This is a genomic window from Streptomyces sp. NPDC006134 (assembly GCF_040628835.1).
GTDB lineage: Bacteria > Actinomycetota > Actinomycetes > Streptomycetales > Streptomycetaceae > Streptomyces.
Genome location: NZ_JBEXTV010000005.1, coordinates 57,441 through 113,521, shown reverse-complemented (window position 1 = coordinate 113,521; position 56,081 = coordinate 57,441). Strand labels below are relative to the sequence as shown.

The window sequence follows — 56,081 nt, the reverse complement described above, 5'->3', positions numbered from 1 at the left end:
GACGAGGACACCGCGGGCACCGTCACCGCGGTCGGTGCCGCCGTGGCGGCGAAGGACGGGGTGGCGAGCAGGAGGGCCGGGGCGAGGATGCCCGCGGCGATGCCGGGCGCTACGCGATGCGGTCGCAAGGGGAATACTCCTCTTCGTTTGCTGCGGAAGTGAGTTGAGGCTGCCTCAGGGCGGTCACTTCGGTGATGCTGCCACCTGGGTCTGACAGTGGCGGTCGTCCCGCTGCGGTCTCAGGACACCGTCGCCGCGGACGTGGCCGGTGTTTCATGGCGGCGCGCCTTCCAGAAGGGCGGCCTTGAGCGCGGCTCGTGGCTGTCGGGGCATGGTCGGGGCGAGACGATTCCTGGGGGCGGGCGATCGTGGTGCGTCCGAGCGTGTGGTGGTGCGCGACGGGGTTCGGCTTGTCTGCCGGGACCGGGGCGGGCCAGGGGAGCCGGTCGTGCCGCCGGCTTCCCACTCGGCGTAGTAGTCGGCTTCCCACTCGGCGCAGTAGTCGTAGACGGTCTTGTACGGCGGGAAGTCGTGCGGCAGGTACTCCCCCGGGACGCCGGTGCGGTTGACGTAGAGGATCGCGTTGACGATCTCGCGCAAATCGTGCACTCGGGCCGCCGTACCCGGACCCTTTCGTCTCGCCCGCCAGGCCGTGCAGACAGGCTCGATCAGAGCCCGGCGGGCATCGGATACATCACTGCGGTACGGACGGCGAGCACTCACACACCGTGCGACGACCGCCGATGCAACCGGTGACACACACATTCCGGAACACCAACTACCCAGGTCAGATGCCCTCCGGGGCCTGTGCGGGGTCGTGATCATGAGCACCGCCGGCGGCCGGCTCCGGGCTCCCTGGGCGGGGGAACCGGCGGCCACCGGGGGCGTCGGCCCCGGTATGCAAGATCGATACCTTTACCTGGCCCGTCATGGCGGGGCCACACCCGACGAAGGCAGTCTCACCGCGGCCGGGCGCCGACAGGCTGAGCTGTTGGGCAAGCGTCTGCACGGCGTGCCGCTGACGGCCGTTCACCACGGCCCGTTGCCCCGCGCGGTGCAGACGGCCCGGCTGACCGGGGAGCGTCTGGGTGATGTGCCGCTGCGTGAGCGCGAGGCGGCCGGGGACCGGCACGTCACCGAGGTCCGCTCGCGAACTCGCACCACACGATCTTCCCGGGGTCCCGCTCCCCCACCCCCCACTTGTCCGCCAGTTCCGACACCAGCAGCAGCCCCCGCCCGCCCTCGGCCGGTTCCCTGGCCTGCGCCTGCGGTACGGCCGGGACGCCGTCCCCGCTGTCGTGCACCTCGACGCGTACGCCGCCGTCGCCGCCGTCGCCGTCGCCGTACGGCAGCAGCCGGAGCAGGAAGCCCCGGCCGGGCGGTACGCCGTGCACGAGGGCGTTGGTGGCGAGCTCGCTGACGCACAGCACGATGTCGTACGCCCGTTCCCGTACCCGCCAGTCGGCGAGCACCGCGCGCGTGAACGCGCGGGCGGCGGGCACGGACTGACGTTCGCGTCGGTAGAACCGCTCTCGGGCGGTCCGGTGGTGACTTTCGGTGTTCACGTGACGAGTGTCACGCTGTGTGGCCATCATGAGACAGTGCGTGCGCTCGTACAGCTTCTTTGTACGGGCGCGCGACAGTGAACGTACGCGCGCGGGTGGGGAGTTCGACCGCATGAGCACCACGACACGGTCACGACGGGCACGACGGAACGCCTCGGCGATGAAGATGGTGGGCGCACTGCTCGCCCTGTACCGGGAGGCCGCCGGGCACACCCAGCGGTCCCTGGGTGAGATCTTCGTCGTCGGCGAGCAGCAGATCGCCTCCATCGAGCAGGGCCGACGGCCACTCAAACCGGACATCGCCGAGCAGCTCGACGAGCTCCTTGACACCAAGGGGGCGTTGTCGACCGCGCTCAGCAGGATGCCGGAGGTGGATCTGGTGCCGCTGTGGGCGGAGGAGTTCCTGGACCGGGAGCGGGAGGCCATCGCCATCTCGTCGTACGAGAACCAAGTAGTGCCCGGCCTGCTTCAGACAGAGGCGTACGCAGAAGCAGTCTTTCGCAGCCGCGTGCCGGTCTACGACGAGGACGAGATCGCACAGTTGGTAGCGGCGCGTATCGACAGGCACGCAATTCTGCACCGCAAAGATCCGCCGTTCACCTGCTTCGTGATCTGGGAGCCGGTGCTGCATGCGCCTATCGGCGGCAAAGAGGTCTGGAGCGAACAGTTGCGGCACCTGCGCGCATGCTCTGAGCTCCCGGGTCTCATGCTCCAAGCGCTGCCCTTGAACCGCGCCACGCACGCAGCCCTGGACGGTCCATTCGTCCTGCTGGAAACGCCCGAACATCAGAGGCTCGCCTACACGGAGAACCACCGCGGCAGCCAACTGATCGCCGATCCGGACGAGGTGGCGATCCTCACTCAGAAGTGTGCGATGCTGCGCTCACAGGCCCTCACTCCCGAGGATACGAGGGCCCTGTTGGACCGGCTTCTGGGAGAGCAATGAGCGGCACCGAGTTCGAGTGGTTCAAGTCCAGGTACAGCGGCAGTGAAGGCGGCGCCTGCCTCGAAGTCGCCTACGTCTGGCGCAAGTCCAGCTACAGCGGTAGCGAGGGCGGCAACTGCGTCGAAGTCGCCACCCACCCCACCGCCATCCACATCCGCGACTCCAAGACCCCCACCACCCCCCACCTCACCGTCACCCCGGCCGCCTGGACCGCGTTCTTGACGCTGGCCCGCCCGGAATCCTGACCCTGACAACCCTGACGCCCCTGTCGGTCCTGCCGGGGTTCCCCGGCGGCCACAGGGCCACCTCCCGGTCCCGGGGACCGGGCACCACGCGCGGCGGCCCGGCGTCGAAGATCCGTACGGGGTGGGTGGCGTCCCACGCCTCCCACCCCGGGTCGCCCGTGGTGGCGAACCGGACCCACGCCGCGTGCATCGCCTCCGCCAGTTCCCGCGGGGCGCCCTCGCCCGCCAGTTTGCGGGACTCCGGGAGGTCGCCGCTGTCGAAGACGAAGCCGAGTTCGAGGGCGTGGCAGGCGCCGAGGCCGGGCAGGGCGGAAGGCCAGGCGAACTCGTAGACGTACGACGTCCCGGGCCGGGCGTCGGCCAGGCGGTGCAGCGGGACGCGCAGCAGGTGGTCGGTGACCATCTGGCCGACGATCTCGGCGGTGCCCGCGTCCGGGTGCAGGGCGCGGTAGCCGCGCGGCACGTCGGGGCCGCAGTGGCAGCGGGCGCGGGCCCCGGCCAGGGCGACCGTGCCGAGCCGGTCGACGCGCTCCAGCAGGCCGCCGGGGACCAGCCAGAGCCGGTACTCGTCGCGGGTCCAGCCCGTCAGCAGGTCGACGCCGGGTGCCGCGCCGCCGGTGGTGAGGGCTTCCAGAGGGTCGCGGGGGACGAGGTCGCCGTCGGTGACGATGCCGAAGGCGGGTCCGCCGAGGACGGGGCTGCTCAGCCGGCCGACCTCGGCCTGGGTGCGCAGCAGCAGGTCCCGGTCGACGGCGGCGAACGCCTCGGCGGTGGCGGGGATCTTCAGCCGGGCCGCCATGCGGCGCACCATCCGCCGCACCTTGGCCCGTTCCGTCGTCTCGGGCGCCCCGCTCTGGAGGACGGCCCGGCGTACCAGGCCCCGGGTCTGCGGGGCGGCGAGCAGGGCGCCGACGCTGATGGCGCCGGCGGACTGGCCGCACAGGGTGATGCGGCCGGGGTCGCCGCCGAAGGCCGTGATCGAGGCGTGCACCCACTCCAGCGCGGCGAGCTGGTCGCGCAGGCCGGGGTTGGCGGGGGCGTCGGGGAAGAGGCCGTAGCCCTCGACGCCGAGCCGGTAGTTGACCGAGACGCAGACGACGCCGTCGCGGGCGAAGGTGCGGCCGTCGTACACGGGCACGGCGGAGGAGCCCCGGGTCAGGGCGCCGCCGTGCACCCACACCAGGACGGGCAGGCGGGCGCCGGGGTCCGGGTCGGGGGTCCAGACGTTGAGGTTGAGGCAGTCGTCGCCGGGGACGACCGGGTCGGACAGGTACCGGCCGAAGGCGTCGGAGTACGGGGGCTTGGGCGCCGTCGGCCCGAAGGAGCCGGCGTCGCGGACGCCGTCCCAGGGCTCGGGCGGGACGGGCGGGCGGAAGCGGCGGGGGCCGAAGGGGGGCGCGGCGTACGGGATGCCCCGGAAGACGGCGACGCCGTGCTCGTACCTGCCGCGTACCGCCCCGTAGGGCGTGGCGACCACCGGGCCGGTGGTCGCGGAGTCCGTCCGGTCTGCTGCCGTCATGGGCCACCAGCCCTTCGCCGCGCTCGTGCACCGTTCATGTCAGAGCAGCGCGCCGCCCGGATGTATTCCTGGGCGCACCGGCGCGGCCTGTGGTCGGCCCCTTCCGTCAGGAAGCGCTTTCCGCGCCTTCCAAGCCTTCTGTCCAGGCCCTCGGGCGGGCTGGAGAGGGGGTTGTCCGATGGGCCGGGCGGCGGGAAGGGCGAGGACGGCCACCGGGCCGGCCCTGGCGGTGGTGGCCCGCGAGGCGGGGGTGTCGGTGCCGACGGCGTCGAAGGTGGTCGACGGCCGTGAGGGCGTCGCGCCGGAGACCCGCCGCCGGGGGTGGTGTCGGTGGGCGCCGACGACCGGCAGGGCGGGGCGCGCGGTGCGGCGCCACAGGTGTTCTTCACCACAGCAGTGATGCAAAGCAGATTCGCCGAGGTGTGGCGATATGGCCTACGGATGCGCTGGTTTGCGGTAGCCGACCACCCGGGTGGACCGGCCACCGGCCCCTGTGCCGGGGAGTAACCGCTTCACGCCGACGGCTTTATGATCGTTAATGAATTTCTCTCTGCGCGCCTCCATCCCGTCCCCGGAGGCTCTTGGCGACCGTGAACGTTCCTGGATCAGCGGGGCCCGCGCGCAGAGACACGTATCAAGAAAGGTGAACACCATGGCCTTCGGACTGTTCCGACGCCGGCGTTCCAACGGCCCCGATGCCGTGTCAGCCCTGTCGATCCCCCTGCCGTCCGGCGCGGGGGCGTTCGGCTGCGAGGTCGTCGATCCGACGGGGCAGCCCATGGGCGGAGCCGAGGTCACGGTCACCGAGCTGGGCAGCCACCGCGTCGCGGCCCGCGGCACGACCGACCCGTACGGCTTCTTCACGGCGACGCTGCCCCCGGGCTCCTACAGCGTGCGGATGATGGCCGAGGGCCTGTCACCCGCCCGCGAAACGGTGGAGATAGCCGCCGGTGTCGCCCTCCCGCCCACGCGCGTCATGCTGCAGCCCGCCCCGCAGCAGGAGCTCCCGCCGCCCGGCACCTGGCTGTTCGACCCGCCGCACACCGCCATCCGCTTCATCGCCAAGCACGTGGGCATGGCCCACGTCCACGGCCGCTTCACCCGTTTCGACGGCGCCATCCGGGTCGCGCCGACCATGGCGGACTCCCAGGTCTCGGTGCGCATCGACGCCGCCAGCATCTCCACGGGCAACAAGACCCGTGACAACCACCTGCGCTCCGCCGACTTCCTCGACGTCGAGCGCTACCCGTACATCGACTTCACCAGCAAGCGGTTCGTCTACCAGGGCGGCTCCAAGTGGACCCTGCAGGGCACGCTGACCATGCACGGCACCAGCCGCTCCGTCGGTCTCGACACGACGTACCTCGGTACGGTCAACGGCGGCTACGACCAGGAGCTGCGCTGCGCGGCCCTGGCCAAGACGGAGCTGCACCGTGAGGACTTCACCCTGAACTGGCGCTCCATGCTGGCCCGCGGCATCGCGGTCGTCGGACCGACCGTCCAGCTGGAGCTGGACGTCCAGGCGATGTACCACACCCACGACACGCCCACGCCGCCCGAGTAGGCCGGAGCGGGCGGGCGAGGGCCCGTCCCCTCCAGCGCCCGTGACCCCGTGGTGTCCGGCCACGGACGAGCCGCTTCGCCGTGGGGCGCGGCCCGTCGCGTCGGCACGGGCGGGAGCGGTCCGGGCGTGGTCCGGGCGCGGTGTCCCCGGTGGGCGTGAGCTGCCGGGACGGCGGTCCGGCAGGTCGTGCGGCCCCGGTGCGCCGGGGCCCGTCCAGGCGGGCGCGAAAGGGGGGCGCTTGGACGATCGTTCGAGCATTACGAGCCAATTCGCCTCATCTTCAGGAGAGTTGAGAATAATCACCCGGCAGGTGGCGCAGCGTATCCAAGGGGCGACACAGGGTGTTCGCCCTGGAAGAGAGCGAGGAGAACGTATGCCCACCTTCCAGACCGGGTCGATTCCGCACGGCTTCACCGTCGACGAGACCGGCAAGCTCATCCACTACAAGAACGCCGTCGTCGTCCCCACCCCTCCTCCCAACCACAGCGGCTTCAACTGGAAGAACCTCTGGTTCTCCCTCGGCTCCGACTTCGCGGACGTCCGCATCCGGGTGGCCACCCACACCGGATCGGGCTGGACCGTCAAGAACTACGACGTCCAGGCGTCCGGCGGCAGGGTCGGTTTCCAGGTGCCCGACGGCACCGACAAGATCAGCGTCGGCCGTGTGAAGCTGTCCGCGTCCGACGCCAACGACGACTCGCCCGTCAGCTGGCTGCTCGAATCCCAGGCATAGCGGTGTGCCGGACGCCCGGTCCCGGAGCGGTCACCGCTCCGGGACCGGGCGTCCCTGTGGCACCGGCACCGTCGCGCCTCCCCGGGCGGGACCGGCCGACGTGACGGAGCACTACCGTCGCGCCCCCGCCGCCCACGCGATCCCCCCGCCCAGATGGGCGCGGAAGGCGGGGTCCTCGTACGCCTCGGCGGCGTGGCCCAGCGCCGTGTAGAAGACCCGGCCCGCGCCCTGCTCCCGGCACCACGCCAGCGGGTGGTCGTCCCCCATGCCGCCGCCCTCGTAGGACGACTCGTCGGCGGTGGCCAGGACGTGCGCCGAGCCGCGCGGGCTGGTGCGGAAGTCGTACCACTCGTCGGTGAACTCCCAGACGGCGGGCAGGTGCCGGGTGGCCGGATGGTCACGGTCCTCGATCCGGACGCGGCCGGGCTGGTAGGCGGGGTGGCGGGCGAAGCGGGCGCCGAGCAGCTCGCCGTAGTACGGCCACGTGTACTCCGTGCAGGCCGCCGCGTGGACGCCGGCGAAGCCGCCGCCCGCCTCGACGTACGCCACGAGCCGGGCCCGCCCGGCCGGGGTGAGCACCTCGCCGCTGGTGGAGAGGAAGACGACCGCGGCGTACCGGTCCAGCGGCGCCTCCAGTGCCGCCGGGTCCTCGGTGTGGTCGGCCTCGAAGGCGCCGAGCGTCCGCAGGGCGGCGACGGCGGCCGGGATGGAGTCGTGGCGGTAGTCGGTGGTGCGGGTGAAGACGAGCAGCCGGGGTGTCATCAGCCGCCCGCCTCCACGTCGTTGCGGGGCGCCCCGTCGCCGAAGGAGGGCAGGTCGCCGCGTTCCACCGGGGGCTCGGTGCCCGCGAAACGGGGGGCCGGCAGGAGGGCGGCCGCCTCGGCGGCGTCGGGGCGGTGGACCGCCCGGGCCGCGGCGCGCAGGACGTCGCGCGGCACGGCGTCCGTCTCGCCCTGGACCCGCACCACGTACCCGTCCCCGGGCCGGGCGTACTCGTGGCGTCCCGCGCCGGTGCGGTACCAGAGGCCGCCCTCGCGCACGCACGTCGTCCGCTCGCCGGGCATGCCGCCCACGGGCTGCCGGGGGCAGGTGTCCGCGTCGATCGAGCCCCGCTCGACGGAGAGGCGGAGCTGGGCGCCGGTCTTCCGCGCGATGTAGACGGCGGAGAAACCGTCGTCGCCGAGCACGCCGACGGACTGCGGGGCCAGGGTGAAGCCGGCGGCCTCGGTGACGTGGACGAGTTCCGGTGCCATGCCGAGCGCGCGGGCGCGGGCGTCCAGGTCGCCCTGATCGGCCGGGTCCGCCGGGGTCGCCGGGTCCGCCGGGGTCGCCGGGTCCGCCGGGGCCGTCGGCTCCGCCGAGCCTGCGGACCCGGTGGTCCCGGTGGTCCCGGTGGTCCCGGTGGTCTCGGTGGTCTCGGTGGTCCCGGTGGTCTCGGTGGTCTCGGTGGTCTCGGCGGACCCGGCGGCCCCTGTGGAGAGGGTGTCCGCCGGTTCGGGGCCCGCCTTCTCCGTGCCGCACGCCGTGAGCAGCACGAGAGCCGGCAGCAGCGACAGCGGCAGCAGGCGCGTGAAACGAGTCATGCGGCCATCCTGTCGTACAAGCGTTCCCGAGGGGCCGGTGAGCCGTGCAAGACGCGTGTCCGATTCCTTCAAGACGGGCGCCGCGCGCCCTGCCTACGGTTCCCCCATGACCGCACGATTCGACGCCGTCGGCCTGATCGTCTCCGGCATGGCCGCTTCCGTGACCTTCTACCGCCGTCTCGGCTTCGCCTTCCCGGAGGGCAGCGAGACCGCGCCGCACGCCGAGGCCGGGCTGCCGGGCGGGATCCGGCTGCTGCTCGACACCGAGGACACCGTCCGCTCCTTCCACCCCGGGTGGCGGCCGCCGGCCGGTGGCGGCCGGCACTCGCTCGCGCTGCGGTGCGACACGCCCCAGGAGGTGGACGCACTGTACGAGGAGCTGACCGGGGCCGGATACCGGGGCGAGCTCAAGCCGTGGGATGCCGTCTGGGGCCAGCGGTACGCCGTCGTGAACGACCCGGACGGCAACGGCGTCGACCTGTTCGCGCCGCTACCCCAGTAGGCGCGTCGGGGGCAGGCCGGTCAGCTCCCGGACGTCGCGGGCCAGGTGGGCCTGGTCGGCGAAACCGGCCCGGGCGGCGGTCTCCGCGAGGGGCACGCCGGTCCGGGCCAGGGACAGGGCGCGCTGGAGCCGCAGGATGCGGGCCAGCGTCTTGGGGCCGTAGCCGAAGGCGGCCAGGGAGCGGCGGTGCAGCAGGCGGGCGCCGATGCCGAGCGCGTCGGCGGTCCCGGCGACCGGGCGGCCCGCGGCGAGGGCGGCCACGATCCGGCGCGGGAGCGGGTCGCAGGGACTGGTGCGGGCCGCCCGGTCCAGCGCGAGGCGCTCCAGGGCGTTCGCCGGGTCGGCGGCGGCGTTCACCCGGGCGGTCAGGCGCCGTACCCGGGCGGCGGGCCACAGGTCGGCGAGGTCGACGCGCCGGTCGCGCAGCTCGTGCGCGGGCACGCCGAGCAGGCCGGGCGCGGTGCCGGGGAAGAAGCGGACGCCCGCCCAGCTGCCGGACGCGCCCTCGGTGACGTACGCGCGGGTGTCCGGTCCCGCGACCAGCAGCCGTCCCTCGTGCCACAGCAGGTCCATGCAGCCGTCGGGCAGGACGCGCACGGCGCCGGGTCCGGAGGGGGTGTTCGTCCACACCACCGCGCCGGTCAGCCGGGACGCCCGTTCGGTGTACACGGGGCCAGATTACGCCGGGAGTCATCGGCGGTCCTCAGGGCCGGCGCGGGGCGGTCCCGCACGGCGCCGGGCCCCGGCCCCCGTACCGTCCGGCGCGCTGAGCGCGGCGGGGGTGCGGGGGCCGGGGCCCGGTGGGGCGGAGCGGGTGCCCGGGGCGGGCGGGGCGGGGGCGGGGCTACGAGTCCTCCGGCTTCTGCGGCGGCGCGCTCTTCGCGGCGGCCCGCAGCCGGGCGGTGACGTCCTCCGGCGGCAGGAAGCGGGACCAGCGTTCGGGGAACTCGGAGGGCATGTCGGGGTCGGCGGCGCCGTTGGCGGCGGCGCGTGCGACGTACTCGGCGACCTGCGCCTGGCGCAGCCGCTCGTTGGCCTCGCGGGCGGCGGCCGTGGCGGCGGCCGGCCAGACCCGGTCGATCGCGGCGTTGACCGCGGCCCCGACGAGCACGGCGAACGCGGACACGCCGATCCACAGCAGCACGGCGACGGGCGCGGCCAGCGAACCGTAGATGGTGGGTCCCTCGACGGTGCTGGTGAGGTAGATGCGCAGCAGGAAGCTGCCGAGCACCCACATCGCGAGGGCGACCAGCGCGCCGGGCACGTCCTCGATCCACGGGGAGCGGACCGGCACGGACACGTGGTACAGCGTCGTCAGGAACACGATCGACAGGACGATGACGACGGGCCAGTACAGCACCTGGACGACGGTCGCCGACCACGGCACGACCCGCACCACCGCATCCGGCCCGGCCACCATCAGCGGCAGCGCCACCGAGCCGATCAGCAGGGCCACGATGAACAGGGCGAACGCCAGCAGCCGCGTCTTGACGATGCCCCGGACGCCGTCGAGGCCGTACATCACGGTGATGGTGTCGATGAAGACGTTCACCGCGCGCGAGCCCGACCAGAGCGCGAACAGGAAGCCGATGGAGATCACGTCCACCCGGCCGCCCTTCATCACGTCGTGCAGGATCGGCTCCGCGATCTCGTTCACGCCCCGGTCGGACAGGACCGCCCGGGAGGCGTCGAGGAGGTTGGTCCTCAGGCTCTGGATGGTGTCCGCACCGGTCCACAGGTCGACGTAGCCGAGCAGGCCGATGATGCTGAGCAGCAGCGGCGGCACGGACAGCAGCGTGAAGAACGCGGCCTCGGCGGCCAGGCCCAGGATGCGGTACTCCATGCAGGAGTTGACGGTGTCCTTGAGCAACAGCCAGGCGGTCCTGCGCTTGGAGACGTTCCGGTAGAGGGCACGGGCCCGGTGGAGCCGGCCGGAGGGCCGCTCGGGGATTTCACTTGCTGGCTGCACGTGCTAAAGGTATCCGCCGCGCGCCGCTGCCCTCACCCGCGGACCGCACCCGGCCGGAATGGTCTCCTCCGGTGGCCGGGCGCACTCCCCTCGCGGGGGCGGGCGCGGTAGGTTCGCAGACATGGCAGGCATGGCAGACGCGGCGGGCAGGGCAGGCGCGGCGGCGGGCACAGCGGCGGGCGCGGCAGGCGCGACGGGCACGGCGGGCACGGTGAGCGCGGCGGGCACGGTGAGCGCGGCGGGCACGGTGGCCGGTGGCACCCACAGCGTGACGAACCAGGCCCCGCCGCTCGTCGGCTACGACGTCTTCACCGCCGACCGGGCCCTGACGGAGGCCGTGGAGCGGCACCTGGCGCCCGGGCTGCGCGACGAGGCGCTCGCGGAGCTGTCGGGGCTGGGCCGCAGCTGCGGCTCCGCGCAGGTGCAGGAGTGGGGCGCCCAGGCCAACGAGAACCCGCCGAGGCTGCGCACCCACGACCGCTACGGCCACCGGATCGACGAGGTCGACTTCCACCCCGCCTGGCACCGGCTGCTCGGCAAGGGCGTCGCGGCGGGCCTGACCGCGGCCTGGGACCGGCCCGGCGGGCACGTGCGGCGCGCGGCGGCCTTCCTGATGTGGTCGCAGGTCGAGGCCGGCAACGGCTGCCCCCTGTCGATGACCCACGCGGCGGTGCCCGCGCTGCGCACCGACCCCGCCCTGGCCGCGGAGTGGGTGCCCCGGCTGACCTCCACGGTCTACGACCGCGGGCTCCGGCCCGCGCACCTGAAGGCCGGGACGCTGTTCGGGATGGGCATGACCGAGAAGCAGGGCGGCAGCGACGTCCGCGCCAACACCACCTCCGCCCGGCCGCTGGCCGAGGACGGCACCTACGAGCTGACCGGCCACAAGTGGTTCTGCTCGGCGCCGATGTCGGACGGCTTCCTGGTGCTGGCGCAGGCACCCGGAGGGCTGACCTGCTTCCTCGTGCCGCGCGTGCTGGCGGACGGCACCCGCAACGCGTTCCTGATCCAGCGGCTGAAGGACAAGCTGGGCAACCGGTCCAACGCCTCCGCCGAGGTCGAGTTCGCCGGGACCTGGGCCCGCCGGGTCGGCGAGGAGGGGCAGGGGGTGCGGACCATCATCGGGATGGTCGCCGCGACCCGGCTGGACTGCGTGCTCGGCTCGGCGGGGCTGATGCGGCAGGCGGTGGCGCAGGCGATCCACCACTGCGCGCACCGTGAGGCGTTCGGCGGCCGGCTGATCGACAAGCCGCTGATGCGCAACGTCCTGGCCGACCTCGCCGTCGAGTCGGAGGCGGCCACCACGCTCGCGCTGCGGCTGGCGGCGGCGTACGACGCCGGCGAGGGCGGCGACGAGCAGGAGCGGGCGCTGCTGCGGATCGCGGTGCCGGCGGCCAAGTACTGGGTGACCAAGCGGTGCGCGCCGGTGGCGGTCGAGGCGGCCGAGTGCCTGGGCGGCAACGGGTACGTCGAGGAGTCCGGGATGCCCCGGCTGGTGCGGGAGTCGCCGCTGAACTCGATCTGGGAGGGCGCGGGCAACGTCCAGGCGCTGGACGTGCTGCGGGCGCTCGGGCGGCAGCCGCAGGCGCTGGACGCCTACCTGACGGAGGTGGGCCGGGCACGCGGCGCCGATCACCGGCTGGACGGGGCGATCAAGAACCTGCTGACCGAGTTGTCCGACCTCCAGGCGGTGGAGGGCCGGGCGCGGCGGCTGGTGGAGCGGCTGGCGCTGGTGCTCCAGGGGTCGCTGCTGGTGCGGTACGCGCCGCCGGAGGTCGCCGACGCGTTCTGCGCCGCACGGCTGGGCGGCGACGGGGGCGCGTCGTTCGGCACGCTGCCGGCCACGCTGGATCTGGCGTCGGTGGTGGAGCGGGCGCGGCCCGTCTCGTGAGAGTGCGGCCCGTCTCGTAAGGGTGCGGCCCGTCTCGTGAGAGTGCGGCCCGTCTCGTAAGGGTGCGGCCCGTCTCGTGAAAGTGCGGCCCGTCTCGTAAGGGTGCGGCCCGTCTCCTGAGTTCCGGGCCGGTCCGGGCCGGGGCCGCCGGGACGCGGGGGTGGTGCTGCGCCGACACGGCACCACCCCCGCTTCACAGGCCCGGTCAAGGCCGCGGACGCCGTTCAGGACGGCGTCGCTCAAGTGTCCGCCCATCGAGGGGCCGTCCACCAGGGTTGCAGGGGGTTGCACCTTTCTGCTGACCTGTGTGCCGTCCGTGTTCTTCTGTTCGGTACGAGCGGCAGTATGGGATGCGGTGCACGACGGACGCCGGGGAGCGCGGCCGGCCGCCACGCGGCGGTCGCGGTCGCCCGGACCTTTTCTCCGGGAGGACGAGAACCAGTGGTGCTCTCGCCGATGGACGTGACGCAGCTCGCCGCCGTGGACACGGCGCGGGCGGCGCGGGTGCTCAGCGAGGTCCGCTCCGCCCGGCTCTCCGGGCGGCGCGCCCCGGTGCGGCCGCGCCCGGTGATCGAGCAGTCGTGGCAGCGGATGCTGCGCAGCGGGGTCGACCCCGACCACGACTTCCGTTCCGGGCTGCTGTCCCGTGAGGAGCTGGAGCGGCGGCGCGCGCACTCGCCGCTGCGCACGGTGCTGCCGGTGCTGCGGCAGGGGCTGCTGTCGGCCGCGGACGTCGCCCACCACATCATGGTGGTCGCCGACGCCGAGGGGCGGGTGCTGTGGCGCGAGGGCAGTGTGCCCGTGCTGCGCAAGGCCGACGGGCTGGGCTTCGAGCTGGGGGCCGACTGGCGGGAGGACGTCGTCGGCACGAACGGCGTGGGCACCCCCGCGGTCACCCGGCGGCCCGTGCAGGTCTTCGCCTCCGAGCACTTCGTGCGCTCCCACACCACCTGGACCTGTGCCGGGGCGCCGATCACCGACCCGCGCGACGGGCGGCTGATCGGCGTGGTGGACGTCAGCGGACCGCTGGAGACGATGCACCCGGCCACGCTCGCCTGGGTCGAGTCGGTGGCCGGGCTGGCCGAGGCACGGCTGCGCGAACTGCACACGCGGTCGCTGGAGCGGCTGCGCGCGGTGGCGGCACCGGTGCTGGCCCGGATCGGCGGGCGCGCGGCGGTGGTGGACCGGGACGGCTGGACCGCCGCCGTGACGGGAATGCCGTACACGCGCCGGATCGCACTGCCCAAGTCCCTGACGGCGGGCCCCGGATGGCTGCCGGTGCTGGGGCCGTGCACCGTGGAGCCGCTCGCCGAGGGCTGGCTGGTGCGGGCGGCGGCCGGGGACCCGGTACCGGAGGACGGCACACGGATCGTGCTCGACCTGCGGCAGCCGCGCCACTGGTCGGTGGAGGTGACCGGCGGCGCGGGTTCCTGGACGTACGGACTGAGCCCCCGGCACGCGGAGTTGCTCTACGTCCTGGCCGTCCACCGCACCGGCCGCAGCGCCGCCGCGCTCGCCGCCGACCTGTTCGGCGACCCGGCCCGTACGGTGACGGTGCGCGCCGAGATGTCGCGGGTACGGCGGTACCTCGGGGCCCACCTGCACCACCGGCCGTATCGTTTCCGTGAGGACGCCGAGGTCCAGGTGCTCCTCCCGGACGACCCGCGCGACCTGCTGCCGCACTCGACGGCACCCGCGGTGGCGCGGCGACGGGCGTCCGCCGCGCCGGACTGAGCGCGCGGCCCGTGCGCCCCCTCTCGCGCGCGGCCCGTGCGCCCCCTCTCGCGCGCGGCCCGTGCGCCCCCTCTCCCCCGTGCCTGCCGCATCTCCCGCATATGTGCGGGGTATTGGCCCGCCGCCCCCGCGTCTGCCGTAGCATCCCCTGTGGGTCATCCCACCTGCTTCTCGGTCAACGCGGGGACCATCAGGCGCTCCTGGCCCGGCGCCTGGGGAGGTTGTATGAAGCATCGCGGCAGACACCGCAGACGCCGGCGGGCCCGGGCCCTGCGCGCGGCCCTGGCCGGGACCGCCCTCTCCCTCACCGCCGCCGCCACCCTGATCAGCGCCTCCCAGGCCCAGGTCACCGAGGGCCCCGGACCGCTCCGGGCGCTCGACTCCCCCGCCGCGCGGAGCCAACTGCGCCTCACCGAGCACCGGGTGCCCGCCCACTGGCTCGACCGGCTCTCCTCGGCGATGGGCCGCCCCGTCGGCGCGGAGACGGTCCTCGCCTCCGCCGACCGCGTCCTGCGCGACGCCGACGACTGCGCGGCCGAGGAGCGCGCCGCGCTGCCCGTCGCGCCCGCGGCCACCCGGGCGTACTGCTGGGGCGAGGACGACACCCGGGGGTGGCGTCCCGGGGCCGTCACCACCTCCGCGGACGCCTCCGCGGACGGCCGCTGGGGCGGGCACCGGGTGATCCTCTCCGCCTGGTCGTCCGACGGCGAGGACGGCCACGGCAGCCACGACGGCAGCGGCGGCGAAGACGGCCGGGGCGCGGAAGACGGCCGCGGCCCGGAGGGCATCCGCGGCGACGGGGACGGCCCCGGTGGCGACGCGGACGCCGGCCCCTCCCCCGCGGACCGGCCCCTGTCCCGGGTCGCCTTCGTCGACGCGGACGCCCCGGACCGGCCGCGCCACGTGTCGGCCCTGCTCGTCGTCCCGGTGGACGGCGGACGCGACTACCGCGGCCTCGCCTCCCCCGTCTCCGGCATGGTCTGGTACGGGGACAAGCTGCTCGTCACCGCCGGCGCCGGGGACCGCGAGGCGCTGTACGTGTACGACATGGACCGCGTGCTCCGCGCCACCGTCGGCGCCGAGGCCGTCGGCCGGGTGCCCGGCGGCTGGTCGGCACACGGCTACCGGTACGTGCTCCCCGCCGTCGCCGCCTACCGCCCGGCCGACGGCGCGCCGCGCCCCGCCGCGCTCTCCCTGGACCGCACGGCCGACGGCGCCGGCGTGGTCGCCGGTGAGCGGGTGCCGGCGGACGCCGGCCGGCCCGCCCGCCTGTGGCGCTACGCGCTCGGCGAGGATCCGGCGCGCCCCGGTCCGCTCGCCGCCGACGCGGCCGGGCACGTGGACGCCGTGGAAGCGCACGAGACCCGGGCCGCCGGAATCGGCGGCCTCCTGGCGCACCGCCCGCCCGGCTCCGGCCGCACCGGCTGGTACCTCACCCGCGCGGCCCACGAGCCGGGAGGGCGTGCCGTCCTGGGACGGCAGGACGGCACGGACGCCGAGGTCGCCGAGTGCGGTGCCGACCGGTCGAAGCACTGCTGGAGCGGGGAGGCGGGGTCCCTGTCGTACGACCGGCAGACCGGCGAGGTCTGGTCGCAGTCCGGCCGCGTACTGTTCGCCGTGCCGCTGGCCTCGATCGACGCGGCCCTGCGCTGACGGGGAGCCGCCCGGCGGCCGGGGACCCGGTGCGGGTCGACAGGGTTCCGCGCCGGATGGTTCCCTGGCCGGCATGACCAACATCCCCGTGACCACCTGGTCCCTGGAGCAGACCGCCCCGACGGACCTCCTTCCGGCCGCCGCCCCCGAGGGCGATGTCCGGATCGTCCGCTCGGAGGTGCCCTCGCCCGAGTTCAGCCGCTTCCTGTACACCGCGGTCGGCGGCGACATCCGCTGGACGGACCGGCTGGGCTGGACGTACGCGCGGTGGCAGGAGCACCTGCGGCGGCCCGGCGTGGAGACCTGGGTGGCCTACGACCGGGGCACGCCCGCCGGGTACGTGGAGATGACCCCGCAGGACGACGGGGTGGTGGAGATCGAGTACTTCGGGCTGCTCCCCGCGTTCCGGGGGCGGCGCATCGGCGGGTACCTGCTGTCCTGCGGCACCGCCCGCGCCTGGGACCTCGCGGACCGCTGGCCGGGCCTGGCCGAGACCAAGCGGGTGTGGCTGCACACGTGCAGCAAGGACGGCGAGTTCGCGATGGACAACTACCTGCGCCGCGGCTTCCGGCTGTTCGACACCAAGGTCGAGGAGGAGCCGGAGGTGCCGGTGCCGGGGCCCTGGCCCGGAGCCTTCCCCGCCTGACCCGCGCGGCCCCGGCCGGTCCGAGCGTGTGATCGACACCACCCTTGTCTCGCTCTGCGAGACAAGGGTGTCTGCATTTTGGACGAAGCTGGACTGTGTCCAGATCGCCGTGCCACGCTTCCGTCATGCCTGGAACTGGAATCGCCTTGGTGAGTCGACGCCACGTCGACCTCGGCCGCATGTCCAGCGCCATCTGTCCGGCGCGCTGAGAGCTCCTCCAGCAGCACCCAGCAGTCCCGGATCCCCCCGCATCGCCTCATTCCCGCGCAACGGAGCGCACGCCTGCCCATGCGCTTTCCCATGCAGGTCAGAGCCGCTTTCCGCCTGTCCCGAAGGACGTGTCCACGATGACCGCCACCCCACCCAACCCTGCCGCCGCGCCCGTCCGCCGCAAGGTGAGCCGTCACCGCGGCGAGGGTCAGTGGGCCGCGGGTCACTTCACCCCGCTCAACGGCAACGAACAGTTCAAGAAGGACGACGACGGTCTCAATGTGCGGACACGTATTGAGACGATCTACTCCAAGCGGGGCTTCGGCTCGATCGACCCCAACGACCTGCGCGGCCGGATGCGCTGGTGGGGCCTGTACACCCAGCGCAAGCCCGGCATCGACGGCGGCAAGACCGCGGTGCTGGAGCCGGAGGAGCTGGAGGACGAGTACTTCATGCTGCGCGTCCGCATCGACGGCGGACGGCTGACCACGCGCCAGCTGCGCGTCATCGGCGAGATCTCGCAGGAGTTCGCCCGCGGCACCGCCGACATCACCGACCGGCAGAACGTGCAGTACCACTGGATCCGGATCGAGGACGTGCCCGAGATCTGGAACCGGCTGGAGGCCGTCGGCCTGTCCACCACCGAGGCGTGCGGCGACACCCCCCGCGTCATCATCGGCTCGCCCGTGGCCGGCATCGCCGCCGACGAGATCATCGACGGCACCCCGGCCATCGACGAGATCCACCGCCGGGTCATCGGCAACCCGGCGTTCTCGAACCTGCCCCGCAAGTTCAAGTCCGCGATCTCGGGCTCGCCGCTGCTGGACGTGGCGCACGAGATCAACGACGTCGCCTTCGTGGGCGTCGTCCACCCCGAGCACGGCCCCGGCTTCGACCTGTGGGTCGGCGGCGGCCTGTCCACCAACCCCAAGATCGGGGTCCGGCTCGGCGCCTGGGTGCCGCTGGAGGACGTCCCGGACGTCTACGAGGGCGTCATCTCGATCTTCCGTGACTACGGCTACCGGCGGCTGCGCAACCGCGCCCGGCTGAAGTTCCTGGTCGCCGACTGGGGCGCGGAGAAGTTCCGTCAGGTGCTCCAGGACGAGTACCTGAAGCGGGAGCTGGCCGACGGCCCGGCGCCCGCGCAGCCCGTGGAGCGCTGGCGCGACCACGTCGGCGTCCACCGGCAGAAGGACGGCCGCTTCTACGTCGGTTTCGCCCCGCGCGTCGGCCGGGTCGACGGCGCCACCCTGACGAAGATCGCCGAGCTGGCGGAGGCCCACGGATCGGGCCGGGTGCGCACCACCGTCGAGCAGAAGATGATCATTCTCGACGTCGCGGAGGAACAGGTCGGCTCGCTGGTCGACGCCCTGGAGGCGCTCGACCTCACCGCCAAGCCCTCGCCCTTCCGGCGCGGCACCATGGCCTGCACCGGCATCGAGTACTGCAAGCTCGCCATCGTCGAGACCAAGGCGCGCGGCGCCTCGCTCATCGACGAACTGGAGCGCCGCATCCCGGACTTCGACGAGCCCCTCACCATCAACCTCAACGGCTGCCCGAACGCCTGCGCCCGTATCCAGGTGGCGGACATCGGCCTCAAGGGCCAGCTGGTCCTGAACGACCGGGGCGAGCAGGTCGAGGGCTACCAGGTGCACCTGGGCGGCGCGCTCGGCCTGGAGGCCGGCTTCGGCCGCAAGGTGCGCGGCCTGAAGGTGACGGCGGAGGAGCTGCCGGACTACGTCGAGCGCGTCCTCAAGCGCTTCCAGGCCGAGCGCGAGGACGGCGAGCGGTTCGCCGCCTGGGCGGCCCGCGCCTCCGAGGAGGCGCTGTCGTGAGCGAGCGCGCCGCCCCCTTCCACTGCCCCTACTGCGGCGACGAGGACCTGCGTCCGAACGAGCAGGGTCACGGCGCCTGGGAATGCGCCGGGTGCAACCGCGCATTCCAGTTGAAGTTCCTCGGGCTGCTGGCCCGGGGCCTTCAGCCCAACTCCACGGGAGGGGACGGAATATGACGGCGATTCAGGAAGAGCGCACGGCCGAGGAGCTCAAGGAGCTCGCCGAGCGGGCGGGCCGCGAGCTGGAGGACGCCTCCGCGCTGGAGATCCTCCAGTGGGCCGCGAAGACCTTCGGCAGGCGCTTCTGCGTGACCTCCTCCATGGAGGACGCGGTCGTCGCCCACCTCGCGTCCCGCGCGATGCCCGGCGTCGACGTGGTGTTCCTCGACACCGGCTACCACTTCCCCGAGACCATCGGCACCCGGGACGCGGTCGAGGCCGTGATGGACGTCAACGTCATCACGCTCACCCCGCGCCGGACCGTCGCCGAGCAGGACGCCGAGTACGGCCCGAAGCTGCACGACCGCGACCCCGACCTGTGCTGCAGGCTGCGCAAGGTCCAGCCGCTGGAGGAGGGCCTGAAGGGCTACCTCGCCTGGGCGACCGGCCTGCGCCGCGACGAGTCCCCGACCCGGGCGAACACCCCGGTCGTCGGCTGGGACGCCAAGCGGGGCAAGGTCAAGGTCTCCCCCATCGCCCGCTGGACGCAGGACGACGTGGACGCCTACGTCGCCGAGCACGGCGTCCTGACCAACCCGCTGCTGATGGACGGGTACGCCTCCGTCGGCTGCGCGCCCTGCACCCGCCGGGTGCTGGAGGGCGAGGACGCGCGCGCCGGCCGCTGGGCGGGCCGGGCCAAGACCGAGTGCGGGCTGCACACATGACGGCCACAGGCACGCACACGGAGCCCACAGGTCCCGCTGTTACTGCTGTTACCGGCGTTCCCGCTGCTGTTACCCATGCGCCCCAAGCGACCACTGCGACCACTGCGACCCAGGAGAACCACGTGACGACCGGAGCCACCGTCTGGCTCACGGGTCTGCCGAGCGCCGGCAAGACCACCATCGCCCACGAGCTGGCCGGACGGCTCCGTGAGGAGGGCCGCCGCGTCGAGGTGCTCGACGGTGACGAGATCCGCGAGTTCCTCTCGGCGGGCCTCGGCTTCGGCCGCGAGGACCGGCACACCAACGTGCAGCGCATCGGTTTCGTCGCCGAGCTGCTCGCCCGCCACGGCGTCCTGGCCCTCGTCCCGGTGATCGCGCCCTACGCCGACAGCCGCGACGCGGTGCGCAAGCGGCACCAGGAGCACGGCACGCCGTACCTGGAGGTGCACGTGGCGACGCCGGTCGAGGTGTGCTCCGTGCGCGATGTGAAGGGGCTGTACGCCAAGCAGGCGGCGGGCGAGCTGACCGGGCTCACCGGCGTCGACGACCCGTACGAGGAGCCCGAGGCGCCCGATCTGCGCATCGAGTCCCAGAACCAGACCGTGCAGGAGTCCGCGGCGTCGGTGTACGCCCTGCTCAGCGAAAGGGGACTGGCATGACCGGCACGACCACCGTCGCCACCGTCACCGGGGAGACCGGCAGCCCGTACGCGCTCTCCCACCTGGACGCCCTCGAATCCGAGGCGGTGCACATCTTCCGCGAGGTGGCGGGCGAGTTCGAGAACCCGGTGATCCTCTTCTCCGGCGGCAAGGACTCCATCGTCATGCTGCACCTGGCGCTGAAGGCGTTCACGCCCGCGCCGGTCCCCTTCGCGCTGCTGCACGTGGACACCGGGCACAACTTCCCCGAGGTCCTCGCCTACCGCGACCGCACGGTGGCCCGGCACGGGCTGCGGCTGCACGTGGCCTCCGTGCAGGACTACATCGACCGCGGCGTGCTCAAGGAGCGGCCCGACGGCACCCGCAACCCGCTCCAGACCCTCCCCCTGACGGAGAAGATCCAGAGCGAGAGGTTCGACGCGGTCTTCGGCGGCGGGCGCCGCGACGAGGAGAAGGCCCGGGCCAAGGAGCGGGTGTTCTCCCTGCGCGACGAGTTCTCCCAGTGGGACCCGCGCCGCCAGCGCCCCGAGCTGTGGAACCTGTACAACGGCCGCCACGCGCCCGGCGAGCACGTGCGCGTCTTCCCGCTCAGCAACTGGACCGAGCTGGACGTGTGGCAGTACATCGCCCGCGAGGACATCGAGCTGCCGGAGATCTACTACGCGCACGAGCGCGAGGTGTTCCGGCGCGGCGGCATGTGGCTGACCGCCGGCGAGTGGGGCGGCCCCAAGGACGGCGAGACGGTCGAGAAGCGGCAGGTGCGCTACCGCACCGTCGGTGACATGTCCTGCACCGGTGCCGTCGACTCCGACGCCGACACCATCGAGAAGGTGATCGCCGAGATCGCCGCCTCCCGGCTGACCGAACGCGGCGCCACCCGCGCCGACGACAAGCTCTCCGAGGCCGCGATGGAAGACCGCAAGCGCGAGGGGTACTTCTAGAGATGAGCACGATCACGACCGAGGAGCTCTCGGCCACCACCCTGCTGCGGTTCGCCACCGCCGGGTCCGTCGACGACGGCAAGTCCACCCTCGTCGGGCGGCTGCTGCACGACTCCAAGTCGGTCCTGGCCGACCAGCTGGAGGCCGTGGAGCGCGCCTCGGCGAGCCGCGGCCAGGAGGGCCCGGACCTCGCGCTGCTCACCGACGGCCTGCGCGCCGAGCGCGAGCAGGGCATCACCATCGACGTGGCCTACCGCTACTTCGCCACCCCCCGGCGCCGGTTCATCCTCGCCGACACCCCCGGCCACGTGCAGTACACGCGGAACATGGTCACCGGCGCCTCCACGGCCGAGCTGACGGTGATCCTGGTCGACGCCCGCAACGGCGTCGTCGAGCAGACCCGCCGCCACGCCGCCATCGCCGCCCTGCTGCGCGTCCCCCACGTCGTCCTCGCCGTCAACAAGATGGACCTGGTCGGCTACGAGGAGAAGGCGTTCGCGTCCATCGCCGAGGAGTTCACGGCGTACGCGACCGAGCTGGGCGTCCCCGAGGTCACCGCCATCCCGATCTCGGCGCTGGCCGGGGACAACGTGGTGGAGCCGTCCGCGCACATGGACTGGTACGGCGGCCCGACGGTGCTGGAGCACCTGGAGACGGTCCCGGTCAGCCACGACCTGGCGCACTGCCACGCCCGCCTGCCCGTGCAGTACGTGATCCGCCCGCAGACCGCCGAGCACCCCGACTACCGGGGGTACGCCGGCCAGATCGCCGCCGGTTCCTTCCGCGTCGGCGAGGAGGTCACCGTCCTGCCGTCGGGCCGGACGACGACGGTCACCGGCATCGACCTGCTGGGCGAGCCGGTCGACGTCGCCTGGACGCCGCAGTCGGTGACGCTGCTGCTCGCGGACGACATCGACATCTCCCGCGGCGACCTGATCGTGCCGAGCCAGGACGCCCCGGCCACCACGCAGGATGTCGAGGCGACCGTGTGCCACGTCGCCGACGCCCCGCTCACCGTCGGCCACCGGGTGCTGCTCAAACACGGCACCCGCACGGTCAAGGCGATCGTGAAGGACATCCCGTCCCGGCTGACGCTGGACGACCTGTCCCTGCACCCGCACCCGGGCCGGCTGGTGGCCAACGACATCGGCCGGGTGAAGATCCGCACCGCCGAGCCGCTGCCGCTCGACTCCTACGCCGCCTCCCGGCGGACCGGTTCGTTCATCCTGATCGACCCGAGCGACGGCACCACGCTCACCGCGGGCATGGTCGGCGAGTCCTTCGCGGCCCCGGAGCCGGCCCAGGGCGCGGCCGGCGACGACGGGTGGGACTTCTGAGCATGCGCTCCCCCGACTTCTACTCCACGTTCGCCAAGGAGGGCGGCCGCGTCGGCAGCGGCGCCCTCGGCAGCGGGCAGGGCGGAGTGGCGCGATGTGGACGGTGACGTACGCGCGCTGCCCGCGCGCCCGCACCGCATGCCGTCCGCACCGCCGAAGACCTGCCGATCTCCCGGCCACGACCTGACCCCACGACGGGGGTCGTGACCGCCGGGCCAACGAGAGGAACACCTCCCGTGCCTGCCATCCCCGCCCTGCGCCGCAGCCTCGCGGTCCTCGCCTCCCTGCCCCTGCTCGCCCTCGCCGCCTGCGGATACGGTTCCCAGGCCAAGGAGGACGGCACCGCCCAGGTCGCCGCCGGGGCGAAGAAGACCGACGGGCTGGACTCCGTCCGGATCGGCTACTTCGGCAACGTCACCCACGCGACCGCGCTGGTGGGCAACCGGAAGGGCTTCTTCCAGAAGGAGCTGGGCGCCACCAAGGCGCAGTACGCCATCTTCAACGCCGGACCGTCGGAGATCGAGGCGCTCAACTCCGGCTCCCTCGACATCGGCTGGATCGGCCCGTCCCCGGCCATCAACGGCTACACCAAGTCGAACGGCAAGAACCTGCGGATCATCGGCGGTTCGGCCTCCGGCGGGGTGAAGCTGGTGGTGAACCCGGAGAAGATCAAGTCGCTGAAGGACGTCGAGGGCAAGCGGATCGCGACCCCGCAGCTCGGCAACACCCAGGACGTGGCGTTCCTCAACTGGGCCGCCGAGCAGGGCTGGAAGGTCGACGCCCAGAGCGGCAAGGGCGATGTGACGGTCGTCCGCAGCGACAACAAGGTCACCCCGGACGCCTACAAGGCGGGCTCCATCGACGGCGCCTGGGTGCCCGAGCCCACCGCGTCCAAGCTGGTCGCCGAGGGCGGCAAGGTGCTCCTGGACGAGGCGAGCCTGTGGCCGGACGAGAAGTTCGTCATCACGAACATCATCGTGTCGCAGAAGTTCCTCGCGGAGCACCCCAAGGCCGTCGAGGCCGTGCTGAAGGCGTCGGTCGAGACCAACCAGTGGATCAAGGACCATCCGGAGGAGGCCAAGGCCGCGGCGAACGAGCAGCTGGCCGCCGACACCGGCAAGGCGCTGCCCGCCGAGGTCCTGGACCCGGCGTGGAAGTCGATCCAGGTCACCGACGACCCGCTGGCCGCCACCCTCGACGCCCAGGCCGAGCACGCGGTGAAGGCGGGCCTGCTCAAGGAGCCCGACCTCGAGGGCATCTACGACCTCGCGCTGCTCAACAAGGTGCTGAAGGCGGCGGGCCGGCCCGCGGTCGACGACGCCGGCCTCGGTGTGAAGTAAGCCCGGACCCCGACCCGTACCCAGGAGGTGACGACCATGGCCACGACCCTCGCCAAGGCCGCCGACGGCACCGAGGCGGCGACCTGTGCCGCCCGGATCGAGCACGTCTCGAAGTCGTTCGCGGGCCCCGCCGGACGGCAGCTCGTGCTGGACGACATCAGCCTCGATGTCGCGCCCGGCGAGTTCGTCACCCTCCTGGGGGCCTCCGGCTGCGGCAAGTCCACCCTGCTGAACCTGGTGGCGGGCCTGGACGAGCCCAGCGCCGGCGGCATCACGACCGACGGCCGCCCGGCGCTGATGTTCCAGGAGCACGCCCTGTTCCCGTGGCTGACCGCGGGCAAGAACATCGAACTCGCCCTGAAGCTGCGGGGCGTGCCGAAGAACGAGCGGCGCGGCAAGGCGGAGGAGTTGCTCGAACTCGTCCGGCTGAGCGGCGCGTACGGCAAGCGGGTGCACGAGCTGTCGGGCGGTATGCGCCAGCGGGTGGCGATGGCGCGGGCGCTCGCGCAGGAGAGCCGGCTGCTGCTGATGGACGAGCCGTTCGCGGCGCTGGACGCCATCACGCGGGACGTGCTGCACGACGAGCTGACCCGGATCTGGCGCGAGACGGGGCTGTCCGTGCTGTTCGTCACGCACAACGTGCGCGAGGCCGTCCGCCTCGCCCAGCGCGTGGTGCTGCTGTCGTCCCGTCCCGGGCGCATCGCGCGCGAGTGGACGGTCGGCATCCCGCACCCGCGCCGCATCGAGGACACCGCCGTGGCGGAGCTGTCCGTCGAGATCACCGAAGAACTGCGTGGGGAGATCCGCCGCCATGGCCAGCACTGACACGACGACGACCGCCGCCGCCAAGGACGGCGGCGACCTCGCCGGCCTGGAGGCGGGCCTGGACGCGCTGGAGACCGTCCAGCAGGGCCGCAAGCCGTTCCGGCAGACGTTCACGGAGAAGATCCTGCCGCCGGTGCTCGCCGTGGCGCTGGTGCTGGCGGTGTGGCAGGCGCTGGTCTCCTTCGGGATCGTCGACGATCCGACGAAGCTGCCCGCGCCGGCCGACGTGTGGAACGTCGTCCGGGACGCCTGGCTCCAGGGCGAGCTGCTCGGCTACATCTGGACCAGCGTCTCGCGCGGCCTGCTCGGCTTCTGCTTCGCCCTGCTGATCGGCACCCCGCTGGGTCTGCTGGTGGCGCGGGTGAGGTTCGTGCGCGCGGCCCTCGGCCCGATCCTGTCCGGCCTCCAGTCCCTCCCCTCGGTGGCGTGGGTGCCGCCGGCCGTGATCTGGCTCGGCCTGAACAACTCGATGATGTACGCCGTGATCCTGCTCGGCGCGGTCCCCTCCATCGCCAACGGCCTGGTCTCCGGCGTCGACCAGGTGCCCCCGCTCTTCCTGCGCGCGGGCCGCACCCTGGGCGCGACGGGCCTGAAGGGCACCTGGCACATCGTGCTGCCGGCCGCGCTGCCCGGCTATGTGGCGGGCCTGAAGCAGGGCTGGGCGTTCTCCTGGCGCTCCCTGATGGCCGCGGAGATCATCGCGTCCTTCCCCGACCTCGGTGTCGGCCTCGGCCAGCTCCTGGAGAACGGCCGCAACGCCAGCGACATGGCCATGGTGTTCGAGGCCATCCTGCTCATCCTGATCGTCGGCATCGCCATCGACCTGCTGATCTTCAGCCCGCTGGAGCGGTGGGTGCTGCGCAGCCGCGGTCTGCTGGTGCGGAACTGAGAAACCGAGGAACCGAGGCCCGTCATGCCCACTCCGGTCCTGCTCGTCATCGCCCACGGCAGCCGCGATGCGCGGCACGCCGCGACCGTGCACGCCCTGGTGCGCCGGGTACGGTCGCTGCGGCCGGGCCTGCGCGTGGAGACCGGGTTCCTCGACTTCAACGTCCCCTCGGTGCCGGGGGTGCTGGAGTCCCTGGCGGCGCAGGGGGTGCGGGACGTCGTCGCCCTGCCGCTGCTGCTGACCCGCGCCTTCCACGCCAAGGCGGACATCCCGGCCGTCCTGGCGCAGGCGCCGCCCCGGCTGCGGATCCGGCAGGCCGAGGTGCTCGGCCCCTCCCCGCTGCTGACGGCGGCGCTGGAGCGGCGCCTGTACGAGGCGGGCCTGACGCCCGCCGACAAGTCCTCGACCGGGGTCGTCCTGGCCTCGGCGGGGTCCACCGACCCGGAGGCGATCGCAGTGATCGCAGCAATCGCGCGGGAGTGGCGGCACACCGGTTGGTGCGCCGTGCGGCCTGCGTTCGCCTCCGCATCCCTTCCACGCACAGAGGACGCGGTGCGCGCACTGCGCGCGCTGGGCTGCCCGCGGGTGGCGGTCGCCCCGTACGTCCTGGCGCCCGGCTTCCTGCCGGACCGGATCGCCCGGGGCGCGGCCGGGGCGGACGTCCTCGCCGGCGTCCTCGGCCCCGCGCCGGAGGTGGCGCGGCTGCTGCTGGAGCGGTACGACGGGGCCCGGGTGCCGGTGCGGGCGGTGGTGGGGGCCTGACGCCGGGCTCAGGCGCGGGTCAGCTCCACCAGTTTGAGGACGGTGTTCCAGTTGCGGGTGGTGGCGGTCACGCCCTTGTTCACCCGGGGCCTGGAGAGGGCCTCGGCCAGCCGGGAGCGGCCCAGGCCCTCCGGCGCGTACAGGTACAGCGCGCGGTCGCCGAGCCGGAACTCCTCGGGGAGGTGGGCAGCCCGGTCGATCCCGGCGAAGCGCTCGGGGCCGACCGGCGCGGAGAAGTAGGTGACGTGGAGCTGCCTGGCCTCCAGTTCGGCGGCCGGGAACGGGCACGCCTCGGCGACGGCCTTCAGGTAGGCGTGGTCGCGCACGATCACGTCGACGGGGAAGCCGAAGCGCTTCTCGACGGCCTGGGCGAGCTCGGCGGCGAGTGACTCCTCGTCGCCGTGCCCGGCCGTGAACACGGCCTGGCCGCTCTGCAGGTGGGTGCGTACTCCGGTGTGGCCGAGCTCGGCCAGCAGCGTGCGCAGGTCGGCCATCGGGAGTTTCCTGCTGCCGCCCACGTTGATCCCGCGCAGCAGCGCCGCGTACGTCGTCGTCATCCGCCCACCATAGAGCGGGGCCGGGCGGCCCCTGGCGCGGGCCGCCGGGCTGGCACACTCACCGAGGCGGAACTCGAGGTGGCCCGCCCGGTGGCCAGGGGAATGACCGACCAGCAGGTGGCCAGGCACATCGCCCGCTCCCCGCACGCCGTGAACCACCACCTGCGCCAGATCTTCCGGAAGCCGGACGTGGGTTCCCGGGTGGAACCGGCCCGGCGCTTCCACGAGGCGCGCGACACGTAGCAAACGCCACGGACCGCGGGTCGCCGGTGGTGCCGCGGCCGTCGCAGTCGACGACGCCGTCCCCGACGGCCGGTTTCGAGCAGTCGGCGCAGGTGGTGGTTCCGGCGGCCGCGGCCGCCGTGGAGGCGGGGCGGGGCGTCACGCCCGCGCCGTCTCCTCCCGGCTCCCGCCGCGGGCCGACGCGAGCTCCGCCTCGATGAGGTCGGCCGCCTGCCGCGTACCGCCCTCCTGCGCCATCCGGGCCTGGATCTCCTTCGCCTTCCGGGCCACCTCCGGGTCGTCGACGAGCCGGAGGGCCGCCGTGCGCAGCGCCTCGGCGGTCGCCTCCTCGGCGGGAAGGTGCCGGGCGACGCCGAGCGCCTGGAGCATGTCGGCGTTGCCGAACTGGTCCACGGCCTGCGGTACGGCGATCATCGGGGTGGCGGTGGCCAGGCCCTCCTGGCTGCCGCCCGCGCCGGCGTGGGTGACGAACAGGTCGGCCTGCCTCAGGACGGCGAGCTGCGGCACCCAGGAGTGCACCTCCACGTTGCCCGGTACGTCCCCGAGGTCGGCGGGGTCGACGTGCCGGCCGATCTGGAGCACCAGGTGCCAGCCCGGCAGGTCGCCGAACGCCTTCAGGCACCGGCGGTAGAAGTCCGGCCGCTTGGTGAAGGCGGAGCCGAGCGAGACGAGGACCACCTTCTCCGCGCCGGCGGGGCGCTGCCAGGTCCCCTCGGCACCGCGGTCGCCCTGGCAGGCGCCGACGAAGGTGTGCACGGTCTCGTCGACCCGGTCGGCGTGCGGCTGGAGCGCCTTCGGGATCAGCACCAGGGAACGGGCCGGGCGGCCGACGAACGGGTCGGGATGCTCGGTGATGCCGTTCTCCTCCAGCCAGCTCCGGAAGCGGGCGTAGTAGGCCCGGCCGCGCTCGGTCTTCCTCGGCTCCTCCCACATCGGCTCGGCGACCTCCTCCTCGTAGCCCTCCCAGGCGACGAGGTTCGGCGAGAGGGAGATCGCGGGCACGCCCCAGCGGTGGGCGAGGACGCGGGCCGGGTACGAGGTGATGTCGTGCAGCACGAGGTCCGGCTCGTCCCCCCGGTATGCCTCGATCAGCTGCGGGAGCGCCTGGATCGCGTCGTCGAGGAACGGCTCGACGTTGTCCAGCAGCGTGGACCCCCAGGCTTCGGGGTCGGCGTCGGGGCCCGGCAGCGTGGAGTTCCAGAGTTTCGGCTCGGCGCCGGTGACGGCGATCTTCTCCGCGAAGGCCGGCGGGATCGCGTACGTCACCCGGTGCCCCCGCGCCACGAGCTCGCGGATCACCTCCAGGCTCGGGTTCACGTGGCCGTGCGCGGCGATGGAGAACATGGCGATGTGGGCGGGGATCGTCATGCCCTCACCATAAGCGAGACGATACGTCTCGTGCAATTTATTTGTTCTTCCGGCGGTCGTCCGGTGCCCTCGGGGCCCTCAGCGCTGGTAGCGGGCGAGCACCAGGTTGCCGTCCTCCTCCAGCCGCTCGCGCAGCTCCCGGAGTCCGATCGCCCCGCTGTAGTACTCCTGGAGCGCCGGGGTCGCGACTTTGTCCTTCCACTCGGGATAACCCCGCACCGACTGCGCGGGCGCCGGGCGGAGGTGGCCGGCGAGGGCCGTTCCGGTGGCCCAGCCGTGCTCTTCGGTGTGCAGGGCGGGGTCCTTCAGCGCCTGGGTGCCGGTGGGCAGCATCCAGTCCCCGAGGGCGAGGCGCACCATGTTCGGCGGACGCAGCAGGAAGTCGAGGAAGGCGGCGGCCTCCTTCTTGTGCGGGCTGTCCTCGGCGATGGACAGCGTCTGCGGGCTGACGCCCTGGGTGAGCCCGGCGGCACCGGCCGGCGCGGGCAGCACCTGCCACTCGAAGCCCTCCGGCGCCTGCTGCGCGATCTGCTGGCGGTAGGAGAAACCGAGCGGCACCATCGCGTACCGGCCGGCGAAGAAGCCGGGCAGGGTGTCGGAACCGCCGCTGCCCAGGGTCGACGCCGGCGCGCTGCGGTCGGTGCCGACCTGGTCGTGGACGGTGCGCGGCACCACCTGGTCGGCCGCCTCGAACCGGACGGTGACCTTGCCGTCCGCGTCGCGGTGGAACAGCCGTCCGCCGGTGGTGAGGGACAGGTTGAGCGTGGCGGACACGGGTTCCTTCAGCGGCCAGGCCACGCCGTACTTCCCGTCGCCGCTCAGCCGCCGGGTCACCTGCCGGAACTCCGCCCAGCTCCACGGCCGCTCGGGGGTCGGGATCCGGACACCCGACTCCCTCAGCCAGGCCGCGTTGGCGATCAGCACCCGGGGCTCCTGGAGGAACGGCACGCCGTAGACGCCGTCGCCGAAGGTGACGGTCTCCCAGCTGTGCCGGGGGATGTCCGCCCTCAGCCGCTCGGACAGCAGACCGGTCAGGTCGGCGAGGTAGCCGCCGTAGGCGAAGTCGGCGAGGTCGTCGGAGGCGTCGTGGATGACGTCGGGCGCCTCGCCGCCCTCGAAGGAGGTGAGCAGCTGGTCGTGGACGCTGTCCCAGCTGCCCTGGACGTACTCGACCCGGATGTCCGGGTGGGCCGCGTTCCACTCCCGCACCAGTTCCCTGGTGGCCGCCACCGACTCCTGCTGCCAGGCCAGGGACTGGAAACGGAGAGTGATCCGGCCGTCGTCCCGGGTGCCGCCGGAGGAGCAGCCCGCGAGGAGCAGCAGGACGGCGACGGCCGCCGTGAGGATTCTCGTCCGCATCAGCTCTTCACCGCCCCGGCGAGCATGCCGCCCGTGATCCGCCGCTGGATGAGGGCGAAGACGACCAGGGAGGGCAGCGTCGCCAGGAAGGCCGCCGCCGCCAGCGGGCCGAGGTCGGCGACGCCCTCCGCGCCGATGAAGTGGGTGAGCACCACCGGCAGGGTCTGCTTCTCCGGTGTCTTCAGCAGCACCAGCGCGAAGAAGAACTCGTTCCAGGCGGTGACGAACGCGAACAGCGCCGTCGCCACGATCCCCGGCGCGAGCAGCGGCGCCGTCACCGACACCAGCGTGCGCAGCCGCCCGGCCCCGTCGACCGCCGCCGCCTCCTCCAGCTCCACCGGCACGGCCCGCACGTACCCGGTGAGCATCCACAGCGCGAACGGCAGGGACCACACCACGTACACCATCACCAGCCCCGGCACGGAGTCGATCAGCCGCAGCTCCTTCAGCACCAGGAAGAGCGGGATGATCAGCAGGACGAACGGGAAAGCCTGGCCGACCACCACCCATCCGGTGGCCGCCCGGGTGAGTCTGGAGCGGTGCCGGGCCATGACGTACGCCATCGGCGTGGCGATCAGGACGGCGATCACCGCCGCCGCGAGCGCGGCGGCCAGGGAGTTGAACGCGGCCCGCAGCAGGGGCTGTTCGCCGAAGGCCTGCCGGAAGTTGGCGAGGGTGGGGTCCCGCGGGATCCAGGTGGGGTGCAGGCTCGCCAGTTCGCGCGGCGGTTTGAACGCCGTGGACACCAGCCACAGGAACGGGAAGGCGAGGAAGACGAGATACGCGAGCAGGGCCGCGTACTGGCCCGCGCGGGCCGCGACGGAGGACTTCACGCGTCCTCACCTCCCCTCAGGCGGCCGGCGAGGAAGATGGCCAGCAGAATCGAGATCACGGCGACCATGACGCATCCCATCGCCGCCGCGTAACCGAACTGGCCGTAGCGGAAGGCTTCTTCGTAGGCGAACAGCATGGGCAGGCGGGTCCGGCCGCCGGGGCCTCCGCTGGTCAGCACGTAGACCAGGGCGAAGGCGTTGAAGTTCCAGATCAGGTTGAGCGCGGTGATGGCCAGCGCGACCGGTTTCAGGGCGGGCCAGGTGACGGCGCGGAAGCGGCGCCAGGCACCGGCGCCGTCGACGGCGGCGGCCTCGTGCAGCTCGCGCGGGGTGTTCTGCAGACCGGCGAGCAGCGCGACGGTCGTCTGCGGCATGCCCGCCCAGACGCCGACGACGATCACGGCGGGCAGAGCGGTCGCCAGGCCGCTGAGCCAGTCCCGGCCGTCGCCGAGGCCGAGATCGCGCAAGGTCTCGTTGAGGATGCCGGCATCCGGGTTGTAGACCAGCCGCCACATGATGCCGACGACGACCTCGGGCATGGCCCAGGGGACGATCGCCAGGGCGCGGGCCAGCCAGCGCAGCCGCAGCTTCTGGTCGAGCAGCAGGGCGAGGCCGAGCGCGAGCAGGAACTGCGGGACGGTCACCCCGACGGCCCACACCAGCCCGATCCGGAACGACTCCCAGAACAGCGTGTCGTGCGCCAGGTCCCGGAAGTTGAGGCCGCCGATCCACTGCGTGGGCTCCGTCCGGCCCGACTGGGCGTCGGTGAACGCCAGCAGGATCCCGTAGAGCAGCGGCCCGACGCTGAGCACCAGAATGGGGATCAGGGCGGGCAGCACCAGGAACCACGCGCCGTGGCCGGCGGGCCGCCGCACCCGGCCGGTGCCGGGCGCGCGGCGCGCCGGTCTCTTCACCTCGGTCGCCGATGTCACGTGATCAGCCCCTTCGCGCGGCGCGGACGGCCTGGTCATGGTCGTGAAGGGGCGGTGCCCCGTCAAGGCACCGCGCACACCGCCCCACCTGTGCCGATGCGACACTGGCGGACGGACTGCGGGAACCCGGCGAAGGCCGGTCCACACGCGCCGGGGCCGCCCCGGACGGCCCGGACGGCGGGAGACGGCCGCAGACGTACGCATACATGGACACGACGGCATGACAGGACGACGGAGGCGGACGATGGACGAGGCACGGGCGCGGGACGTACTGGCCGCGGCGGGGGTGCTGCCCGGCGCGGCACGGGACGCGCGACTGCTCGCCCTGGGCGAGAACGCGGTGTTCGCCGCCGGTGACCTGGTCGTCAAGGTGGGCCGCGACGCCGAACTCCTCGACCGGGCGCGCCGGGAGCTGGACATCGCGGTGTGGCTGGAGGAGGCGGGCGTGCCGGCGGTGCGGGCGGCGGAGCCGAAGGCGCTGCTGACCGAGGGCCACCCGGTGACCGTGTGGCACCGGCTGCCCGACCCGGTACGGCCCGCCGAGCCGCGGGACCTGGCCGAGCTGCTGCGGATCGTGCACGCGCTGCCCTCCCCTTCCTTCGGCCTGCCGCCCCGCGACCTGCTGGGCGGTGTGGAACGCTGGCTGCGCCTCGCGGGCGACGCGATCGACCCCGCGGACGCGGCGTATCTGCGCGAGCGCCGTGACGGCTTCGCCTCGGCCGCCGCCGCGCTCACCCCGCAGCTGCCGCCGGGACCGATCCACGGCGACGCGCTGCCCCGCAATGTGCACATCGGGCCCGACGGGCCGGTCCTGGTCGACCTGGAGACCTTCTCCTCGGACCTGCGCGAGCACGACCTGGTGGTCATGGCCCTCTCCCGGGACCGCTACGGCCTCCCGGCCGAGGCGTACGACTCCTTCACCGCCGCCTACGGCTGGGACGTGCGGGAGTGGGAGGGGTGTGCCGTGCTGCGCGGCGCCCGTGAGACGGCCAGCTGCGCGTGGGTGGCGCAGCACGCCCCGAGCAATCCCGAGGCGCTGGCCGAGTTCCGGCGCCGGGTGGCGTCGCTGCGGGACGGGGACCCCACGGTGCGCTGGTATCCGTTCTGACGCCCCTCGCCCCGAGCCCTCAACGCACCGGCACCGACGGGGCGGCGGCGCGGGAAGGGAAAGGAGAGGAAGGGAAGGGGAGGGCGCCCGGCCTCAGACCCGCTCCTGGGCCGGCTCCCGCAGCGGCCACGTGCCGTCCACCACGGCGCCCGCGTCGCCCTTGCGGCGCAGGAAGTCCTGGAAGTCCGCCGCCCACTCGGCGTACCACTCGATCTGCCGGCGGTGCAGCTCCGCCGGGCCGAGGGCCGCGACTTTGGGGTGGCGGACGGCTATCGCGCAGGCCAGCCGGGCCGCGGCGAGGGCGTCGGCCGCGGCGTCGTGGGCGGTGCCGAGCGTGACCCCGTACTCGGCGCAGACCGCCTCCAGGTTGCGCTTGCCGCGGCGGTAGCGGTCGACGGCCCGGTCGATCGTGTACGGGTCGATGACGGGGGCGGGGTCCCGGCCGCCCAGCCGGTCGCGCAGGGACGGCAGTCCGTGGCGCCGCAGCTCGGCTGAGAGCAAGGTCAGATCGAAGGCCGCATTGTAGGCGACCACCGGGACGCCCGCCCTCCAGTGGTCCACGAGGAGGCCGGCGATGGCGTCGGCCACCTGGCCGGCCGGCCGGCCCTCGGCCGCCACCCGCTCGTTGCTGATCCCGTGGACCGCGACCGCGTCCGCCGGGATCTCCACGCCCGGGTCGGCCAGCCACTCCCGGCGGCCCCGCGGCTCCCCGCCCCTGACCTCGATCACGGCGCCCGTGACGATGCGTGCCTCGTACGGGTCGGTCCCCGTCGTCTCCAGGTCGAAGCCGATCAGCGACTCCCGGTGCCAGCCCATGCGGACCCCTTCTCGGTGGTGCGTTCCCCCAGTGGTCTCCACCTTCGCATGCGCCACTGACAATGCGGGGAGCGCCTGCCGCCCGGGCCGTGCTCAGACCCTGCTCAGACCCTGCTCAGAGCCTGAGCGCGGCCTGAGCACGGCCTGCTCGGACTCCCGCTCACCCCGCGGCCCCACGGCCCACGACCCCACGGCCCACGACCCCGTGGCCTCGCGGCCCGCGGCGAGCCCCTCACGACACAGGCCGCGAATCCGCCCACATCAGCTCGAACTCCTCACGATAGGTGGGGAAGAGTCCGCCTTCGTCGACCTGGTCCGACTTGACCAGCCTGCTCCCGTTGCGCAGGACGAGGACGGGGGCCTCCATGCCCCGCGTCCGGCGCAGATAGGACTGCACGACCGCGATGCCGTCCGCGCCGTCGCCGTCGACGAGGTAGGCCGTGAAACGGGGCGTCTCGTCGAAGACCTGGATCTCGAAGGCCCCCGGATCGCGCAGCCGGGAGCGCACCCGGCGCATGTGCAGGATGTTCGTCTCCACGGCGCGGCTCAGCTCCCCGCGCTTGATGCCGAGTTCGCGCTCGCGCCGCTTGACCGCGCTGGAAGCCGGGTTCAGGAACAGCAGCCGCACCCGGCAGCCGGACTCGGCCAGCCGCACCAGACGCCGCCCGGAGAAGTTCTGCACCAGCAGATTGAGGCCGGTGCCGATGGCGTCGAGGCGGCGGGCGCCGCCGAAGATGTCCTCGGCGGGGAACTGGCGCAGCAGCCGCACCCGGTCCGGGTGGACCGCCACCACGTCGGCGTACCGGTCGCCGACCAGGTCCTCCACCGCGTCGACGGGCAGCCGCCGCGCCGAGGGGACGTCACCGCCCGCGCCGAGGATCTCCAGCAGCCGGGCCGAGGCCCGCTCGGCCTGGCCGAGCACCGCCTCCGACAGCGCCCGGTTGCGGGAGACGACGTTGCGGGTCACCTCCAGCTCGTCGAGGGCGAGTTCCAGGTCCCGCCGCTCGTCGATGTAGGGCTCGAAGCAGGGCCAGTGCTGCACCATCAGCTCCCGCAGCTGCGGCAGCGTCAGGAAGCTGAGGACGTTGTCGTCGGCCGGGTCGAGCAGGTAGCCCTTGCGGCGGCTGACCTCCCGTACGGCGACCGCCCGCTGCACCCATTCCTGTCCGGCGGGCCCGGCCGCGGCCACCACCCACTCGTCGCCGTGGACGGGTTCGTACACGGGCCGCAGCACGGCGGCCACGACCGCGCGCAGCCGCTGTTCCACCAGGTTCAGCCAGATGTAGGCCCGGCCGGCGCGCTGGGCACGGGTGCGCACCTCGTGCCAGGCCTCGGCGTCCCAGTCCAGCTCCGGACCGATCGCACCCGCGTTCACCGGCCGCGCCAGGGACACCGCACCGGGCGGGACGTCCGTGGAGTTCCCCTCGTGACCCTCGTCACCAGGGGGCAGCTCCAGCCCTCCCGAGCCCACCCGCGCACCGCCTTCCACTCCCCCGGGCACTCCCCGTCTCAACGATCAAGGAAGCCTACTCCGGGAGCGGTGCGCGGTGCAGCCCGATGGGCAGGCTTGTTCTCAACTACCGTTTTGCGCCCGCCCGTTATGATCACGAAGGTCCCCCGGAGTGAGCGGATTCATAGCGGTGGCGCCACCGGGCGCCGCGGTCCTCTCCCCCACCGGCCCCGGGAGTACGGCTCCGCCCCACTGGTTGATCGTCCGGTAAGGGGGGATAAGCCCTAGGTGGTTCCCCCACTTTTGCGGAGACTCGGGGCCAAGGCGTCCCCGCCGCCGCCCCCCACCTGAAAGAGTCGTATCCATGCAGGTCTGGCCTGGAGAGGCATACCCACTCGGTGCCACCTACGACGGCGCCGGCACCAACTTCGCGGTCTTCACGGAGGCCGCCGACCGAGTAGAGCTGTGTCTGCTGCACGACGACGGCTCGGAGACGGCGATCGAGCTGCGCGAGAGCGACGCGTTCGTCCGGCACGCGTACGTGCCGGGCGTGATGCCGGGTCAGCGGTACGGCTACCGCGTGCACGGCCCGTACGCGCCGGAGCGCGGACTGCGCTGCAACAGCGCCAAGCTGCTCCTCGATCCGTACGCGCGTGCGATCAGCGGCTCGATCCAGTGGGGCGAGGAGGTGTACGGCTACCACTTCGACGAGCCCGACCGGCGCAACGACCTGGACTCGGCGCCGCACACCATGTCGTCGGTCGTGGTCAATCCGTACTTCGACTGGGGCGACGACCGGCTCCCCCGCACCGAGTACCACCGCACGGTGATCTACGAGGCCCACGTCAAGGGCCTCACCATGCGGCACCCGGGGCTGCCCGAGGAGCTGCGCGGCACCTACGCCGCGCTCGCCCATCCGGCGGTCATCGACCACCTGACCAAGCTGGGGGTCACCGCACTGGAGCTGATGCCGGTGCACCAGTTCGTCAACGACCACCGCCTGGTGGACATGGGCCTGAACAACTACTGGGGCTACAACACCATCGGCTTCTTCGCCCCGCACAACGCCTACGCCTCCTGGGGTGACCGGGGCCAGCAGGTCCTGGAGTTCAAGTCGGCGGTGAAGGCGCTGCACGAGGCGGGGATCGAGGTGATCCTCGACGTGGTCTACAACCACACCGCCGAGGGCAACCACCTGGGCCCGACGCTGTCCTTCAAGGGCATCGACAACCCGAGCTACTACCGGCTGGCGGACGACCCCCGCTACTACATGGACACGACCGGCACGGGGAACTCCCTGCTAATGCGGTCCCCGCACGTGCTCCAGCTGATCATGGACTCGCTGCGGTACTGGGTCACCGAGATGCACGTCGACGGGTTCCGCTTCGACCTCGCGGCCACGCTCGCCCGGCAGTTCCACGAGGTGGACCGGCTGTCGTCGTTCTTCGACCTGGTGCAGCAGGACCCGGTGGTCTCCCAGGTGAAGCTGATCGCCGAGCCGTGGGACGTGGGCGAGGGCGGCTACCAGGTGGGCAACTTCCCGCCGCTGTGGACCGAGTGGAACGGCAAGTACCGGGACACCGTACGGGACCTGTGGCGGGGCGAGCCGCGGACGCTGGCGGAGTTCGCGTCCCGGCTGACCGGGTCGTCCGACCTGTACCAGGACGACGGCCGGCGCCCGCTCGCGTCGATCAACTTCGTCACCTGCCACGACGGGTTCACCCTGCACGACCTGGTGGCGTACAACCACAAGCACAACGAGGCCAACGGCGAGGACAACCGGGACGGCGAGAGCCACAACCGGTCCTGGAACTGCGGGGTCGAGGGCGACACCGACGACCCGGCCGTGCGGGAGCTGCGGGCGCGGCAGATGCGGAACTTCATCGCCACCCTGCTGCTGTCCCAGGGCGTGCCCATGATCAGCCACGGCGACGAGTTCGCCCGCACCCAGCGGGGCAACAACAACGCCTACTGCCAGGACAACGAGGTCTCCTGGGTGGAGTGGCCCGACGGCGAGGGGCTGCCCGGCGAACTGCTGGAGTTCACGCGCGCGATGGTGTGGATGCGCAAGGACCACCCGGTCTTCCGCCGCCGCCGCTTCTTCCACGGGCGGTCCGTGGAGGGCACCCACGACGACCTGTCGGACATCGCCTGGTTCACTCCCGAGGGCCGGGAGATGACCCAGCGGGACTGGACCTCGGCGCAGGCGTCGGCGCTGACGGTGTTCCTCAACGGCAACGCGATCTCCGAGCCGGGGCCGCGCGGGGAGCGCATCACGGACGACTCGTTCCTGCTGATGTTCAACGCCTCGCCGAAGCCGCTGGAGTTCGTCGTCCCGATGAACCACGGCCGGCAGTGGCAGGTGGTGGTCGACACCTCCCGCCCGGACGGCGTACCGCCGGACACGGGCCCGAAGGTGCACGCCGGGGAGCGGCTGACGCTGGTGGACCGGAGTCTGACGGTGCTGCAGCGGCCGGTCTGAGGGCTCAGGGGGTGTGAAGGTCTACGTGCGCGTCGGCCGGTCCGGCACGCGCGCGGGGAGGGCGCCCCGGGCGCGTCCGGCGTACGGCGCCGGACGCGCCGCCAGTGCGACGGCGCAGGCCAGCGCGGCGGCCAGGCTCCCGGCCGCGAAGGCCGCGGCGGGGCCGTGCGCTTCGGCGAGCCGGCCCGTGACGGCGATCGCGAGGGCCTGGCCGCCGACGAGCGCGCTCGTCGCGAAGGCCATCGCCTCGGCAAGCCGGGCCGGCGGCACCGTCCGCTCGGTGAGCGCGAACACGGTGATCAGGTGCGGGGCGTACGCGACGCCGAGGACGGTGACGACGGCGTAGAGGGCGGGGAGGCTGCCCGTCCACAGCAGGGGCAGCGACAGCGCGAACGCGGTCGCGGTGGCCGCCCGCCAGCGCGCCCTCAGCCCGACGTGGGCGGGGACGGCGGCCATGGCCAGCCCCGCGACCGCGCTCATCACCCCCATCGCCGCGTACACGAGCCCGGCCTGGTCCGGCTGCCCGAGCCGCTCGGTGAGCGCGGTGATCCCCGCCTGGCAGGCGCCGAACATCGCTCCCTGGAGGGCGAGGGAGGCCCACAGGGCGTGGACGGAGCGGGGCATCCGGGAAGCGGCCCGCGAGGGCGCGGCGGTACCGGGGTCCGGGGTGGTGCCCTTGTCCGAGGCGGCACCCGTGCCCGGAGCAGTACCCGTGCCCGGAGCAGTACCCGTGCCCGGAGCAGTACCCGTGCCCGGAGCAGTACCCGTGCCCGGAGCGGTGTCCGCCGGCGGGGGCGCCGTCGCCCGCGCCGTCGGGTGGAGCGCGAAGCCCGTGCCGCACAGCGCCACCAGGGCCGCCGCGGCGCCCAGGGCGTACGCCGGATGGGCCAGCACCGCCGCCAGGCCGACCAGGGCCGGGCCCAGCACGAAGGAGACCTCGTCCAGGGCGCTCTCGAAGGACAGGGCGGCACCGACCGTGGACTCGGGGGCCCGCGCGCGGCGGGCGAGGGCCACCAGGCGGGTGCGGGCCAGCGGCCCGATCAGCGGCACGCAGGCGCCCGTGCACACGGCCAGGAGGGCCAGCAGGGGCGTCGGCAGCCCGGCGAGCGCCCCGGCCACCAGCGCGGCGATCGCGAGGGCGTTGGCGAGGCCGAAGGCGAGGACGACCGGGCGCTGGCCGTGCCGGTCGGCGAGCCGGCCCACCAGGGGGCCGCAGGCCACCTGCCCGACGGCGAGCGCGCCGCCGGTCAGCCCGGCCGCGGCCAGCGAGCCGCTCGTCCGGGCGACCAGCAGGACGCTGCCGAACTGGATCGTGGCCGTGGGCAGCCGCCCCAGGAACGACACGACCGGCAGCAGCGGTCCGGTCAGGCCGATGACCTCTCGGTACGTCTCCAGCGCGCCGCGCCGCCGCGTGCTCCCCATCGCTCGAGGCTAGCCCGCGCGGGTACGCCCGTGGAGGGGCCGATGACACGAAGGACGGCCGGGCGGGTACGTAGCTTTCCATGACACCTGAGCGATCCGACCCGGTGGTGCCCGCGGGCCCCGGTGCCTTCGCGCCGCCCGCCGCCCCCACCGCGACGTACCGGCTCCAGCTCCAGCCCGAGTTCCCCTTCGGGGCCGCGGCGGCCGCCGTGCCGTACCTGGCCTCGCTCGGCGTCTCGCACCTGCACCTGTCCCCCGTCCTGGAGGCCGTGCCCGGCTCGCCGCACGGGTACGACGTCGTGGACCACGCGCGCGTGCGGGAGGAGCTGGGCGGCGAGGAGGGGCTGCGGGCGCTGGCGCGCACCGCGCGGGAGCACGGGCTCGGCCTGGTGGCGGACATCGTCCCCAACCACATGGCGATGTCCCCGCGCCACAACCGCGCCCTGTGGGAGGTGCTGCGGGAGGGGCCCGCGTCGCCGTACGCGCGGTGGTTCGACATCGACTGGGAGGCGCAGGGCGGGCAGGTGCTGGTGCCGGTGCTCGGCGGGCCGCTGGGCGAGGTGATCGGCGACCTGCGGGTCGACGGCGACGTGCTGCGCTACCACGAGCACGTCTTCCCGCTGCGGGAGGGCACCGGGGACCTGCCGCTGCCGCAGCTGCTGGACGCGCAGTGGTACCGGCCGGTGTGGTGGCGGCTGGCCCGCACGGAGCTGAACTACCGGCGGTTCTTCAGCATCTCGGAGCTGATCGGGGTGCGGGTGGAGGACCCGGAGGTGTTCGAGGCGACGCACGCCACGATCCTGCGGCTGCTGCGCGAGGGCGTGCTCGACGGGCTGCGCGTCGACCACCCCGACGGGCTCGCCGACCCCGACACCTACCTGCGGCGGCTGCACGAGGCGACCGGCGGCCGGTGGACGGTCGTGGAGAAGATCCTCGCGGACGGGGAGCACCTGCCCGCGTCGTGGCCGGTGGCGGGCACCACCGGCTACGACGCCCTGCGCCACGTCGACGGGCTCTTCACCGATCCGGCGGGCCACGGAGAGCTCCTCGGCCAGTACCGGCGCTTCGCGGCGCCGCAGACGGACCGGGGCGGCGACTGGGCGGCGACGGCGCGGCGGGCGGCGTACAAGGTGCTCACGCACGAGCTGGCCACCGAGTGCGCCCGGCTGACCCGGGTGGCGCACCGCCTGTGCGCCACCTCGCCCGACCCCGCGCTGCGCGACCGCGCGCCGTGGGCGCTGCGCACCGCGCTGCGGGAGCTGCTGGTCCGCATGGAGGTCTACCGGCCGTACGCGTCGGTCGACGCGGCGTCGGTCGTCACCGAGGAGGCGGCGCGTCAGGCGCGGGAGGCGTTCGCGGTGCCGGAGGAGGCCGGCGCGGTCGACGTCGTGCGGGACCTGGTGCTCGGGCGGGCCGGGGACGGGCCGGACCACGTGGAGTTCCGGACGCGGTTCGCGCAGACCGCCTCCGCGCTGCGCGCCAAGTCCGTGGAGGACACGGCGTTCTACCGCTATGTGCCGCTGCTGTCGGCGAACGAGGTGGGCGGCGACCCGGGCGCCCCCGCGGTCTCCCCCGAGCGGTTCCACGCCTACTGCGCGCGCGTGCAGCGCGACTGGCCGCTGACCGGCACGGTCGTCTCCACGCACGACACCAAGCGCAGCGCCGACGTGCGGGCGGCCCTGGCCGTGCTCACCGAGGCGCCGCGACGCTGGGCGGACGTCCTGACGGAGGTCACCCGCACCGGTGACGGCGTGCCCGACGCGCAGCTGGCGTGGGCGGCCTGGCAGACGGTGTTCGGGCTGGGGCCCGCGGACGCGGAGCGCGTGCGGCAGGCGCTGCTGAAGCACGTGCGCGAGGCGGGGATGTACACCAGCTGGACGGAGCGGGAGCCACCGTACGAGGAGGCGGTGGAGCGGTTCGTGGCGGCGGGCCCGTGCGGGGCGCCGGGCGAGCGGGTGGCCGCCTTCCGCAAGAGCCTGGAGCCCCACGTCCGGGCCAACGTCCTCGGCACGGCCCTGATCCACCTCACGATGCCGGGCGTGCCGGACCTCTACCAGGGCACCGAGGCCGAGTACCGGGCGTTGGTGGACCCCGACAACCGGCGCCCCGTGGCGTATCCGCCCGCCGACCCCGGCGAGAAGGCGGCGGTGACGCGGGCGGCGCTGCGGCTGCGCGCGCGGCGGCCGGACGCCTTCGGTGACACCGCGACGTACGAGCCGCTGGCCGCCGAGGGGCCCGCGGCGGGCCACTGCGTGGCGTTCGCGCGCTCCGGCGAGGTGCTCACGGCCGTGACCCGGCTGTCGCTGCGGCTGGCCCAGGAGGGCGGCTGGCGGGAGACGGTGCTGCCGCTGCCGCCGGGGCGGTGGGCCGACGTGCTCGCCCCCGGGCGCGTGTTCTCGGGGCACGCGCGCGTGGAGGAGCTGTTCGCGCGGCTGCCGGTGGCGCTGCTGGAGCGGGCGGAGGCGGAGGCGGCCGGGGAGCGCGGCTGACCCTGCCCGGGGCCTGGTCAGCCGGCGGCCGTCCGGAGCCCGCCGCGGATGTCTCGGACGTCTCTCGGACGTCGCGGGGCGGTCCGGGCCGCGCGGCGGGCCTGGGCGGCGCTGCGGACGGCGAGTTCGGCGTGCGGCCGGAAGGCGCGCCCCATCGGGGTCAGGCGCACGCCGCGTGGCATGCGCTCCAGCAGCGCGCCGCCGACCGACCGCTCCAGGGCCTTGATCTGGTGGGAGAGCGCGGGCTGGGTGACGTGCAGCACCTCGGCCGCGCGGGTGAAGGACGCCTCCTTCCACCGCTCGATGGGCGCGGAGGTCACCCTCGTGGAGGCCGCCGACCGGATCGTGCCGCTGGAGGACGCGGACGTGGCCCGTCATCTGACGCGCGGTCTGAAGAAGCGCGGTGTCGACGTGCAGGCGGGCGCCCGGCTGCTGGACGCGGAGGTGCTCGACGACGGGGTACGCGCGCGTGTGCGCACGGCGCGGGGCGAGACCCGCGCCGTGGAGGCCGAGCGGCTGCTGGTCGCGGTGGGCCGCGCCCCGGTCACCGACGGCCTGGACCTGGCCGCCGCGGGCCTGGCGACGGACGCGCGCGGGTTCGTCGTACCGGCCGACTGGGACCGGCTGGAGACGGCGGTACCCGGTATCCACGTGGTCGGCGACCTGCTGCCGCCGCCGTCGCTCGGACTGGCCCACGCGTCCTTCGCGGAGGGCCTGCTGGTGGCCGAGACGCTGGCGGGCGTGCCGTCCGCTCCCGTCGACTACGCGGCCGTGCCCCGGGTGACGTACTCGTCACCGCAGACGGCCTCCGTGGGCCTGAGCGAGGCGGAGGCACGCGCGCGCGGGCACGAGGTGGACGTCGGCACGATGCCGCCGACCGCGATCGCCAAGGGCATGGTGCACGGGCAGGGCGGGATGGTGAAGGTCGTCGCCGAGGCGGGCGGCGGACGGGTGCTGGGCGTGCACCTGGTGGGCCCGCACGTGTCGGAGATGATCGCCGAGAGCCAGCTGATCGTCGGCTGGGACGCCGAGCCCTCCGACGTGGCGCGGCACGTCCACGCGCATCCGACGCTGTCGGAGGCGGTCGGCGAGGTGTTCCTGACGCTGGCGGGGCGCGGGCTGCACCAGCAGTGAACGCCGGAGCCCGCGTCCCGCGGCCCGGCCGTGCGGGACCGCGGGACGCGGGCCCGGCAGGTCAGTCCCGGCGCAGGGGCACGGCGGCCCGCGGGCTCCGCCCCGGATGGTCCGAGCGGTCCGAGCGGTCCGAGCGGTCAGGATGATCCAGGCAGTCCGGGTAGTCCGGATGGCCCGAGTGGTCCGAGCTGCCCGGGTGGTCCGAGTGGTCTGGATGGCCCGGGTGGCCCGGACGGGAGCGGCCGGGTGCGTGCCGCCCGGCGAGCTCGAACAGGGCGAGCACCATCCGGGCCTGGTACTCGGCCTGGCGCGCGACCGGGATCCAGCGCGCCCCGCAGCCGTCGCGGTAGTCGGCGCACCACGCGTCGAGGAGCCGGTCCAGCTCCGGCAGCGCGCCGGCCGGATCGCGCCCGGCGCCCCGTACCAGCTGGTGCAGCAGTCCCGCCGTCCGCAGGACCAGCCGGCGGGCCGCGATGCGCAGGGCCGTCAGGTGGGCGGTGCTCAGCGGCGGGAGGGGGCGTCCCGTGCCGTCGTCGGTGTCGGGGTCCCACATGTCGGCGAGCCGGGGGCAGACCAGGAGGTAGTCGTCGACGGGCGCGAGCAGGCAGGCCGTGCCGGGACCGGCGGCGAGGTGGGGCCGGACGCGGGCGAGGAGGGCGCGCAGGATGCGGGTGTCGCGGCGCAGGGTACGGCTGACGGTGCGCAGGAGCGCGTCGGGGTCGGCGGGCGGCGAGCCGTCCGCCACGGCGGCCACGCCCCACATCGGCGCCTCGACGACCGCGGTGACGGTGCCGTACCGGTTCGGGTGGCACCACGTCGACTCCACGGCGGCCTCGGTGATGGCCTCGGTCAGGTCGCCCCGGCGCGGCGGGGGGATGCGGTAGACGGCGGGGCCCAGCTCCGGCCAGTGCAGGGCGTCGTAGGGGCCCAGCTCCCGGGGGATGCCGAGGCGGGCCGCGGTGCGGGCGAGGCGCTGCGGCAGGCCCGGCAGGCTGTGGGTCACCTCGACGAAGCCGCCGCCGACGTCGACGCCGTGCAGGGAGCACTGGAGGAAGGGCCGCAGTTCGTCCTGGAGGGCGAGCAGGGCGCGGGTCTCCGGCAGGGTGGCGCGGGCCGCGCCGTCGGGCAGCCATTCGGGCTGTTCGAGGAAGCCGGGGCGGAAGAAGTGACGCGCGTAGTGGCCGAGGGTGTAGGGGCCGGTCAGCCAGCCCTCGTTGCGGCGCAGGCCGTCGGGGTCGAGGCACAGCAGCAGGTTCCAGGTGGCGTCGGCGTCCTCGGTGAGCCGGGGGTCGGCCAGGGCGCGTTCGGCCAGCCGCAGCACGGTGGCGCCGCCGACGGGTTCGTTGGCGTGGGGTCCGGCCACGACCAGGGCCTGGCGGCTGCCGCGGCCGACGGACAGCAGCCACAAGGGGGTGCCCGCGCGGGAGGCGCCGACGCGGCGCAGGCGCGCGGTGCCGGGGTGGCGGGCGGCGAGCGAGGCGGCCCGGGCGCCGAGTTCGTCGGCGGTCGGGTAGCGGAGGAGGGGCGTCAAGGCACACCTCCACAATGTGGCGCCGTCGGTTCACCTGCGGTGCACGGTGTACGCACAGTCAGTCACGACTTGCCGGGTACGTCAACACCGCGGCGGAAAGCGGAAGTTGTGCGTTCCCGATACGCCGACCGGGAGCGATGCCAAGGCCAGAGGTGGGGTGCCGCCCCGTGTGCCGCCCGCTCAGCCGGCCGACAGCCGGAACACCATCTGCCCGAAGCCGATCTGGTCGCCCTGGCGGACGACGGCGGCGCCGACGACCCGGCGCCCGTTGACGGTCGTCCCGTTGGTCGATCCGAGGTCGCGCAGGACCCACATGCCGCCCTGGAAGCCGAGTTCGGCGTGCACGCGGGAGACCGTCTCGTGGCTCAGCCGCAGCCCGTTGGCGGGGTCCCGGCCGATGCGCAGCGGCCGGCCGGTGCCGGGGTGGGGCAGCAGCAGCTTGGGGAGCCGCTCGGCCTGCCAGGCCCGGCGCAGCCGTACGGTGAAGCCGGAGACCGCCTCGACCGCGCCGAACACCAGCCGTGACGCCCGGTTCTCGGCGGGCAGGTCGGCGGTGAGCACGGCGAGCTCCTCCGCGTGGCGGGCGGCCAGCGCCAGCTCCATCCGGCGGATGAACGTGTCGTGCGACAGGCGGCCCAGGGCGACGCCCTCCCGGAGCGCCTTCAGCGCCTTGTCCCGCTCCGCGTCGGACAGCCGCGCGGGGTAGGTGGGGAACTCGAAAGACGACGTCACACATGTGATTGTCGGTCAGCGTGGCCGGGGTGTCCAGAAAGCGGCCGGACGGCCGCCTCCCGCGCGCGCGTTTGGCGACACCCGGCGCGAAAGGCGCCATTCACCAGCGGATTGATCCTGTGTGCAGCACGATGGACGGGCTACGTCACCGTGAGCAGACGAAGGGGAACCGTCCGTGCAGTTCGAGGTGTGGGCACCGCAGGCCGGCCGTGTGACGCTCCAGTGCGACGGCGTCACGCACGCGTTGGAGCGCGATCCGGAGCGGCCGGGGTGGTGGCGGGGGGAGGCTCAGGCGCGGGACGGCTCCCGGTACGGTTTCGCGCTGGACGACGGGCCGGTGCTGCCCGACCCGCGGTCGCGGCGGCAGCCGGACGGCCCGGACGGGCTGAGCGCGGTCGTCGACCACGGGCGGTACGCCTGGCGCGCCGAGTGGTCCGGGCGCCCGCTGCCGGGGGCGGTCCTGTACGAGCTGCACGTGGGCACGTACACGCGCGAGGGCACGCTGGACGCCGCCGCCGAGCGGCTGGACCATCTGGTCCGGCTGGGCGTCACGCACGTGGAGTTGATGCCGCTGTGCCCGTTCCCCGGCCGGCACGGCTGGGGGTACGAGGGCGTCTCGCCGTGGGCGGTGCACGAGCCGTACGGCGGGCCCGAGGCGCTGAAACGCTTCGTCGACCGGGCCCACTCCCTGGGGCTGGGCGTGGTCCTGGACGTGGTGCACAACCACCTCGGCCCGTCCGGCAACCACCTGCCCGCCTTCGGCCCGTACTTCACCGACATCCACCACACCCCGTGGGGCGTCGCCGTGAACCTGGACGCGCCCGGCTCGGACGAGGTGCGCGCGTATCTCGTGCAGAGCGCGCTGGCGTGGCTGCGCGACTACCGGATCGACGGGCTGCGGCTGGACGCGGTGCACGCGCTGGTGGACACGCGCGCGTGCCACTTCCTGGAGGAACTGTCCACGGCGGTGGACGCCTTGGCCGCCGAGACGGGCCGCCCGCTGTTCCTGATCGCCGAGTCCGACCGGAACGACCCGCGGATCATCACCCCGCGCGCGGAGGGCGGCCTCGGCGTGGACGCGCAGTGGAACGACGACTTCCACCACGCCCTGCACGCCGCGCTGACCGGGGAGTCGCAGGGCTACTACGCCGACTTCGCCCGCGATCCCTTCGCCGCCCTCGCCAAGACGCTCACCGGCGGCTACTTCCACGACGGCACGTACTCCAGCTTCCGCGGCCGCGGCCACGGCCGCCCCCTGGACCGCACCCGCGTGGCCGCGCACCGGCTGCTCGGCTACAGCCAGACCCACGACCAGGTCGGCAACCGCGCCCAGGGCGACCGCCTGTCCGCCCTGGTCTCCCCCGGCCTGCTGGCCTGCGCGGCCACGCTGACGCTGACCGCCCCCTTCACGCCGATGCTGTTCATGGGCGAGGAGTGGGCGGCGGGCACCCCGTGGCAGTTCTTCACCGACCACACCGACCCCCAGCTCGCCGACGCGGTACGGCGCGGCAGGCGGCGGGAGTTCGCGGCGCACGGCTGGAAGGAGGAGGACGTGCCCGACCCGCAGGACCCGGCGACCCGCGACCGCTCCTGCCTCGACTGGTCCGAACCGGAGCGTGAGCCCCACGCGCGCGTGCTGGCCTGGTACCGCACGCTCATCGCCCTCCGGCACGCACAGCCCGACCTCACCGATCCCGACCTCGCCGACACCAAGGTCGCCTACGACCGCGGCCGGCGCTGGTTCGCCTTCCGGCGCGGGGACATCCGGGTGGCCGTCAACCTCGGCGCGGAGCCGGCCACGATCCCCCTGGGCACCCGCCCCGCGCGCGTGCTCGCCGCGTGGGAGCCGGTCGACGCCCCGGGCGGGGACGGGATGCTGCGCGTTCCCGGGGAGTCGAGCGTGGTGCTGCTGCAGGAGTGAGCGCGGGGGGCGGGCCGCGGGGGGCGGCCGGGGGCGGGCCGGCCCGGCAGGACGGTTACGGGGCGTCGTCCCCGTCGTCCTCGCCGCCCCCGCGGCAGGCCGTGCCCTTCCCGTGCCCGGTCTCGTCGCCCCCGTGGTGGACCGCGTCCCCTCCGTACCCAGCCGCGTCCCCTCCGTGCCCAGCCGCGTCTCCTCCGCAACGGGCCGCGCCACGCTCGTGTCCGGCCGCGTCCTCCGCGCCGTCGTCGCGCAGTTCCGTCACCCGCTCCAGCAGGATCGCCTCCCAGGCGCGCCGCAGCTGGGTCCGCAGCAGGGGCGGCGGGGCGGGGGCGGGGCCCGTGAGGGCGTCGGCGAGGCGGACGACCGTGTCGCAGCGGGCGAGCCACAGGCCGCGCAGGCAGGGGCGGGCGCCGTATCCGGCGAGGGTCGCGGCGCGCACGGCGGCCGGGGAGCCGACGGCGCGCGCGAGCCCGGCGATGTCCTCGGCGGGGTCGCCGACGACCGCGTCGCCCCAGCCGAGGACGCCGCGCACCCGGCCGTCGGCGCTGACGACGAGGTGCTCAGCGGTCAGGGCGTGGTGGACGAGGACCGGAGTGCCCGGCTGGGCGGTGAGCTGTGCCGTGGCCGACGGAGTGAGCTGGGTGAGCGGGGCCGGGTCGAACTCGTCGGCCTCGGCCAGGCGCCGGGCGGCGCGTTCGGCGGCCAGGCGCAGCGCCCGCAGGTCGCGCGGGGCGGCCCGCGGCACGCCGAGGGTCTGCGCCTGCCGCACCGGCACCTCCCGCAGCCCCGTGAGCAGCCCGGCGAGGTCGGCCTCGCCGAGGGCGGACACCTCGTGCTCCTCGCCCGAGCCGCCGGGCAGCCTGGTGTCCAGCGTGCAGGACAGGCCCGGCGCCCACTCGCCGCGGGCCACGCTCGCCGGCACTCTGACGGGGACGTGCGGGCGGACCAGGTCGCGCAGGCGCAGTTCCCGGCGCTGCCGCACGGCGGCCTCGCGGTCGGCGGCCAGGCGCAGCACGTGACGGGTGCCGACCCACCAGGTGGTGGGGCCCGCGCCCGCCGCGACGGGCCGGACGTCGGGCCCGCCGGCGGCGTCCGGGCGCCCCGTGCCACCCGCACCCTCCTTCAGCAGGGATCGGGCCAGTCGGCGGACGGTGTCCGCGGTGGGGGTCGGTGCCTGGGTCATGGTCGCGCCGTGTCGTCCGGGAGGCCGTGGGTGTACGGGAGTCCGTGGGTGTACGGAAGTCCGTGGGTGTACGGGGGTGTGCTCGGGGGAGCCGGGGCGCAGCCCGTCACTCCACCAGGACCATCTCCCGGGTCGTGTCGTTCAGGCGCCGGCCGCCGGTCTCGGTGACCGTCACGATGTCCTCGATGCGGACCCCGAAACGGCCCGGCAGGTAGATGCCGGGTTCGACGGAGAAGCACATGCCGGGTACGAGGGACTGCCGCTCGCCCTCGATCATGTACGGCGGCTCGTGCGTGGTGACGCCGATGCCGTGCCCGGTGCGGTGGATGAAGTACTCACCGTATCCGGCGTCGGTGATCACCGCGCGGGCGGCCCGGTCGACCTCCTGGCACGCCACGCCGGGGCGCACCGCGCGAAAGCCCGCCTCCTGGGCCTCGCGCACGATGCCGTGCACCCGGCGCTCCTCGTCGGTGGGCTCGCCGACGTGGACGGTGCGGGAGGTGTCGGAACCGTAGCCGTCCCTCAGGCCGCCGAAGTCGAGGACGACCATGTCCCCGTCCCGGATGACGCGGTCACCCGCCTCGTGGTGCGGGTTGGCGCCGTTCGGGCCGGAGGCGACGATGGTGAAGTCGACCTGCGCGTGCCCGTAGCGCCGCAGCAGGTCGGCGAGGTCGGCGGCGACGGCGGACTCCCGGCGGCCGGCGAAGCGGACCTTCCGGATCTCCTCGAACGCCGCGTCCGCCGCCGCGCCCGCGGCGGCCAGCAGTTCCACCTCCGCCGTGTCCTTCACGGCCCGCAGCATCGGCAGGGCCTCGGTGAGGGAGGCGTAGGCGGTGCCGGGCAGGGCCTTCTGCAGGCCCAGCAGGTGCAGCGCCCAGGTGTTGTCGCTGATGCCGAAACGCCCCGAGCCGTCCAGGAGCGCGGCGGTGGCGGCGTAGGGGTCCGTGCCGTCGGTCCAGTCGCGCAGGGTCAGGGCGGGGGCGCCGGCCGCCTTCTCGGCGTCCGGGGCCTCCAGCGTGGGGACGACGAGGACGGGCTCCCGGCCGGGGGCGATGACGAGGAGGGTGAGCCGTTCGGTCTCCGCGGTGGGCGCGTATCCGGTGAGCCACACCAGGTCGGGCCCCGGGGCCACCAGGAGTCCGGCCAGCCCGGCGCCGGCGGCCTCCCGCGCGGCGCGCTCCATGCGGGCCCGGTAGTCGTCTGCGGTGAAGGGCGCGGACATGGTGCCGGTCATCGGGGCCTCCCTGGAAGTGACGTGACCACGGGCAGCATCCTGCCCGGAGCGAGGAGGCGGCGCGAGCCGGTTTGCCCGGCTGCGGACGCGAGCCGGATCCACGGGCCGTGGAAGCCGGATCCACGGGCCGTGGAAGGTCGTGGAAGGCCGTGGAAGGCGGTAGAAGGCCGCGGGAGGCCTTGAAGAAAGCCCTGGAAGCCCTGGGAGGAGAAGAGGCACCGTGCGGCTTCGGCGGCGGGCGGTCAGGTGACGACCCCCGGGACCGCCGTCAGCTGCTGGTACGCCCCGCTCTCGTGCCGCACCGTCAGCTTGACCGCGACGCCCGGGCGGGCACGGGCGACGGCGTGGGCCAGGTCGGCGGCCGAGTCGATGCGGGTGGTGCCGAACGCGAGCAGTACGTCGCCGCGGACCAGGCCGGCCGCGTATCCGGGGCCGGGCACGTGGACCCCCACGACCATCGCCCCCGGCTTGACGTCGTCCACGGCCTCCACGCCGAGGGTCGCGCGGGCGCGCGCCGGGGACGGCACGGCGGCCGGCGAGGGCGGAGCCGGGGCCGTGGACGCGCCGTTCGGCACCGTCCCGGTGCCGCTCCCGCCGGCCCGCCATCGCACGTCGGCGACTCCGTCCACGCCGATCACGGTGGCACCCGCCGCCCCGAGCCCCACTCCGGCGAGGACCAGGACCGTACCGGCCACCAGGCCGGACAGCAGGGCCTCGAACCGCCGGCGGCGCCGGCCCGGGCCGGGCGGACGACGGGCGGGGCTCCGGCCCGCACCGCCGCCGGGATCCTGTCCGGGCATCGGCTTGGGACGCAACGTGGTCTGTTCCATGGATCACCTCCGGCAGGTGCTCTACCCGGCCCACCGGCTCCCGACGAGTCACGATCGGGTGAGGCGTCACGATCGGGTGAGGCGTCGCGAACGGTGAGGCGTCGCAACGGTGAGGCGTCGCGAACGGTGAGAAGTCGCGAACGGTGAGGCGTCGCGAACGGTGAGAAGTCGCGAACGGTGAGGCGTCACGGTCGGGTGAGGAGTCACGTACGGGCGAGACCGAAGGCCGGTCAGCGCCGGGAAGCCGCGGCCTGAGGGACGGGCCGGTTCCGTCCGCCGGCCAGAGCCTGCGCCAGCGTCGCCGCCGCACCCCGCAAGCCGCCCGCGTGCACCAGCTCCGTGCGGTGCACGACACGGGGCTCGACGACCGGCACGCCGACGGCGCCCGGCACGCCAGCGGCCACCGAGCGGGGCAGCAGGGTGAGGCCGTGGCCGGCGGCGGCCAGGGCGGTCAGCAGGCGCACGTCGGTGCCCTCGTAGCGCAGGGCGGGACGGAAACCCCGGCCGCCGTTCACCGCGCGGAGCCGGTCCAGCGGCAGTCCCGCGCCGGGGGCGTCCAGCCAGCGGGCGTCGGCGAGGTCGCCGAGGCGCAGACCGCGGCGCCGGGCGAGCGGATGGGCACCGGGCAGCAGGACGTGCACCGGCTCCTCCGCCACCCCGCGGGTGGTCAGCGGCGCCACGTCGGGCAGGCGCAGCGGGTCGCTGGGAGCGGCCAGGCCGTCGGCCAGGCCCAGGTCGGCGGTGCCGGTGGCGACGGCCGCGAGGACCTCCTCCCGGGCCGTCACCCGCAAGGTCACGCCCGTCGGCGGGAGCGCGGCGAGGACGCCGGGCCCCAGGGCGGTCGGCGCGGTGGCGAGCGTCAGTCCGGGCGCGGGCTCGGCGGCCAGGCGCGCGACGTCGGCACGGGCCGCCTCCAGGCGCAGCAGCAGCGGACCGGCGTGTTCCAGGAGCCGTTCGCCGGCCGCCGTGGGAGCGACGGGGCGACGGGTCAGCAGCGGCGCGCCCAGGTCCTGTTCGAGCGCAGCGATCTGCTGGGAGACCGCGGACTGGGTGTACCCCAGTTCGCGGGCGGCGTCCGAGAAGGAGGCGAGCCGGGCGACGGTGACGTACGTGCGCAGCAGGTGCGGGTCCATGCGGTGAAGGATCTCGCAGCTCATCAGCGCTGCTTATCGCGGGTACAGGAATCATCGTTGGACGTGAACGAGGGGCCGCGCCCAGGATGAGGGCCATGACGAACACCGCAGCTCGCGCCGCGCGGATCGCCCTGGTCGGCGACCGCTCCCCCACCGTCGTGTCGCACACCCGGATCCCGCTCCTGCTCGACGCGCTCGCCGAGCGCGACCGGCTCGTCCTCGACGCCTACTGGATCCCGTCCGAGGAGGCCGGGGACACGGACGCGGTGCGCGGCTTCGACGCCGTGTGGGTGCTGCCGGGCAGCCCGTACCGCAGCGAGGCGGGCGTCCTGTCCGCGATCCGCACCGCGCGCGAGGCGGGCATTCCCTTCCTCGGCACCTGCGGCGGGTTCCAGCACACGCTGCTGGAGTACGCCCGGAACGTGTGCGGGCTGACCCGGGTCGCCCACGCCGAGAACGACCCCGGCGCCGAGGACTTCCTCATCACACCGCTGGCCTGCTCGCTGATCGGGCACGAGGCGGCGGTACGGGTGGAGCCGGGGTCGCTCGCCCAGACGGTGATCGGCGCGGAGCGCACGGTCGAGCGGTACTTCTGCGCGTACGGCCCCTCCCGCCACCTCGACACCCTGCGCGCCCACGGGCTGCGCTTGTCGGGGCACGACGAGGACGGGCACGTCCGGATCGCCGAACTGCCCGGCCACCCCTTCTTCCTGGCCTCGCTGTTCCAGCCGGAGCTGGCCGGCGACGGTTCGCGCCCGCACCCGATGGTCCGGGCGCTGGCGCGCGCCGCGGTGGCGCACGCCGCGCGGGAGCCCCGGCAGCCCCTGGGTCAGCCCGTGTGACCCTCGCCGTGGCCGCCGTGGGCCCCGCCGTGGTCGAACTTCAGCACCTCGGGCGGCATCACGACGAAGGGACGCATCATGCCCATGTCCTCGTGCTCCAGCAGGTGGCAGTGGTACATGAACCGGCCGTGGGCGCCGTCGAACCGGCCCATGATGCGCAGCATCTGACCGCCGGGCACCCGGTAGACGTCCTTGTGGCCGAGTTCGTTGGGCGCCGGCGTGACCGGCGTGCCGGCGTCGTACCGCAGGGGGCTGCGGGTGCCGCCCACGGCCGGGTCGAAGCCCGACACGTCGTAGGCGTCGCGGCCGAGGAGCTGGAAGTCGGCCAGGTGGATGTGCATGGGGTGGACGATCGGCGCGAGGTTGAGGAAGCTCCACTGTTCGTGGCTGCCCTCGGCGATGGTGTAGCCGAGGGCGTCGTTGAACGTGCGGGCCGTGCGCCGGTAGGTCCGGGTCACGCCGTCCGGGCCGGTGATCTGGATGACGCCGTCCGTGGGGACCTGGACGGGCCCCGCGTCCTCGATCTCCTCCATCTCCCACATCTCCGGGTGCCCGCCGGCGCCCTTGGTGGCGGGCGGGGTGAGGACGACCAGCCGGTGGCCGTGGCCGATGTCGTGGGTGAGCCGCCGGAAGGAACCGGAGAGCACCTGGGGCAGTTCGAAGGTGTCCGGCTCGCAGCTCGCCCGGACGCGGAACTCCAGCACGGCCGGGTAGCGCACGTCGCCCTCCGGGTCGGGCACGCCCGGCGGCCGGTTGCGGCCCTTGTCGACCAGGCGGAGCCGGCGGCCCGCGAGTCCGCGGAAGTCGACGAGCAGGTCGAACCGTTCGGCCGGGGCCGCGGTGAGCGTCGGCAGCGCGTCGTCGAAGACCGGCACCGGGCGCGGCAGCAGCCCGCCGTCGCTGCCGATCTGGTGGACGATGCCCGGCACCGGGTCGCCGTCCTCGTCGATGAGGACCAGGTCGTAGATGCGCGCGTTGGAGGCGTTGACGAGCCGGAAGCGGTACCAGGCGTCGTCCACCTCGGCGTACGGCCAGATGCGGCCGTTGACCGTCGTGTACGGGCCGGTGAACGGCAGGGAGACCGGCTTGCCCGTCTCCGGGTTGCGCTCCTGCACCACCACCGTCTTGTGCAGCAGCCGGCCGTTGAGGCGGCCGTCCTCGTCGGTGTCCAGGTTGCGGTCGGCGAGCAGCAGCGGGATCTCGCGGTCCCCGGAGGGCAGGTGGAGGGCGTCCTCCTCGTCGTCGCGGACGAGGTAGGTGCCGTACAGGCCCGTCATCACGTTCCACCGCGTGATGTTCATGGCGTGGTCGTGGTACCACCACTGGACCGCCGGGTGGTCGTTCGGGTACTCGGAGAGCTGGGCGTCGCCGAAGCCGACGGCGTTGTCCGCCCAGCCGTCGTTGCCGCCGCCGGTCTGCGCGCCGTGCAGGTGGGTCACGGACCAGGCGGGCAGGGCCGCGACGTCCTTGTCCGGCTCGACGCCCTCGCGGCCGGGCTCGGTGGTGGCGGGCGCCACGCCCGGGTCGCGCGCGGGCACCTCGACGGAGGTGACCGGGTACTCGCCGTCCTTCGGGATGCGGTTGGTCCAGGCGATGCGGATGCGCTGCCCGCGCCGCACCTCGATGGTGGGTCCGGGAACCTGTCCGTCGTACCCCCACATCAGGGTCGGCGGGAGCTGCGGGTGCAGGCGCACCCAGGCCGGGCGCAGGGCGATCTCGGTCTCGCGCAGCACGTCGCCGGAGGCGGGGCGCAGGACGGGCGGGACGGGCAGCGGCGCCACGTAGGGCGTCAGCTCGACCGGGGCCGGGCCCCGCTCCCCCGTGGTCTTGTCCCGCGCGGTCTCGTCCCGCGCGGACTGCGTCTGCGCGGTCGGCGCCTGCGCGACGCCGTCGGTGGTCAGGCCGATGAGGTCGGTCATGGTCGAACACCCCCGTGTGCTCTCTCGTCTGTTCGACTCATCTCGCCCGGGGAGACGCCCGGCGCGGCACCGCGGGTTGCCTGAACTTCTCATTCCGGTAGAGAAGGGGACGAGAAGGCCGGGCACGGGGTGCGGACGCCGGACGTCCCGTTGTCGGTGGCGGCTGTTACGTTCGGCGGCATGACCGATCACGCCCTGCGGCTGCTGCGGAGCGACCGCCGTCTGGCCGGCCTGGCCGCGTTCCCGTTCAACTTCGACCTGGACCGCGCCGCGTGCGGGCACGTCGAGCCGGTCCGCCTCGCCTCCGGCGGTCCGCTGGAGGTGGTGGCGGGCGACGACACGGGCGGCACCTACTTCGTGTGCCCGGACGGCTCCGTGCTCTACGCCGACTCCGAGGGCTCGGCCGGGATCATCGGCTCCTCCGTGGACGAGGCGCTGGAGGTGCTGATCGGTCTGCCCGGCTGGCTGGACTGCGCGGATCTGTCCCCGGCGGACGGCGAGGAGGAGATCCTGGCACGGGTGGCGGAGGTCGAGGAGGACCTCCGCGAGCACTACGGCATCGACGACGAGCGGGCCGAGCTGCGCGCGGCGCTCGGCTTCCCGGAGCGCTCCCCGGTCGAGCTGGTGGGGATGCTGCACGCCGCGCTGCTGCGCACCGAACCGGACTTCCTGCTGCTCAACGCCGAGGAGGGGTGCGCCTACCGGCCGCTCACCGGATCCGGCGGACCGCCGCTGTGGGAACCGGTGCTCGCGCGGGGCCGCGCCGACCTCGCGCTGCTGCGCGCGGGCGACACCGAGGCGTGGGACGCGGTGGCCGCGGATCCCGTACGGCGCCGTCCGGTCCTGCGCGCCGCGCAGTTCGACCGCGCGGCGCAGGATCTGGAGCTGCTGCGCCACCTGCTGCGCCACGAGGCCCGGTCGTCGTCGACGGACGAACTGCGCCTCGCCGCCGTCCTGGTCGGCCTGCACGGGGACGCGGCGGACCTGCCGCTGCTGCACGAGGTCCGGGAGGCGGACCACGACACGCACTGCGGCCTCGGCGGGGTCCCCGGACCCGGTGCGGACGGGGCCGCGCTGCGGCGGTGGGCCGAGGAGCTGGACGCGTCGCTGTTCGGCACGGACCCGTCCGACGAGCCTCTGCTCACCTGGGTGGAACTGGCCCGGGCCCAGGGCATGCGGGAGCTCGCCCGCGCCGCCCTGATCCGCCGGCTGGACGAGATCGTCATGAACCAGGGCCTGCTGCGGCGCCCCGGAGCGCCGGCGGTCCTGGACACCTTCCCGCTGCACGCGCTCGCCCTCGCGTTCGAGGCACTGGGCGATCCGTTCCAGGCGTTGCGCGCCCAGCGCCTGTACGCCGCCCTCCAGGACGGGTCGCGGGAGCGAGCCTCGGCCCGCCTGGCGCAGGCCCGACTGGAGCGGGAGACCGGGCGGCTGACGGACGCCGCCCGCACCCTGGCCTCTCTGCGAGCCGTCCTGACGGCTCCCGGGGGCGGCGCCCCGGCGCCCTGGCGGGAGGCGGACCTCGGCCGACTCACCGCCGAGGAACACCACGCCCTCGCCCTCGCCCTGACCGACGCGGGCCTGGACGGAGAAGCGCGCGAGGTCTTCACCGCGGGTGAGGCGATACGCGGTGAGCTCGCGCGCGGCTCCGCCGCCGCCGTGCGGGAGCCCGCCGAGACGGCGGCCGAGCGGGCCGGACGCACCGGCTGAGCCGGGCGGGCGACGGCTACGTCCGGGGCGCGGCGCCGGTCCCCGCCCACGGCACCGTGGCCGCCGAGAACCCCGGCGGGGGGACGGCCGCGGGTCCTGTCGCGGCGACGGCCGCCAGACCTGCCGTGGTGAAAGCCGCAGGTCCTGTCGGGACGACACCCGCGGGCCCGGTCGTGGTGACGGCCGCGGGCCCGGTCGTGGTGACGGCCGCGGGCCCTGTCGTGGTGACGGCCGCGGCTTCCGGCACGGTGGCGGCCGCGGGCCTCGGGACCGGGACGGCGGGGGGCCTCGGGACCGGGACGGCGGGGGGCCTGTCCGGGAGGAAGCCGTGGGTGCGGCGGGCCAGGTACTCGGCCCGGTAACGGAGCACATTGCGGTGCCAGTTCAGGATGGCGGCCATGTAGTTCTGCAGGTCCGCCACATAGCCCCGCATGGCCTCACGCGCTTCCTGCGTCAGCTGGAAGTCGTCGTACAGCACGGGCAGCTCGTGTGCGGCGACATGCTCGAACTGCCGCATGCGCTGGGTCGTCAGGTCGTGGACGACGCCGAGCGCCGCCGGATAGTCGCAGCCGAAGAAGTTCTGCACGACGAGGATCGCGTTGTGGATCTCACCCTCGTACTC

At 74.0% G+C, this 56,081-nt stretch carries 49 protein-coding genes and 6 pseudogenes (2 of these 55 cut by a window edge); 30 read left to right on the top strand and 25 right to left on the bottom strand.

The annotated features are described in order from the left end of the window. Both ABZ340_RS05100 and ABZ340_RS05095 read right to left on the bottom strand, forming a co-directional pair. A protein-coding gene (locus tag ABZ340_RS05100) for an ALF repeat-containing protein (RefSeq protein WP_358780357.1) crosses the window boundary here: on the bottom strand, positions 1-128 show its 5' end (the start). Its footprint begins 313 nt before the window's first position; the window shows 128 of its 441 coding nt (coding positions 1-128); the start codon lies at positions 126-128; the stop codon falls past the left edge of the window. A 358-nt stretch (positions 129-486) separates the two neighbouring features. Continuing rightward, positions 487-723: pseudogene (locus ABZ340_RS05095) on the bottom strand (transposase); the annotation flags it as partial. 175 nt (positions 724-898) lie between these two features. On the opposite strand from ABZ340_RS05095, the pseudogene ABZ340_RS05090 reads away from it, so the two are divergent. Then, positions 899-1,126, top strand: a pseudogene (locus tag ABZ340_RS05090) (histidine phosphatase family protein); the annotation flags it as partial. A gap of 7 nt (positions 1,127-1,133) precedes the next feature. On the opposite strand, the gene ABZ340_RS05085 reads toward ABZ340_RS05090, so the two are convergent. After that, positions 1,134-1,592 carry an ATP-binding protein gene (locus ABZ340_RS05085; protein WP_358780431.1) on the bottom strand — a complete coding sequence of 153 codons (459 nt, stop codon included), beginning with the start codon at positions 1,590-1,592 and terminating at the stop codon, positions 1,134-1,136. A gap of 85 nt (positions 1,593-1,677) precedes the next feature. On the opposite strand from ABZ340_RS05085, the gene ABZ340_RS05080 reads away from it, so the two are divergent. Together ABZ340_RS05080 and ABZ340_RS05075 are read left to right on the top strand one after the other, a co-directional pair. Continuing rightward, a complete protein-coding gene (locus ABZ340_RS05080) occupies positions 1,678-2,511 on the top strand; it encodes a helix-turn-helix transcriptional regulator (protein WP_358780356.1) in 834 nt (277 codons plus the stop codon). After that, on the top strand, positions 2,508-2,756 hold the full coding sequence (locus tag ABZ340_RS05075) for a DUF397 domain-containing protein (protein ID WP_358780355.1): 249 nt from the start codon (positions 2,508-2,510) through the stop codon (positions 2,754-2,756). Before ABZ340_RS05080 ends, ABZ340_RS05075 begins: the two co-directional genes overlap by 4 nt. Here ABZ340_RS05075 and ABZ340_RS05070 read toward each other — a convergent pair. Then, entirely contained in the window at positions 2,704-4,275 is a 1,572-nt protein-coding gene (locus ABZ340_RS05070; RefSeq protein ID WP_358780354.1) for a carboxylesterase family protein, read from the bottom strand. The genes ABZ340_RS05075 and ABZ340_RS05070 overlap by 53 nt on opposite strands. A 178-nt stretch (positions 4,276-4,453) precedes the next feature. On the opposite strand from ABZ340_RS05070, the pseudogene ABZ340_RS05065 reads away from it, so the two are divergent. From ABZ340_RS05065 to ABZ340_RS05055, 3 genes and pseudogenes are all read left to right on the top strand, one after another. Then, positions 4,454-4,591: pseudogene (locus ABZ340_RS05065) on the top strand (LacI family DNA-binding transcriptional regulator); the annotation flags it as partial. 336 nt (positions 4,592-4,927) lie between these two features. Further along, entirely contained in the window at positions 4,928-5,839 is a 912-nt protein-coding gene (locus ABZ340_RS05060; RefSeq protein WP_358780353.1) for a YceI family protein, read from the top strand. Between the two features lie 373 nt (positions 5,840-6,212). After that, a complete protein-coding gene (locus ABZ340_RS05055) occupies positions 6,213-6,572 on the top strand; it encodes a hypothetical protein (RefSeq protein WP_358780352.1) in 360 nt (119 codons plus the stop codon). A 111-nt stretch (positions 6,573-6,683) separates the two neighbouring features. Here the strand turns inward: ABZ340_RS05055 and ABZ340_RS05050 are convergent, their stop codons facing one another. Together ABZ340_RS05050 and ABZ340_RS05045 are read right to left on the bottom strand one after the other, a co-directional pair. Continuing rightward, positions 6,684-7,334 (bottom strand): ThuA domain-containing protein, encoded by a 651-nt coding sequence (locus tag ABZ340_RS05050; protein ID WP_358780351.1) that lies wholly within the window; start codon positions 7,332-7,334, stop codon positions 6,684-6,686. Beyond that, positions 7,334-8,155, bottom strand: a complete 822-nt coding sequence (locus ABZ340_RS05045) for a hypothetical protein (RefSeq protein ID WP_358780350.1) — start codon at positions 8,153-8,155, stop codon at positions 7,334-7,336. The genes ABZ340_RS05050 and ABZ340_RS05045 overlap by 1 nt, the downstream gene beginning before the upstream one ends. A gap of 106 nt (positions 8,156-8,261) precedes the next feature. Here ABZ340_RS05045 and ABZ340_RS05040 point away from each other — a divergent pair, with 106 nt between their 5' ends. Next, on the top strand, positions 8,262-8,657 hold the full coding sequence (locus ABZ340_RS05040) for a VOC family protein (protein ID WP_358780349.1): 396 nt from the start codon (positions 8,262-8,264) through the stop codon (positions 8,655-8,657). On the opposite strand, the gene ABZ340_RS05035 is transcribed toward ABZ340_RS05040, so the two are convergent. Both ABZ340_RS05035 and ABZ340_RS05030 read right to left on the bottom strand, forming a co-directional pair. After that, complete coding sequence (locus ABZ340_RS05035) at positions 8,646-9,326, bottom strand: helix-turn-helix transcriptional regulator (protein WP_358780348.1); 681 nt, start codon at positions 9,324-9,326, stop codon at positions 8,646-8,648. The genes ABZ340_RS05040 and ABZ340_RS05035 overlap by 12 nt on opposite strands. Positions 9,327-9,501: 175 nt before the next feature. Beyond that, positions 9,502-10,626: a YihY/virulence factor BrkB family protein gene (locus ABZ340_RS05030; RefSeq protein WP_358780347.1), complete on the bottom strand. Its 1,125-nt coding sequence runs from the start codon at positions 10,624-10,626 to the stop codon at positions 9,502-9,504. A 247-nt stretch (positions 10,627-10,873) separates the two neighbouring features. Between ABZ340_RS05030 and ABZ340_RS05025 the strand changes: the two genes are divergently transcribed. From ABZ340_RS05025 to ABZ340_RS04955, 15 genes are all read left to right on the top strand, one after another. Continuing rightward, positions 10,874-12,517, top strand: coding sequence for an acyl-CoA dehydrogenase family protein (locus ABZ340_RS05025; RefSeq protein ID WP_358780430.1), 1,644 nt, complete (start codon positions 10,874-10,876; stop codon positions 12,515-12,517). Positions 12,518-12,973: 456 nt separating this feature from the next. Beyond that, positions 12,974-14,251 carry a GAF domain-containing protein gene (locus ABZ340_RS05020; protein ID WP_358780346.1) on the top strand — a complete coding sequence of 426 codons (1,278 nt, stop codon included), beginning with the start codon at positions 12,974-12,976 and terminating at the stop codon, positions 14,249-14,251. A 225-nt stretch (positions 14,252-14,476) separates the two neighbouring features. Further along, complete coding sequence (locus tag ABZ340_RS05015) at positions 14,477-15,904, top strand: hypothetical protein (RefSeq protein WP_358780345.1); 1,428 nt, start codon at positions 14,477-14,479, stop codon at positions 15,902-15,904. Positions 15,905-15,977: 73 nt separating this feature from the next. After that, positions 15,978-16,550: a GNAT family N-acetyltransferase gene (locus tag ABZ340_RS05010; RefSeq protein WP_358780344.1), complete on the top strand. Its 573-nt coding sequence runs from the start codon at positions 15,978-15,980 to the stop codon at positions 16,548-16,550. Positions 16,551-16,675: 125 nt separating this feature from the next. Then, on the top strand, positions 16,676-16,759 hold the full coding sequence (locus ABZ340_RS05005; protein ID WP_310887545.1) for a putative leader peptide: 84 nt from the start codon (positions 16,676-16,678) through the stop codon (positions 16,757-16,759). Positions 16,760-16,897: 138 nt separating this feature from the next. Continuing rightward, the gene (locus ABZ340_RS05000) at positions 16,898-18,595 is read left to right on the top strand and encodes a nitrite/sulfite reductase (protein WP_358780343.1); all 1,698 of its coding nucleotides are present in this window, start codon (positions 16,898-16,900) and stop codon (positions 18,593-18,595) included. Then, entirely contained in the window at positions 18,592-18,771 is a 180-nt protein-coding gene (locus tag ABZ340_RS04995) for a hypothetical protein (RefSeq protein WP_358780342.1), read from the top strand. Before ABZ340_RS05000 ends, ABZ340_RS04995 begins: the two co-directional genes overlap by 4 nt. Beyond that, positions 18,768-19,478, top strand: coding sequence for a phosphoadenylyl-sulfate reductase (locus tag ABZ340_RS04990; protein ID WP_358780341.1), 711 nt, complete (start codon positions 18,768-18,770; stop codon positions 19,476-19,478). Before ABZ340_RS04995 ends, ABZ340_RS04990 begins: the two co-directional genes overlap by 4 nt. Beyond that, a complete protein-coding gene (gene cysC / locus ABZ340_RS04985; protein WP_358780340.1) occupies positions 19,475-20,137 on the top strand; it encodes an adenylyl-sulfate kinase in 663 nt (220 codons plus the stop codon). The genes ABZ340_RS04990 and cysC overlap by 4 nt, the downstream gene beginning before the upstream one ends. Then, positions 20,134-21,078, top strand: a complete 945-nt coding sequence (gene cysD, locus ABZ340_RS04980) for a sulfate adenylyltransferase subunit CysD (RefSeq protein ID WP_358780339.1) — start codon at positions 20,134-20,136, stop codon at positions 21,076-21,078. Before cysC ends, cysD begins: the two co-directional genes overlap by 4 nt. Positions 21,079-21,080: 2 nt before the next feature. After that, positions 21,081-22,415 (top strand): GTP-binding protein, encoded by a 1,335-nt coding sequence (locus tag ABZ340_RS04975; protein WP_358780338.1) that lies wholly within the window; start codon positions 21,081-21,083, stop codon positions 22,413-22,415. A gap of 236 nt (positions 22,416-22,651) precedes the next feature. Then, complete coding sequence (locus ABZ340_RS04970; RefSeq protein ID WP_358780337.1) at positions 22,652-23,755, top strand: aliphatic sulfonate ABC transporter substrate-binding protein; 1,104 nt, start codon at positions 22,652-22,654, stop codon at positions 23,753-23,755. A gap of 36 nt (positions 23,756-23,791) precedes the next feature. Further along, positions 23,792-24,580, top strand: a complete 789-nt coding sequence (locus ABZ340_RS04965) for an ABC transporter ATP-binding protein (protein ID WP_358780336.1) — start codon at positions 23,792-23,794, stop codon at positions 24,578-24,580. Continuing rightward, the gene (locus tag ABZ340_RS04960) at positions 24,567-25,469 is read left to right on the top strand and encodes an ABC transporter permease (RefSeq protein ID WP_358780335.1); all 903 of its coding nucleotides are present in this window, start codon (positions 24,567-24,569) and stop codon (positions 25,467-25,469) included. The genes ABZ340_RS04965 and ABZ340_RS04960 overlap by 14 nt, the downstream gene beginning before the upstream one ends. Positions 25,470-25,493: 24 nt before the next feature. Next, complete coding sequence (locus ABZ340_RS04955) at positions 25,494-26,231, top strand: sirohydrochlorin chelatase (protein WP_358780334.1); 738 nt, start codon at positions 25,494-25,496, stop codon at positions 26,229-26,231. A gap of 8 nt (positions 26,232-26,239) precedes the next feature. On the opposite strand, the gene ABZ340_RS04950 is transcribed toward ABZ340_RS04955, so the two are convergent. Further along, positions 26,240-26,788: a DUF1697 domain-containing protein gene (locus tag ABZ340_RS04950; protein WP_358780333.1), complete on the bottom strand. Its 549-nt coding sequence runs from the start codon at positions 26,786-26,788 to the stop codon at positions 26,240-26,242. Between ABZ340_RS04950 and ABZ340_RS04945 the strand changes: the two genes are divergently transcribed. Then, positions 26,669-27,031, top strand: a complete 363-nt coding sequence (locus tag ABZ340_RS04945) for a helix-turn-helix transcriptional regulator (RefSeq protein ID WP_358780332.1) — start codon at positions 26,669-26,671, stop codon at positions 27,029-27,031. The genes ABZ340_RS04950 and ABZ340_RS04945 overlap by 120 nt on opposite strands. A 138-nt stretch (positions 27,032-27,169) precedes the next feature. Here ABZ340_RS04945 and ABZ340_RS04940 read toward each other — a convergent pair whose 3' ends face one another. The 4 genes from ABZ340_RS04940 to ABZ340_RS04925 form a co-directional block, all read right to left on the bottom strand. Beyond that, positions 27,170-28,399 carry a glycosyltransferase gene (locus ABZ340_RS04940; protein WP_358780331.1) on the bottom strand — a complete coding sequence of 410 codons (1,230 nt, stop codon included), beginning with the start codon at positions 28,397-28,399 and terminating at the stop codon, positions 27,170-27,172. 78 nt (positions 28,400-28,477) lie between these two features. Beyond that, positions 28,478-29,758, bottom strand: a complete 1,281-nt coding sequence (locus tag ABZ340_RS04935) for an extracellular solute-binding protein (protein WP_358780330.1) — start codon at positions 29,756-29,758, stop codon at positions 28,478-28,480. Beyond that, the gene (locus ABZ340_RS04930) at positions 29,758-30,591 is read right to left on the bottom strand and encodes a carbohydrate ABC transporter permease (protein ID WP_358780329.1); all 834 of its coding nucleotides are present in this window, start codon (positions 30,589-30,591) and stop codon (positions 29,758-29,760) included. Before ABZ340_RS04930 ends, ABZ340_RS04935 begins: the two co-directional genes overlap by 1 nt. After that, the gene (locus ABZ340_RS04925; RefSeq protein ID WP_358780328.1) at positions 30,588-31,523 is read right to left on the bottom strand and encodes a sugar ABC transporter permease; all 936 of its coding nucleotides are present in this window, start codon (positions 31,521-31,523) and stop codon (positions 30,588-30,590) included. The genes ABZ340_RS04930 and ABZ340_RS04925 overlap by 4 nt, the downstream gene beginning before the upstream one ends. 244 nt (positions 31,524-31,767) lie before the next feature. On the opposite strand from ABZ340_RS04925, the gene ABZ340_RS04920 reads away from it, so the two are divergent. Then, entirely contained in the window at positions 31,768-32,631 is an 864-nt protein-coding gene (locus ABZ340_RS04920) for an aminoglycoside phosphotransferase family protein (RefSeq protein ID WP_358780327.1), read from the top strand. A gap of 93 nt (positions 32,632-32,724) precedes the next feature. On the opposite strand, the gene ABZ340_RS04915 is transcribed toward ABZ340_RS04920, so the two are convergent. Together ABZ340_RS04915 and ABZ340_RS04910 are read right to left on the bottom strand one after the other, a co-directional pair. Beyond that, positions 32,725-33,447, bottom strand: a complete 723-nt coding sequence (locus ABZ340_RS04915) for a 3'-5' exonuclease (RefSeq protein WP_358780326.1) — start codon at positions 33,445-33,447, stop codon at positions 32,725-32,727. A gap of 232 nt (positions 33,448-33,679) precedes the next feature. Then, the gene (locus ABZ340_RS04910; protein WP_358780325.1) at positions 33,680-34,918 is read right to left on the bottom strand and encodes an SAV2148 family HEPN domain-containing protein; all 1,239 of its coding nucleotides are present in this window, start codon (positions 34,916-34,918) and stop codon (positions 33,680-33,682) included. 343 nt (positions 34,919-35,261) lie between these two features. Between ABZ340_RS04910 and glgX the strand changes: the two genes are divergently transcribed. Next, positions 35,262-37,379, top strand: coding sequence for a glycogen debranching protein GlgX (glgX, locus tag ABZ340_RS04905; protein ID WP_358780324.1), 2,118 nt, complete (start codon positions 35,262-35,264; stop codon positions 37,377-37,379). 21 nt (positions 37,380-37,400) lie between these two features. Here the strand turns inward: glgX and ABZ340_RS04900 are convergent, their stop codons facing one another. Beyond that, positions 37,401-38,801, bottom strand: coding sequence for an MFS transporter (locus ABZ340_RS04900; RefSeq protein ID WP_358780323.1), 1,401 nt, complete (start codon positions 38,799-38,801; stop codon positions 37,401-37,403). Positions 38,802-38,881: 80 nt separating this feature from the next. Between ABZ340_RS04900 and treY the strand changes: the two genes are divergently transcribed. Further along, positions 38,882-41,290, top strand: coding sequence for a malto-oligosyltrehalose synthase (gene treY, locus ABZ340_RS04895; RefSeq protein WP_358780322.1), 2,409 nt, complete (start codon positions 38,882-38,884; stop codon positions 41,288-41,290). Positions 41,291-41,373: 83 nt separating this feature from the next. On the opposite strand, the pseudogene ABZ340_RS04890 reads toward treY, so the two are convergent. Next, a pseudogene (locus tag ABZ340_RS04890) lies at positions 41,374-41,610 on the bottom strand (LysR family transcriptional regulator); the annotation flags it as partial. Here ABZ340_RS04890 and ABZ340_RS04885 point away from each other — a divergent pair. Further along, positions 41,567-42,424, top strand: a pseudogene (locus ABZ340_RS04885) (FAD-dependent oxidoreductase); the annotation flags it as partial. The pseudogenes ABZ340_RS04890 and ABZ340_RS04885 overlap by 44 nt on opposite strands. A 61-nt stretch (positions 42,425-42,485) precedes the next feature. Here the strand turns inward: ABZ340_RS04885 and ABZ340_RS04880 are convergent. Together ABZ340_RS04880 and ABZ340_RS04875 are read right to left on the bottom strand one after the other, a co-directional pair. Then, a complete protein-coding gene (locus tag ABZ340_RS04880) occupies positions 42,486-43,970 on the bottom strand; it encodes a M14 family zinc carboxypeptidase (protein WP_358780321.1) in 1,485 nt (494 codons plus the stop codon). A 165-nt stretch (positions 43,971-44,135) separates the two neighbouring features. Beyond that, positions 44,136-44,687 carry a DUF1707 and FHA domain-containing protein gene (locus tag ABZ340_RS04875; RefSeq protein ID WP_358780320.1) on the bottom strand — a complete coding sequence of 184 codons (552 nt, stop codon included), beginning with the start codon at positions 44,685-44,687 and terminating at the stop codon, positions 44,136-44,138. Between the two features lie 175 nt (positions 44,688-44,862). On the opposite strand from ABZ340_RS04875, the gene treZ reads away from it, so the two are divergent. Beyond that, positions 44,863-46,608 carry a malto-oligosyltrehalose trehalohydrolase gene (treZ, locus tag ABZ340_RS04870; protein WP_358780319.1) on the top strand — a complete coding sequence of 582 codons (1,746 nt, stop codon included), beginning with the start codon at positions 44,863-44,865 and terminating at the stop codon, positions 46,606-46,608. Positions 46,609-46,834: 226 nt separating this feature from the next. Here the strand turns inward: treZ and ABZ340_RS04865 are convergent. From ABZ340_RS04865 to ABZ340_RS04850, 4 genes and pseudogenes are all read right to left on the bottom strand, one after another. After that, positions 46,835-47,791, bottom strand: a pseudogene (locus ABZ340_RS04865) (aminoglycoside phosphotransferase family protein); the annotation flags it as partial. 106 nt (positions 47,792-47,897) lie between these two features. Beyond that, a complete protein-coding gene (locus ABZ340_RS04860) occupies positions 47,898-49,025 on the bottom strand; it encodes an aminopeptidase P family protein (protein WP_358780318.1) in 1,128 nt (375 codons plus the stop codon). 242 nt (positions 49,026-49,267) lie between these two features. Beyond that, entirely contained in the window at positions 49,268-49,855 is a 588-nt protein-coding gene (locus ABZ340_RS04855; protein ID WP_358780317.1) for a PDZ domain-containing protein, read from the bottom strand. 230 nt (positions 49,856-50,085) lie between these two features. Then, on the bottom strand, positions 50,086-50,988 hold the full coding sequence (locus ABZ340_RS04850) for a LysR family transcriptional regulator (protein ID WP_358780429.1): 903 nt from the start codon (positions 50,986-50,988) through the stop codon (positions 50,086-50,088). A gap of 95 nt (positions 50,989-51,083) precedes the next feature. On the opposite strand from ABZ340_RS04850, the gene ABZ340_RS04845 reads away from it, so the two are divergent. Continuing rightward, the gene (locus tag ABZ340_RS04845) at positions 51,084-51,830 is read left to right on the top strand and encodes a hypothetical protein (protein ID WP_358780316.1); all 747 of its coding nucleotides are present in this window, start codon (positions 51,084-51,086) and stop codon (positions 51,828-51,830) included. Here ABZ340_RS04845 and phsA read toward each other — a convergent pair. Beyond that, a complete protein-coding gene (gene phsA / locus ABZ340_RS04840) occupies positions 51,818-53,749 on the bottom strand; it encodes an O-aminophenol oxidase PhsA (RefSeq protein ID WP_358780315.1) in 1,932 nt (643 codons plus the stop codon). The genes ABZ340_RS04845 and phsA overlap by 13 nt on opposite strands. A gap of 180 nt (positions 53,750-53,929) precedes the next feature. On the opposite strand from phsA, the gene ABZ340_RS04835 reads away from it, so the two are divergent. Then, positions 53,930-55,459, top strand: coding sequence for a hypothetical protein (locus ABZ340_RS04835; protein ID WP_358780314.1), 1,530 nt, complete (start codon positions 53,930-53,932; stop codon positions 55,457-55,459). Between the two features lie 16 nt (positions 55,460-55,475). Here the strand turns inward: ABZ340_RS04835 and ABZ340_RS04830 are convergent, their stop codons facing one another. Continuing rightward, positions 55,476-56,081: the end of a terpene synthase family protein gene (locus ABZ340_RS04830; protein WP_358780313.1), read on the bottom strand. The gene runs 1,821 nt beyond the window's last position; the window shows 606 of its 2,427 coding nt (coding positions 1,822-2,427); its start codon lies off the right edge, out of view; its stop codon occupies positions 55,476-55,478.

Bases quoted from the DNA above. Each gene is read 5' to 3' on its own strand.
- ABZ340_RS05085 (WP_358780431.1), bottom strand. From the start codon at position 1,592: ATGGCCACACAGCGTGACACTCGTCACGTGAACACCGAAAGTCACCAC.
- ABZ340_RS05080 (WP_358780356.1), top strand. From the start codon at position 1,678: ATGAGCACCACGACACGGTCACGACGGGCACGACGGAACGCCTCGGCG.
- ABZ340_RS05075 (WP_358780355.1), top strand. From the start codon at position 2,508: ATGAGCGGCACCGAGTTCGAGTGGTTCAAGTCCAGGTACAGCGGCAGT.
- ABZ340_RS05070 (WP_358780354.1), bottom strand. From the start codon at position 4,275: ATGACGGCAGCAGACCGGACGGACTCCGCGACCACCGGCCCGGTGGTC.
- ABZ340_RS05060 (WP_358780353.1), top strand. From the start codon at position 4,928: ATGGCCTTCGGACTGTTCCGACGCCGGCGTTCCAACGGCCCCGATGCC.
- ABZ340_RS05055 (WP_358780352.1), top strand. From the start codon at position 6,213: ATGCCCACCTTCCAGACCGGGTCGATTCCGCACGGCTTCACCGTCGAC.
- ABZ340_RS05050 (WP_358780351.1), bottom strand. From the start codon at position 7,334: ATGACACCCCGGCTGCTCGTCTTCACCCGCACCACCGACTACCGCCAC.
- ABZ340_RS05045 (WP_358780350.1), bottom strand. From the start codon at position 8,155: ATGACTCGTTTCACGCGCCTGCTGCCGCTGTCGCTGCTGCCGGCTCTC.
- ABZ340_RS05040 (WP_358780349.1), top strand. From the start codon at position 8,262: ATGACCGCACGATTCGACGCCGTCGGCCTGATCGTCTCCGGCATGGCC.
- ABZ340_RS05020 (WP_358780346.1), top strand. From the start codon at position 12,974: ATGGACGTGACGCAGCTCGCCGCCGTGGACACGGCGCGGGCGGCGCGG.
- ABZ340_RS05015 (WP_358780345.1), top strand. From the start codon at position 14,477: ATGAAGCATCGCGGCAGACACCGCAGACGCCGGCGGGCCCGGGCCCTG.
- ABZ340_RS05010 (WP_358780344.1), top strand. From the start codon at position 15,978: ATGACCAACATCCCCGTGACCACCTGGTCCCTGGAGCAGACCGCCCCG.
- ABZ340_RS05005 (WP_310887545.1), top strand. From the start codon at position 16,676: ATGCCTGGAACTGGAATCGCCTTGGTGAGTCGACGCCACGTCGACCTC.
- ABZ340_RS05000 (WP_358780343.1), top strand. From the start codon at position 16,898: ATGACCGCCACCCCACCCAACCCTGCCGCCGCGCCCGTCCGCCGCAAG.
- ABZ340_RS04990 (WP_358780341.1), top strand. From the start codon at position 18,768: ATGACGGCGATTCAGGAAGAGCGCACGGCCGAGGAGCTCAAGGAGCTC.
- cysC (WP_358780340.1), top strand. From the start codon at position 19,475: ATGACGGCCACAGGCACGCACACGGAGCCCACAGGTCCCGCTGTTACT.
- cysD (WP_358780339.1), top strand. From the start codon at position 20,134: ATGACCGGCACGACCACCGTCGCCACCGTCACCGGGGAGACCGGCAGC.
- ABZ340_RS04975 (WP_358780338.1), top strand. From the start codon at position 21,081: ATGAGCACGATCACGACCGAGGAGCTCTCGGCCACCACCCTGCTGCGG.
- ABZ340_RS04965 (WP_358780336.1), top strand. From the start codon at position 23,792: ATGGCCACGACCCTCGCCAAGGCCGCCGACGGCACCGAGGCGGCGACC.
- ABZ340_RS04960 (WP_358780335.1), top strand. From the start codon at position 24,567: ATGGCCAGCACTGACACGACGACGACCGCCGCCGCCAAGGACGGCGGC.
- ABZ340_RS04955 (WP_358780334.1), top strand. From the start codon at position 25,494: ATGCCCACTCCGGTCCTGCTCGTCATCGCCCACGGCAGCCGCGATGCG.
- ABZ340_RS04950 (WP_358780333.1), bottom strand. From the start codon at position 26,788: ATGACGACGACGTACGCGGCGCTGCTGCGCGGGATCAACGTGGGCGGC.
- ABZ340_RS04940 (WP_358780331.1), bottom strand. From the start codon at position 28,399: ATGACGATCCCCGCCCACATCGCCATGTTCTCCATCGCCGCGCACGGC.
- ABZ340_RS04935 (WP_358780330.1), bottom strand. From the start codon at position 29,758: ATGCGGACGAGAATCCTCACGGCGGCCGTCGCCGTCCTGCTGCTCCTC.
- ABZ340_RS04920 (WP_358780327.1), top strand. From the start codon at position 31,768: ATGGACGAGGCACGGGCGCGGGACGTACTGGCCGCGGCGGGGGTGCTG.
- ABZ340_RS04915 (WP_358780326.1), bottom strand. From the start codon at position 33,447: ATGGGCTGGCACCGGGAGTCGCTGATCGGCTTCGACCTGGAGACGACG.
- glgX (WP_358780324.1), top strand. From the start codon at position 35,262: ATGCAGGTCTGGCCTGGAGAGGCATACCCACTCGGTGCCACCTACGAC.
- ABZ340_RS04900 (WP_358780323.1), bottom strand. From the start codon at position 38,801: ATGGGGAGCACGCGGCGGCGCGGCGCGCTGGAGACGTACCGAGAGGTC.
- treY (WP_358780322.1), top strand. From the start codon at position 38,882: ATGACACCTGAGCGATCCGACCCGGTGGTGCCCGCGGGCCCCGGTGCC.
- ABZ340_RS04860 (WP_358780318.1), bottom strand. From the start codon at position 49,025: ATGACCGGCACCATGTCCGCGCCCTTCACCGCAGACGACTACCGGGCC.
- ABZ340_RS04855 (WP_358780317.1), bottom strand. From the start codon at position 49,855: ATGGAACAGACCACGTTGCGTCCCAAGCCGATGCCCGGACAGGATCCC.
- ABZ340_RS04850 (WP_358780429.1), bottom strand. From the start codon at position 50,988: ATGGACCCGCACCTGCTGCGCACGTACGTCACCGTCGCCCGGCTCGCC.
- ABZ340_RS04845 (WP_358780316.1), top strand. From the start codon at position 51,084: ATGACGAACACCGCAGCTCGCGCCGCGCGGATCGCCCTGGTCGGCGAC.
- phsA (WP_358780315.1), bottom strand. From the start codon at position 53,749: ATGACCGACCTCATCGGCCTGACCACCGACGGCGTCGCGCAGGCGCCG.
- ABZ340_RS04835 (WP_358780314.1), top strand. From the start codon at position 53,930: ATGACCGATCACGCCCTGCGGCTGCTGCGGAGCGACCGCCGTCTGGCC.